We start from the raw sequence: 57,671 nt of genomic DNA on the forward strand, positions 1-57,671 counted from the left end.
GCCGCCGAGCTGCGGCTCGGCGGCGAACCGGCCGTGGCCTGGGGCCGGTTGGGCGAGTTGCCCGGGGCCGCCCGGCTGGCCAGGCGGCTGGAGTCGGCGGGCAGCAACGGCGTACCGGTGGTGCGGGCGTTCGCGGTCGAGGCGGCGGAGGCGCGCGCCCGGCGGCGTCGGGCGGTCCAGGCCGGGGCGCGTCGGGCGGCCGTGCTGGTCGCCGGGCCACTCGGGCTGTGCTTCCTGCCGGCCTTCCTGCTGATCGGGGTGGCCCCGGTGCTGCTCGCGCTGATCGGGGAGTTGATCTGACCCATGGCCCACCAGCCCGGGACGCCGCGCGCCCCTCCTCGTCCGGCCCCGATGGCCCGGGCGGAGCCCGGCCCAGGCCGTCCGCCGTCACCGCGCGCCCCCGTCCCCCGACCACCGATCAACCGTCACCAGGCGGGCCCCCAGACGGGCCCAGAGAGAGACCGCTCATGCGTTGCCTCAGCCAACGGACCGCCACGCGCGCTCACCAGGCTCAACGTCCCCGATCCGTCCGCCGGTTCGTGCCCCTGCTCGGTCCACGGCTGGCTCCACGGCAGGTCCCACGGTTCGTTCCGGGGCGTGCCGGATGGCTCGTTCCCCGGTCGGGCCCGTGGGGCGCGGTCTGTTCGGGCCGGCGAGAGGCCGGGATGAACACCACCGAGTACGCCATCGGCACCCTCGCCGCCGCTGGCTTCGCCGCCACGCTGCTCACCCTTTCCGACTCCGAGCCTGTGAAGGGGGCGCTGCGTGACGTCATCCTGCGGGCGCTCGACACGCCGCTGTGACCCGGGCGCCGTCACGGTCGAGAGCGCCCTGGTCATCCCCGCCCTGGTGCTCTTCTTCGGAGCGCTGCTCTGCGGGCTCGGTGCCTTCGCCGCCCAGTCGCTGTGCCAGGACGCGGCGCGCGCGGGGGCACGGGCCGCCGCCAGGGGAGAGCCGGCGGAGGAGGTGTCGCGGGTGGCGCGCGACATCGCTCCGGGGAACGCCCGGGTGGAGGTCGGCCGGGACGGCGCGTTCGTGCGGGTCGACGTCTCGGTGCCCTCGTGGGCGACGGGCGTGCTCGGCCTGGCCGTCGAGGGGCGGGCGGTGGCCCATGTCGAGCCCGACTGACCGCGCCGACCGGGGCAGCGCCACGGTCTGGGCGACGCTCATCCTGGTGCTGCTGTGCGCCGTCTTCGGCGCCGTGGTGACGCTCGACCAGGCACTGTCCGCCCGTCAGCGGGCCGCCTCGGCTGCCGACCTGGCGGCGCTCGCCGCCGCCGACCACGCGGCGGCCGGGCCGGACGTCGCCTGCGCCGTGGCGCGGCGGGTGGCCGAGGCGCAGCGCGCCCGGCTGGTCCGCTGTCACCTCGGTGGTGAGGTCGCCGACCTCACCACCGAGGCCACGGCCGGTCCGCACTCCGCCAGGGCCAGGGCCAGGGCGGCGCCCGCCGGCGTTCCCGACCCGGCCACGGACGGTCTCGCCGGCGCCACGGCAGGCGCCCGGGCCAGAGTCACCGCCGGCGCCTCGGGCGGCCTCGCCCGGCCGGGGGGCGGGGGCGTGCGGGGCGGGTCAGGCCGTGGGCCGGCCACGGAGCAGTTGGGTCAGCACGCGGACGGCGCCCGCCTTGTGGAGGGGCTCGTTCCCGTTGCCGCACTTGGGGGACTGGATGCAGGACGGGCAGCCAGCCCGGCACTCGCAGGCGGCGATGGCGTCCCGGGTGGCGGCCAGCCAGCGGGCGGCGGCGTGGAAGGCGCGCTCGGCGAAGCCGGCGCCGCCCGGGTGGCCGTCGTGCACGAAGACGGTCGGCAGCAGGGTGTCCGGGTGCAGCGCGGTGGAGACGCCGCCGATGTCCCAGCGGTCGCAGGTCGCGAAGAGCGGCAGCATCCCGATCGCCGCGTGCTCGGCCGCGTGCAGCGCCCCGGGCAGGATCTCCGGCGTGATCCGCGCGTCGGTCAGCTGGTCCTCCGCCATCGTCCACCACACGGCGCGGGTGCGGAGCGTTCTCGGCGGCAGGTCGAGCCGGGTCTCGCCCAACACCTCGCCGGTCAGCAGCCGCCGCCGCAGATAGGAGACCACCTGGGCGGTGACCTCCACCGACCCGAAACACAGCCGGGCGTCGCCCCACGGCACCTCGACGTCGGTCTCCAGCACCGACAGCTCGGTGACCTCCCTGGCCGAGGTGGACCAGGGCGGGTTGGACTCCTCGACCAGCGCGACGGAGTCCGCCAGGTCCAGCTCCCGGACCACGAAGCTCTGCCCCCGGTGCAGATGGACGGCGCCCTCGTGCACGGTGGTGTGGGCCGCCGCCGAGTCCACGGTGCCCAGCAGCCGGCCCGTCGCGGCCTCCACCACCCGCACCGGCTCGCCGCCCTTCCCCCGGATGTCCACGAGGTCGGCCGCCCGCTCCCGGCGGGTCCAGTACCAGCTGCGGCCGCGTTGCCGCAGCAGGCCCCGGTCGGTCAGCTTGGGCAGCAGCTCGGCGGCCGTCGGGTCGAACAGGGGGGCCGGGCCTTCCGCGAAGTCGGCATCGGTGAGCGGGAGTTCAGCGGCGGCGGCGCACAGGTGCGGGGCCAGCACATAGGGGTTCCCCGGGTCCAGCACGGTGCTCTCCACCGGCCGTTCGAACAGCGCCTCGGGGTGGTGCACCAGATAGGTGTCCAACGGGTCGTCACGGGCGATCAGCACGGCGAGCGCGCCCTGCCCGCGCCGCCCCGCGCGCCCGGCCTGCTGCCAGAGCGAGGCCCGGGTGCCGGGGTAGCCGGCCAGCAGCACGGCGTCCAGCCCCGCGATGTCCACGCCCAGCTCCAGCGCCGTGGTGGCGGCCAGCCCCAGCAGCTCGCCGCTGTGCAACGCCCGTTCCAACTCCCGCCGTTCCTCCGGCAGATAGCCGCCCCGATAGGCCGCGACCCGGCCGGCCAGCGTTCGGTCGAGGGCGGCCAGCCGGTCCTGGGCGATCAGCGAGATCAGCTCGGCGCCACGCCGGGAGCGGACGAAGGTCACCGTGCGCACCCCCGCGCCGGCCAGGTCGGCGAGGAGGTCGGCGGCCTCGGCGGTGGCGGTCCGCCGTACGGGGGCGCCCCGTTCGCCCCTGCCCTCGACCAGCGGAGGCTCCCACAGGGCGAAGACCAACTCGCCACGCGGCGAGGCGTCCTCGGTCACCTCGGCCACCGGCAGCCCGACGAGTCGACCCGCCGAGGCGCCGGGCTCGGCGGTGGTCGCCGAGGCCAACAGGAAGACCGGCTCCGCACCGTGGTGCGCGCAGACGCGGCGCAGCCGGCGCAGCACCTGCGCCACATGCGAGCCGAAGACCCCCCGGTAGACATGGCACTCGTCGATCACCACATAGCGCAGCGCCCGCAGGAAGGAGGACCAGCGCCGGTGGCCCGGCAGCAGGCCGGTGTGGAGCATGTCCGGGTTGGTGAGCAGCAGGTTGGCGTGCTCCCTGGCCCAGGCCCGCTCCTCCGGCGGGGTGTCCCCGTCGTAGACGGCGGGCCGGACGGCGGTGCCCAGCGGTTCGGCGAGCCGGCGTATCGCCCGCCACTGGTCGGCGGCCAGGGCCTTGGTCGGCGCCAGATAGAGCGCGGTCGCGCCCCGCCGGTTGGGGGCCGTCTGGCCCTCCAGCAGCACGCTGAGCACCGGCACCTGGTAGGTCAGTGACTTGCCCGAGGCCGTCCCCGTGGACACCACGACCGAGGACCCCCGCACGGCGTGCTCCACGGCCCTGGCCTGGTGCGCCCAGGGCCGGTCGATGCCGGCGGCGCGCACCGCGTCCAACACCTCGTCACGTATGCCTTCCGGCCAGTTGGCATGGACCTCGCCCCGGCCGGGCAGCTGCTCCGTATGAGTGATGCGGAGTGACCGGTCCCCCGGTTCGCTCAGCCGTGCCAGCACCGCCTGCGGAGACCGACGGCGGCCGTCCGCCTCGGTGGCGTTCGGGGGTGACTGGTAGGGGCGCACAAGGAACGAGTCTGTCACTGGTCCGACGGACAATGGCTGTAAGACGTCGTGCTGGGCATGAGGTAAGTGGTTGAATGCCCTGGCGGCTGCCGATCCAGGGGGGCGACCGCTCGTTAGCAAGGTGCTGGAGGACGATCCGTGGACCTGTCCCTTTCGACCCGAACCGTGGGCGACCGTACGGTCGTCGAGGTCGGCGGCGAGATCGACGTATACACCGCGCCCAAGCTGCGCGAACAGCTGGTGGAGCTGGTCAACGACGGCAACCACCACCTCGTGGTGGACATGGAGCGCGTTGACTTCCTGGACTCCACGGGACTGGGTGTGCTGGTGGGTGGCCTGAAGCGCGTGCGGGCCCAGGAGGGCTCGCTGCGCCTGGTGTGCAACCAGGAGCGCATTCTCAAGATCTTCCGGATCACCGGACTGACCAAGGTGTTCCCGATCCACGAGTCCGTGGACGAGGCCATCGCGGCCACCGACTGAGGCGTGGCGACCGGTCGCCCGGCAGCCGTTCGAAAGATCACCAGCGACCCGCCCCGGCCGCGACGGTCGACCCAGTGTCGACAGCACGGCCGGGGCGGTCTGTCCGCATCACCAAGGGGGATGGGTATGGCCACCGTCGAACTCCGCTTCAGCGCGTCCCCGGAGCATGTGCGAACCGCCAGGTTGGTCGCCGCCGCGGTCGCCAGAAGGGCCGGGGTCGACGAGTCGGCGCTGGACGAGTTGCGCCTCGCCGTGGGCGAGGCGTGCAGTCGCGCCGTGGGTCTGCACGCCATCCACGGTCTGACGAGCCCGGTGCGGGTGGTGCTGACCGAGGGGGAGAAGTCCTTCTCGATCGAGGTCGGCGACGACGCGCCCAGCGCGGTGCCGGCGCCCCGTGACTCCTCCGCCGGCGAGGCCGCCGAGGACACCGACGAGTTGGGGCTGGCGGTGATCAGTGGCCTGGTGGACGACGTGGAGGTCATCTCCGCCGCCAACGGCGGTGCCATCCGCATGAGTTGGCCCGCGTCCACGCCGTCCTTCCCCTGAGTCCCCGAGCCCCGGGCCCTTGAGGCTCTGGGTTCCTGGGTCCCGCGTTACCCGTCTCCTGGTCGGCGCCGTCCCGGCGGTGCTGGTCAGGAGATTTCTGTTCTCATGATCGCCATTCGCGATCTCCTTTCATGATGGGTGAATACAAGATCGCATTCCCATGATCGATGTCCGCGATCATGGAAATGTGATCTTGCATTCACGGTCCGCGCTTTCCCGATGTTTACGCGTGGGCCCCCTGATGCGGTCATTCTGCTCCGCGTCCCCTGTGCCGATCCGCGATATCTCTCTACACTCCGGCGACGTCTGTCAGTTTTCCGTAGCACGCCTGAGCGTCGAGGAGGACGAATGGCACACCCCCATGTCATACAGGCAGCCGAGGCCGTCGAACTCACCAGTGGGAACCGGGCGCTGGTCCTGCTGATCGCCGTGGTCGCGCTGGCGGCCCTGGGACTGGCGATCGTTCTGGTGCGACAGGTCCTGGCGGCCAGCGAGGGCACCGAGAACATGCGGAAGATCGCCGCCGCGGTTCAGGAGGGCGCCAACGCCTATCTCGCCAGACAACTCCGTACCCTCGCCGGATTCGCCGTCGCCGTCGTCTTTCTCCTGCTGCTGCTCCCCGCCGACGACTGGAACGAACGAATCGGCAGGTCCGTGTTCTTCGTCGTGGGCGCCGCGTTCTCGGCCGGCACCGGCTATCTCGGAATGTGGCTCGCGGTGCGCAGCAATGTCCGGGTGGCGGCAGCGGCGCGTGAGGCGGGAGAAAAGGATCTGGTGTCGGTACGTCACCAGGCCATGCGCATCGCCTTTCGCACCGGCGGCGTGGTCGGCATGTTCACCGTGGGCCTCGGCCTGCTGGGCGCCGCGTGCGTGGTGTTGGTCTACACGGCCGACGCGCCCAAGGTGCTGGAGGGATTCGGGCTCGGGGCCGCGTTGATCGCGATGTTCATGAGGGTGGGCGGCGGCATCTTCACCAAGGCCGCCGACGTCGGCGCCGACCTGGTCGGCAAGGTCGAGCAGGGCATCCCCGAGGACGACCCGCGCAACGCCGCGACCATCGCCGACAACGTGGGCGACAACGTCGGCGACTGCGCCGGCATGGCCGCCGACCTCTTCGAGTCCTACGCCGTGACCCTGGTCGCCGCGCTGATCCTGGGCACGGTCGCCTTCGGCGACGCCGGCCTGGCGTTCCCCCTGCTGGTGCCGGCGATCGGGGTGCTGACCGCGATGGCCGGGATCTTCCTGGTCGCGCCGCGCCGCGCCGACCGGACCAGCATGACCGCCATCAACCGGGGCTTCTTCCTCTCGGCCGGCATCTCGCTGGCCCTGGTCGCCGTCGCCACCTATGTCTATCTCCCGGGCAGCTTCGCCGAGTTGGACGGCGTCACCGACGCGGCGATCGCGACCCACGACGCCGACCCCCGGCTGTTCGCGCTGACGGCCGTGGCCATCGGCATCGTGCTGGCGGCGTTGATCCAACAGCTCACCGGCTACTTCACCGAGCCGTCCCGGCGCCCGGTCCAGGACATCGGCCGGACCTCGCGGACCGGGCCGGCGACCGTGGTGCTGGCCGGCTTCTCGCTGGGCCTGGAGTCCGCCGTCTACACGGCGCTGCTGGTCGGCCTCAGCGTCTACGCGGCCTTCGCGCTCGCCGGCGGCACGGTGATGCTGGCGCTCTTCGCGGTGGCCCTGGCCGGCACCGGCCTGTTGACCACGGTGGGCGTGATCGTCGCCATGGACACCTTCGGCCCGGTGGCCGACAACGCGCAGGGCATCGCCGAGATGTCCGGCGACGTGGAGGGCGACGGCGCCCAGGTGCTGACCGACCTCGACGCGGTGGGTAACACCACCAAGGCCGTCACCAAGGGCATCGCCATCGCCACGGCGGTGCTGGCCGCCGCCGCGCTCTTCGGCTCCTACCGGGACGCGGTCGCCGACGCCGTCGGCGACGCCGGCCTGACGGCGGAACAGGTGCTCGCCGAGACCGCGCTCAGCCTCGACATATCCCAGCCCAACAACCTGGTGGGCCTGATCATCGGGGCGGCCGTGGTCTTCCTCTTCTCGGGGCTCGCGATCAACGCGGTCTCCCGTTCGGCGGGTTCGGTGGTCTACGAGGTGCGCCGCCAGTTCCGGACCCGCCCCGGGATCATGGACGGCACCGAGCAGCCCGAGTACGGCAGGGTCGTGGACATCTGCACCAGGGACTCGCTGCGGGAGCTGGCCACGCCGGGGCTGTTGGCGGTGATGGCGCCGATCGCCGTCGGGTTCAGCCTCGGCATCGGCCCGTTGGGCGCCTATCTCGCGGGCGCCATCGGCACCGGCATCCTGATGGCGGTCTTCCTGGCCAACTCTGGCGGCGCCTGGGACAACGCCAAGAAGCTGGTCGAGGACGGGCACCACGGGGGCAAGGGCAGCGAGGCCCATGCCGCCACGGTGATCGGCGACACGATCGGCGACCCGTTCAAGGACACGGCGGGTCCCGCCATCAACCCGCTGCTCAAGGTGATGAACCTGGTCGCGCTGCTGATCGCCCCCGCCGTGATCACCCTCAGCTACGGGGACGACGCCAACGCGGGGGCGCGCGCCGTGATCGCGGCCCTGGCGGTGGCGGTGATCGTGGCCGCCGTCCAGGCCTCGCGCCGGCGCGGCATCGCGGTGGACGACGCCGCCGACGCCGACGACGCCAGGGACGGGGCGACGGCGGGCGGCTGAGCCCCTCGGCGGGCCGGGTGCGACGGGGCCGGCGCCGCCCGCGCCCGCGATGGTCCGGGCCACCATCGCGGGCGCGGGGCGCGGGGCGCGGGGCGCGAGGAACCGCCCCCTCGTCGGCTCGTCGCCGGCCGGCGATCAGCGCGCCTGGTTGAAGCGCAGCATGTTGCCGGCCGGGTCGCGGAAGGCGCAGTCGCGCACGCCATAGGGCTGGTCGATCGGCTCCTGCACCACCTCGCCGCCGGCGGCGCGGATGCGTTCGAAGGTGGCGTCGACGTCGTCGGTCGAGAAGATCACGCCGCGCAGCATCCCCTTGGCCAGCAGCTCCTCCATCGCCCGACGGTCGGCCGCCGATGCGGTGGGGTCGGCGAGCGGGGGTTCCAGGACGATCTCCACGCCCGGCTGCTCGGGGGAGCCGACTGTCAGCCAGCGCATCCCCTCGAACGACACGTCGTTGCGCACCTCAAGCCCGAGGACGTCGCGGTAGAAGGCCAGGGCCTTGTCGGGGTCGTCAACGGCGATGAAGCACTGTGAAAGCTTGATGTTCATGTCGACGACGCTACGAGCCGACGTCCGACTCCGCTTCTCCGATCCTGACCAATCGCCGTTCGCCCAGGGATCGGCCCTTGTCCAGGGATCGGCCCTTGTCCAGGGATCGGCCGTCGCCCAGGGATCGGCCTCTGTCCGGGGATCGGCTGTCGCCCACGGAACGACCGTCGCCGCCGCTCGCCCGCCTGTTCCTGGCCGGCCGGGTGAGGTCCTTGGCGACGCAGGCCGGGATCGCCGCGCCCGCCTCGTGGCGGCGCGCGCGGTAGGCGCTCGGGCTCACGCCGACCAGCTCGGTGAAGCGTGAGCTGAACGACCCCAGCGAGGTACAGCCCACCGCGAAGCAGACCTCCGTCACGCTCAGGTCCCCCCGGCGCAGCAGCGCCTTGGCCCGCTCGACCCGCCGCGTCATCAGGTAGGTGTACGGGGTCTCCCCGTAGGCGGCGCGGAAGCTGCGGGAGAAGTGGCCCGGCGACATGAGGGCGACCCGCGCCAGCGCGGGAACGTCCAGGGGCCGCGCGTACTCGCGGTCCATCGCGTCCTTGGCGCGGCGCAGCCGCCTCAGGTCCTCCAGGTTCACGGCTCCTCCGGGTGCACCCCGCCAGCATCGCACGGGGCACCGACAGCGGCCCGGCGCGGAAGGCGCGCGAGAGACGCGCGGGGAGCGGGGACGCTATCCTCACCCTTCGGCCAGAAGTTCACGCCATGTTCGTGGGCTGCGGCGACCCCGGTGCCGGTCGCCGTCTCCGCCAGGGGCGATCCGCCCCGGCCGCGCCCGACGAGGCGCGGCGATCCGGCGGTGGCCGTGCCATTCGACCGACCCCATCCCATCTGACCTGAACCGACCCGATCATGTTCGCGCACGCGGCCCTGCCGCGCGCGAGGAGCGCTTCGGGCCGCACTGAGGGAGAACCACCATGAGCAACGGCACCGGCGGGGACGCCCGGACCTCCCAACCACCCGTCGCGGCGGACAGCCACGACCTGATCCGCGTGCGCGGCGCGCGGGAGAACAACCTGAAGGACGTCGACGTCGAGATCCCCAAGCGCCGGCTGACGGTCTTCACCGGCGTCTCGGGGTCCGGCAAGAGTTCGCTGGTCTTCGGCACCATCGCCGCCGAGTCGCAGCGCCTGATCAACGAGACCTACAGCGCGTTCCTCCAGGGCTTCATGCCCACGCTCTCCCGCCCCGAGGTGGACCTGCTGGAGGGGCTGACCACGGCGATCATCGTGGACCAGGAGCGGATGGGCGCCAACCCCCGTTCCACCGTGGGCACGGCCACCGACGCCAACGCGATGCTGCGGATCGTCTTCAGCCGGCTCGGCCAGCCGCACGTCGGCTCGCCCAACGCGTTCTCGTTCAACGTCCCCTCGGTCAGGGGCGCCGGCGCGATCACCGTCGAGGGGGCCGACGGCAAGCGGACCGAGAAGCGGACCTTCCAGGTCACCGGCGGGATGTGCCCGCGCTGCGAGGGCATGGGCTCGGTGACCGACATCGACATCACCCAGCTCTACGACGACAGCAGGTCGCTCAACGAGGGCCCGTTCACCATCCCCGGCTACAACGCCGACGGGTGGAACGTGAAGATGTTCGTCGCGTCCGGCTTCTTCGATCCGGACAAGCCGATCCGCGACTACTCCGAGCGGGAGCTGCACGACCTGCTCCGCAAGGAGGCGACCAAGATCAGGTTGGCGGGCGCGAACATGACCTACGAGGGGCTGCTGCCCCGGGTCCAGAAGTCGTTCCTCTCCAAGGACCGGGAGGCGATGCAGCCGCACATCCGGGCGTTCGTGGACCGCGCGGTCACCTACACCGACTGCCCCGACTGCGGCGGCACCCGGCTCAACGAGGCGGCGCGGTCGTCCCGGATCAGCGGGATCAACATCGCCGAGGCCTGCGCGATGCAGATCAGCGACCTGGCCGCCTGGGTGCGGGACCTCGAAGCGCCCTCGGTGGCGCCGCTGCTCGCCGGGCTGCGCGGGACGCTCGACTCGTTCGTGGAGATCGGCCTCGGCTATCTCTCGCTCGACCGGCCCTCGGGCACCCTCTCCGGCGGCGAGGCGCAGCGCGTGAAGATGATCCGCCACCTCGGCTCCTCCCTCACCGACGCGACCTACGTCTTCGACGAGCCCACCGTCGGCCTGCACCCGCACGACATCCAGCGGATGAACGACCTGCTGCTGCGGCTGCGCGACAAGGGCAACACGGTCCTGGTCGTCGAGCACAAGCCGGAGACGATCGCGATCGCCGACCATGTCGTCGACCTCGGTCCGGGCGCGGGAACGAACGGCGGCACCGTCTGTTTCGAGGGCACCGTGGCGGGGCTGCGCGCCAGCGACACGCTCACCGGCCGCCACCTCGACGACCGGGCCGCGCTCAAGGAGAAGGTGCGCACGCCCAGCGGCCGGCTGGCGATCCGGGGCGCGACGGCGCACAACCTGCGGAACGTCGATGTCGACATTCCGCTCGGCGTGCTGGTCGTGGTCACCGGCGTGGCCGGCTCCGGCAAGAGTTCGCTGGTGCACGGTTCGATCCCGGCGGGCGAGAACGTGGTCTCCGTCGACCAGTCCGCGATCCGTGGCTCCCGGCGGAGCAACCCGGCGACCTACACCGGGCTGCTCGACCCGATCCGCAAGGCGTTCGCGAAGGCCAACGGCGTGAAGCCGGCGCTGTTCAGCGCCAACTCGGAGGGCGCCTGCCCGCACTGCAAGGGCGCCGGCGTCATCTACACCGACCTGGGGATGATGGCCGGGGTCGCCACGGTCTGCGAGGAGTGCGAGGGGAAGCGGTTCCAGGCGGCCGTGTTGGACTACCACCTCGGCGGCCGCGACATCAGCGAGGTGCTCGCGATGTCGGTGACCGAGGCGGAGGCGTTCTTCGGCGCCGGCGAGGCGCGCATCCCGGCCGCGCACCGCATCCTGCGCCGGCTGGTGGACGTCGGCCTCGGCTACCTCAGCGTCGGCCAGCCGCTCACCACGCTCTCCGGCGGCGAGCGGCAGCGGCTCAAGCTGGCCACGCACATGGGCGAGAAGGGCGGCGTCTACGTTCTCGACGAGCCGACGACCGGTCTCCATCTGGCCGATGTCGAACAACTGCTGGGCCTGCTCGATCGGTTGGTGGACTCCGGCAAGTCGGTGATTGTCATCGAGCATCACCAGGCGGTCATGGCCCATGCCGACTGGATCATCGACCTGGGCCCCGGCGCCGGCCACGAGGGCGGCCGGATCGTCTTCGAGGGCACCCCGGCCGACCTGGTCGCCGCCCGTTCCACCCTGACCGGCGAGCACCTGGCGGAGTACGTCGGCGCCTGACCGGCCGTTCCCCCGGCGCGCGTTCGGCGGCTCCCCCCTGCGGACCGGGGAGCCGCCGGCACCCCTGGACGCGGCGCCGGCACCCCTGGATGCGGCGTCGGCACCCTGCGAGCATGGCCGCCATGACCGTGTCGATCCCCATGCCCAGGGACCAACTCCTGGACCGGCTGGCCGCGTTGCGCCGGGCGCGGGTGGCCGGCCGGCGCGCGCCGCACAAGGCGCTGCTGCTGCTGTGGCTGCTGGGCCGGTTCGCCGCCACCGGGCGCACCGAGGTCAGCTACGCGGAGGCCGAGGAGCCGGTCTCCGCGCTGATCAACGACTTCGGCCCGCCGGCCCGGGCGGCTACGGCCCGTCAGCGGGCGGCGATGCCGTTCGTCCATCTGGAGCGGGAACTCTGGGAGTTGACCGACGCCGAGGGCCGCCCGCTGCCACCCGAGACGCCCGAGCGCGGCACGCTCCTGCGCAGGACGGGCGCGCGCGGGCGGCTGCGCGCCGAGGTCGAGCTGGCGCTGGCCGAGCCCGGGGTGCTCGCCGACTGCGCCCGGCTGCTGCTGGACGAGCACTTCACCCCCGCCATCGACGGGCTGGTCGTCGAGGCGGCCGGGCTTGAGCTGACCGAGGTGGAGGGCGTGGCCCACCGCCTGGTGGCCGGCGGCCGGCGCCGGGCGCGGAGCGCCGGCTTCGCTCGGGCGGTGCTGGAGGCGTATGGCCACGCGTGCGCGATGTGCGGGTTCGACGGCGCGCTGGACCGGCGGCCGGTCGGCCTGGAGGCGGCGCACATCCGCTGGCACAGCCAGGACGGGCCGGACCGGCTGGCCAACGCGTTGGCGCTGTGCGCCCTGCACCACACGCTCTTCGACCTGGGTGCGCTGGGCCTGACCACCGAGGGGCGCATCCGGGTCTCCGCGCGCTTCGAGGCGCGTTCGGCGAGCGGCCGGGAGACCCGGGCGCTGGCGGGTCGCCCGCTGGCCGCGCCGCGCGGCGGACACCCGGGGCCTGGGCGGGCGTTCGTCGCCTGGCACGGCGCCGAGGTGTTCAAGGAGGCGCCGAGCACCTCGGGGCGCGAGGCCGCGCCGGTGCCCGCAGGTTGAAGATCGTGCTGGTCGCCCTCGGGGCCACCCGAGGGCGGCACGTTCCGACAGCAGCGCCAGCTGGTCTCCTCCGCCGCCTCCGCGTGCACCCGCCGTCGCAGGGGACCCACGCCAGCCGTCGTCGCGAAGGGAGGCATTCCAGACGATCTTCCGGCGTTCGCGCGCCAGTTCGTAGGGTGGACGCGACCAGGCGGCCGGGCGGGCCCCGGCCCGGCCCGACGTGTGAGGACCAACCACCGTGACAGCGCGCCCCGTTGACCCCGTCGGCCCGGCCGAAGCCGTTGACCCGGCTGAGGCCGCTGAAGCCGCTGAAGCCGCTGAAGCCGTTGACCCGGCTGAGGCCGTTGAAGCCGATGACGCCGGAACCGTTCCCGAGGTCGGTCCTGGGCCCGTTCCCGAGGCCGTGCTGTGCGATCTGGACGGGGTGTTGCGGCACTGGGACCCCGCGCTGATGCCCGGGCTGGAGCGCGAGTACGGGCTGGCGCCCGGCTCGTTCACGCGGGCGGCGTTCCGCCCGGAGCGGCTGCTGCCGGCGGTGACCGGCGCGGTGACGGACGAGGAGTGGCGCGCGGCGGTCGCGGAGGATCTCGCGCCGGCGTGCGGGGCGCGAACGCGGGCGCGCGCCCTGGTGGCCGCCTGGACCGAGACGCCGGGAACGGTGGACGCCGAGGTGCTCGCGCTGTTGACGGCGGTCAGGCGCCGGGTCCCCGTGGTGCTTGTGACCAACGCCACCACCCGGCTCGACGCCGACCTCGCCGCGCTGGGCCTGACCGGGGCGGTGGACGCGGTGGTCAACTCAGCCCGGGAGGGCGTCGCCAAGCCGGAGCCGGAGATCTTCCGCATCGCGGCCGGCCGGGCCGGCGTTCCCGCTGGTCGTTGCCTGTTCGTCGACGACACGGCCGGCCATGTGACGGCCGCTCGGCGGCTGGGCATGACGGGCCTGCACCACTGTGAGAACGCCGCGCTGCGGCGAGCGTTGGGCGCGCTGCTCGGCCCCTGACGCGGCGTCGGCGGCCCACCGACAACCCACCGACACCCCGCCGATGACGCACCGATGACGCACTGATGCAAATGGCTGCACATCGGGACATCGCTGCCGACCGTCACTCGGAAGAGGGATGTTCGCCGTGTAAGTTCCCGCCCGAGCGGCACGAAGGGACGAGGAACGTGAAGAAGAAGCTCCCGGTGGCACTGTCGGTGGTGACGGGCTGCGCGGCGATGGCGTTCACGCTGACGGCCTGTGGCGGTGACGACAGCGAGAAGGCCGACGAGTGGGCCCAGAGCGTCTGCGACCAGGTGCAGCCGCAGGTCGAGGCGATCCAGCGGGCCAACACGGCCATCGCCGAGGCCAGCGACGGCAGCCGTTCCCCCGAGGAGGTGCAGGAGGCCGACGCGGAGGCGTTCCAGAACATCTCGGACGCCTACGGCGCGCTCGCCGACGCCGTGGACTCGGCCGGCGACCCGCCGGTGGACGACGGCGCCCGGCTGCGCGAGGACGCGGTCACCGAGCTGCGCGGCATCTCCGAGGCGTATGGGCAGCTCAGGGAGACGATGGACGGCCTGGACACCTCCGACCAGGGCGCCTTCGCCGAGGGCCTCCAGGAGATCGCCGGCCAGCTGGAGGAGTTGGGCCAGAGCGGCGACGAGGCGCTCAACGAACTCCAGTCCGGCGAGCTGGGCGACGCGATGGGGCGTCAGGAGGGCTGCCAGAGTCCGTCGGCGCCCAGCGAGACGGAGGGCGACCAGGGTGAGGGCGCCACCGACGAGGGCGCGGACGCCGGCGCGGAGGAGGAAGCCGAGGAGGGCGCCGAGGAGGGCGCGGACGCCGACGAGGGGAGCGGCGAGGACCCGGAGGAGGCCGGGGAGGGCGAGGCGGAGTCGGGGGAGTAGCCCGGGCGGAACGCGTGACGGGCCGCGTGATCGCCGTGATCGCCGCCGTGGCCACAATGGTCGCGTGAGTATCCATGGTCTTCCCGCCCCCGGGCCCGGCGCCGCGCGCCTGCGCGAGGCCCTGCTGGCCGCCTCCTTCACCCCCGACGGCGTGCTCGACCTGCTGGGCGCCCCGGCGTACGCGGCGCTCGCGCGGGGCGAGACCGTGCCCGCGCTCCGCGCCACCCGCGAGGACGCCGGGCCGCTGGCCACGTTGACCCAGCTCTTCCTCCTCGGCCAGGCCCTGCCGGCCGCCCGGGTGGCCGCCGCGCTGCCCGCCCACCAGGCCCTGGCCGACGGCTGGTTGATGCCGGCCGAGACCGGCGAAGCCGAACTCCTGCGCGCCGCCGTCGACATCCGCCCCTACGCCGGCGACGCCGGGGAGAACTGGTGGATCGTCTCGGACACGGGGCGCGCGGTCGCCGGGGGCGCCGGGGCGCACGGCCAGGGGCGCGACGTGGTGCTGGGCGCCGGGGGCGCCTCGACCACGCTGGCGCAGCTCACCCTCCGCGAGCCGGTGGGCCGGGCCCTCGACCTCGGCACCGGCTCGGGCGTGCAGGCGCTCCATCTGACCCGCCACGCCCGGCAGGTCACCGCGACCGACCTCAACCCCCGCGCGCTCCGCGTCGCCGCGCTCACCCTCGCGCTCTCCGGCGCGCCCGAGATCGACCTGCGCCAGGGCTCGCTCTTCGACCCCGTGGAGAACGACGAGCCGTTCGACCTGATCGTCTCCAACCCGCCGTTCGTGATCTCCCCGGCCGCCCCGGGCGCCGGCCTGACCTACCGCGACGGCGGCCTGCCGGGCGACGCGCTCTGCCGCACCCTGGTGGGCTCGGCCGCCGAGCGGCTCGCCCCCGGCGGCTACTGTCAACTGCTCGCCAACTGGGAGCAGTTGGCCGACGAGGACTGGCGCGACCGGCTCGCGTCCTGGGTGCCGCCCGGCTGCGACGCCTGGATCGTGCGGCGCGAGGAGCAGGACGTCAACGAGTACGCCGAGCTGTGGCTGCGCGACGCCGGCGCGCACCGGGGCGACCCGGCCGACTACCAGCTCGCCTACCACGCCTGGCTCGACGAGTTCGCGGCGCGCGGGGTGCGTTCCGTCGGCTTCGGCTGGATCACCCTGCGCCGCTCGGACGCCGCCGATCCGGCCGTTCTGATCGAGGACTGGCCACACTCGGTCGAACAGCCGCTCGGCGCGATCGTTCCCGGGCACTTCGCGCGCCAGGACTTTCTCGGCGCCCACGACGACGAGGCGCTGCTCGCCGCCCGCTACACCCTCGCCGACGGCGTGGTGCAGGAGCAACTGGGCCAGCCGGGTGCCGAGGACCCGGAGCACGTGGTCCTGCGCCAGCGCCACGGGATGCTCAGGGCGACCGCGATGGACACGGTCAGCGCCGGTTTCGCCGGCAGCTGTGACGGAAGCCTCGCCGCCGGCGCGCTGTTGGACGCGATCGCCCAGCTGGTTGACGAGGACCCGGCAAGGCTGCGGGTGACCGCTCCGCAGTGGCTCCGTCCCCTCGTTGAGCAGGGCTTTCTGCTGCCCGCCGACTGACCGCCGGCCCCGCCCCGGGCCCCGGGCCGGACCCCGGCGACGGGCGTTGGGGGTGTCACCGGGCGGCGGGATGGGCGGCTCTCGGGTTACCGTTCGAGATGCGTTGCGGGGTTTTCCCATTTGACACGCAGCAGGGATGTACCGTCACACTCCGCACCGTCAGAACTTTCCCCCCGGGCTGGAGAGAAGAGCGAGAAGTTGTCCCCGACCAGCGACACCGCCGATGGCGGACGCCGACTCGTCATTGTGGAGTCGCCCGCCAAGGCCAAAACGATCAAGGGCTACCTCGGCCCCGGATATGTGGTCGAGGCCAGCGTGGGGCACATCCGTGACCTCCCCAGCGGCGCCGCCGAGGTGCCGGCCGAGTACAAGGGCGAGCCCTGGGCTCGGCTCGGTGTCAACGTCGAGGAGAACTTCCAGCCGCTGTACGTCGTCAACAGCGACAAGCGCGACCAGGTCCGCAAGCTCAAGCAGCTGCTCGCCGAGTCCGACGAGCTGTACCTGGCCACGGACGAGGACCGCGAGGGCGAGGCGATCGCCTGGCACCTGCGGGAGGTGCTCAAGCCCAAGGTCCCGGTGCGCCGGATGGTCTTCCACGAGATCACCAGGGACGCCATCAGGGCGGCGGTCAACAACCCGCGCGAGCTGAACCAGCTGCTGGTCGACGCCCAGGAGACGCGCCGCATCCTGGACCGGCTCTACGGCTACGAGGTCTCCCCCGTCCTGTGGAAGAAGGTCATGCCCCGGCTGTCCGCCGGCCGGGTGCAGTCCGTGGCGACCCGCCTGGTCGTGGAGCGGGAACGGGAGCGGATCGCGTTCCGCTCCGCCGAGTACTGGGACCTCACCGGCACCTTCGCGGCGCGCGGCGAGGCCGCCACCTTCGACGCCAGGCTGACCGCCGTGGACGGCCGCCGGATCGCGCAGGGCCGGGACTTCGGCCCCGACGGCGAACTCCGCAACCCCGCGCAGGTCACCCAGCTCAGCGAGGAGAACGCCCGCGCGCTCGCCGCCGCCCTGGCCGACACGACGTTCGCGGTGCGCTCCGTCGAGTCCAAGCCGTACCGCCGTTCCCCGTACGCCCCGTTCCGCACCACCACGCTCCAGCAGGAGGCGTCCCGCAAGCTCGGCATGGGCGCCAAGGCCGCGATGCAGGTGGCGCAGCGGCTCTACGAGAACGGCTTCATCACCTATATGAGGACCGACTCGACGACCCTGTCGGAGACGGCGGTCGCCGCGGCCAGGTCCCAGGTCACCCAGCTCTACGGCGCGGACTACCTGCCCGACCGGCCCCGCGTCTACGCCAGCAAGGTGAAGAACGCCCAGGAGGCGCACGAGGCGATCCGCCCCTCCGGCGACCGCTTCCGCACCCCGGCCGAGACCGGGCTGACGGGCGATCAGTACCGGCTCTACGAGCTGATCTGGAAGCGCACCGTCGCCTCCCAGATGAAGGACGCGGTCGGCCAGTCGGTCGCCGTCCGGGTCGCCGGGACCAGCGCGGACGGGCGGGACTGCGAGTTCAGCGCGACCGGCAAGGTGATCACCTTCCACGGCTTCCTCAAGGCCTACGTCGAGGGCGCCGACGACCCCAACGCCGAACTCGACGACCGGGAACGCCGGTTGCCGGCCGTCGCCGAGGGCGACCCGCTGGCCGCCCGCGCCATCACCCCCGACGGCCACGCCACCAAGCCGCCGGCCCGCTACACCGAGGCGACGCTGGTCAAGGAGCTGGAGGAACGGGAGATCGGCCGCCCGTCCACCTACGCCAGCATCATCGGCACCATCCTGGACCGGCGCTACGTCTTCAAGAAGGGGACGGCGCTGGTGCCGTCGTTCCTCTCGTTCGCCGTGGTCAACCTGCTGGAACAGCACTTCGGGCGGCTGGTCGACTACGACTTCACCGCCAAGATGGAGGACGACCTCGACCGGATCGCCACCGGCGACGCCGAGGCCGTGCCGTGGCTGCGCCGCTTCTACTTCGGCGAGGGCGAGGGCCAGGGCACCGCCGCCGAGGCGGGCAACGGGGACGGCGACCACCTGGGCGGGCTCAAGGAGCTGGTCACCGACCTGGGCGCGATCGACGCCCGGGAGATCTCCTCGTTCCCCGTCGGCGAGGGCATCGTGCTGCGGGTCGGCCGCTACGGGCCCTATGTCGAGGCGCCGCCCGAGCCCGGCCAGGAGGGCGAGCCGGGCAAGCGGGCCGACGTGCCGGACGACCTGCCGCCGGACGAGCTGTCCGTCGACCTGGCCAAGGAACTGCTGGCCAAGCCGAGCGGCGACTTCGAGCTGGGCGTCGACCCGGAGAGCGGCCGGCAGATCGTGGCGCGGGACGGCCGCTACGGGCCCTATGTCACCGAGGTGTTGCCCGAGGGCACGCCCAAGTCCGGCAAGAACGCGGTGAAGCCGCGCACCGCCTCGCTGCTGAAGTCGATGGCGCTGGACAGCGTCACGTTGGAGGACGCGCTCCGGCTGCTGTCGCTGCCCCGGGTGGTGGGCGTGGACCCCGAGTCCGGGCAGGAGATCACCGCGCAGAACGGGCGGTACGGGCCGTACCTCAAGAAGGGCACCGACTCCCGGTCGCTGGAGACCGAGGAGCAGATCTTCACCATCACCCTGGAGCAGGCCCTCGCCATCTACGCGCAGCCCAAGCAGCGCGGCCGGGCCGCCGCCAAGCCGCCGCTGAAGGAGCTGGGCGAGGACCCGACCAACGGGCGCCCCGTGGTGGTCAAGGACGGGCGTTTCGGTCCCTATGTCACGGATGGCGAAACCAACGCGACGCTGCGCAGGGACGACGACCCGGAGACCATCACCCCGGAGCGCGGCTTCGAGCTGCTCGCGGAGCGGCGGGCGAAGGGGCCGGCGAAGAAGACCGCCAAGAAGACGGCGAAGAGCGCGGCCAAGAAGAGCACGACGAAGACGGCGGCGAAGAAGACCGCCGCGAAGAAGACGGCGACCAGAACCGCGACCAAGAAGACCGCGACGAAGAAGGCCGCCGCCAAGAAGACCGCGACGAAGACCGCGACGAAGACCGCGACGAAGAAGGCGGCGGCGCGGGCGGGGGGCTCGGAGGACTCCGCCGAGGGGTGAGCCGCGCGGGGCCGGTGCGGGGCCGGCGGTTTCCGCTGGTCGGCGGCGGCCGGCTCCGCTGGTCGGCGGCCGACTCGGCCCCGGGGTCGGCGGCCCGTGGCCCTCCGCCCGGGCTTTTGTCAGTGGGGCGGAGTAACCTCTGTTCTCCCCAAGACCGTTGGCCGGGCAGGTGTGCGGGCGGGCGGTCCTCCTCAGATTCCGTAAGGTTACGCTGGCCGAATGACGCGAGCAGAGCAACCCCGGGTTGTTGACCCCACCACGGGCGCCACCGACGAGGCGCTCGTCGCGGACTCCCGTGACCGTGCCCGAGGGGCACTGTTGCAGGTCCCAGCCCTCCGCCGGCTGTGGGAGGCGCACTTCACCAGCGGCATAGGCGACGCCCTGGCCCTGCTGGCGCTGGTGCTGCTCACCGTCCAGGCCGCCCTGCACGTGCCGGAGTCCGGCGAGCCGCTCTTCGGCGGCGAGTACCGGGGGCTCGCGCTGGCCGTCACCGCCGCCTTCGCGGTGCGGCTGCTGGGCACCGGCCTCGCCGGGGTGCTGCTGCTCGGCCCGGTGGCCGGACTGCTCGCGCCCGAGGGGCCGTTGGACCGCCGCTGGACGATGATCGGCGCCGACGCGCTGCGCGCCGCGCTGCTGATCGTCGCCCCGCTCTGGATCGACTGGGCGCCCGACGACGCCTATGTCTACGTGCTGGCGACGATCTTCGTGGCCAGCGTCGCCGAGCGGATCTGGGTCGCCTGCCGGGACAGCGTTGCCCCCGCGCTGCTGCCCCCGCCGCCGCCCGAGGGCGCCGCGATCCGGCCACTGCCCGACCACCACGACGCGCTGCGCCGCCTCTGGCTGCGCGGCGGCTATGTGGCGCTGCCGGTCGCGGCCCTCACCCTGGTCGGCGCCTCGCTGGTGAGCAACCTCCTGGCCACCGGGCTCGACTGGTTCGACACCCACCAGGCGGCGCTCGCGTCCTATGTGGCCGCCGGGTACTTCGCGGCCGCCATCTCCGTCCTCTACTTCCTGCGGCTTCCGAGCGGCGAGGGGCGCCGGCCCGTCTCGCCGCTGGTCGGGCTGCGCCGCCCGGCCGCCGGCACCAAGCCGGACAAGGGCCGCACCGGCGCCATCCCGGTGCTGGTCCTCGGTTGCGCGGCCGTCGCCGCCGGCATCGCGGCGGCCGGCGCGCTCGGCGTGCTCCGCGTCGCCGAACTGGGCGGCGGGCCCGTCTCCTACGGGCTGTTGACGCTCGGCCTCACCGGCGGCGTGGTCGCCGGCGTCCGGCTCGCGCCGAGCACCCTGCGAGCGCTCTCCCGGCGGCGGCTGTTCGCCCTGGCGATCGCCCTGACCGGGCTCGGCCTCTTCGGCGTCGGCCTGATCGCCGACCCGGCCACCGTGCTCTTCACCGCAGCCGCCACCGGCCTGCTCGCCGGCATCGCCGCCCAGACCGGGCACACCCTGCTCGACCAGGAGACCGAGGACTTCCGCCGCCCCCAGCTCACCCAGCACCTGCACGCCGTGGTGCGGGTCGCCGTGGCGCTGGCCCTGCTCGCCGGCCCGCTGGCCGCCGCGCTGATCGGGCCGCACCGGGTGGTGCGCGGCGACTTCGTGCTGGACCACGGCGGCGCCGCCTACACGCTGACCATCGTCGGCGTGCTGCTGCTGCCCGTCGCGGCCGTCGTGCTCGGCCGCACGGACGACCGCAGGGGCGTCCCGCTGCGCAAGGACATCGGCGCCGCCGTGCGCGGAGGCACCGAGCCGGTCAGCGCCCCCGCCGAGAAGGGCTTCTTCATCGCCGTCGAGGGCGGGGACGGCGCCGGCAAGTCCACCCAGGTCGAGGCGCTCGCCGAGTGGATCAGGAGCAAGGGCCACGAGGTCGTCGTCACCAGGGAGCCGGGCGCCACGCCGATCGGGCAGCGGCTGCGCGGCATCCTGCTCGACGTCGCCTCGGGCGGCCTCTCCCACCAGGCCGAGGCGCTGCTCTACGCGGCCGACCGCGCCGAGCACGTCCACTCCGTGATCAACCCGGCGCTGGAGCGCGGCGCGGTCGTCATCACCGACCGCTACGTCGACTCCTCCGTCGCCTACCAGGGCGCCGGCCGCGACCTCTCGGCCGTGGAGATCTCCCGCATCTCGCGCTGGGCGACCGAGGGTCTCGTCCCGCACCTCACGGTGCTGCTGGACGTCTCGCCCGAGACCGCCAGGGAACGCTTCACCGAGGCGCCGGACCGGCTGGAGTCCGAGCCGAGCGAGTTCCACCAGCGGGTCCGCGCCGGCTTCCTGGCGCTGGCCGCCGCCGACCCCGCGCGCTACCTGGTGATCGACGCCGGCCAGGACCCGGAGTCGGTGACCATGGCCGCCCGGCACCGCCTCGACCAGATGCTGCCGCTCTCCGAGGCCGAGGTGCGGGCCCGCGAGGAGGCCCGGCGCAAGGCCGAGGAGGAGGCCCGCCGGCTCGCCGAGGAGGAGCGCAGGCGCAAGGAGGAGGAGGCCCGCCTGGAGCGAGAGCGCCAGGAGGAGGCCGCCCGGCAGGAGCGCGCCCGGCAGGAGGAGTTGGCCAGGCAGCGGGCCGAGGAGGCCGAGCGGCTGCGCCGCGAGGAGGAGGAGCGTCTCCGCGTCGAGGAGGCCCGTCGGGCCGAGGAGGCCAGGCTCCGCGCGGAGGAGGCCGCCAGGGCCGCCGAGGAGCAGCGCCGCCGCCGGGAGGCGGAGGAACGACTCCGCCGCGAGGAGGAGGAACGCCGCCTGCGGGAGGCCGAGGAGGAGGCCAGGCTCCGCGCCCAGGCCGAGGAGCTGCGCCGCGAGAAGCAGCGCCGCGCCGAGGAGGCGCTGCTGCGCGCCGAGGAGGCGCGGGCAGCGGCGGCGGACAACCAGACCACGGTGCAGATCCCGCACGCCTACCCGGGCGAGCAGGGCGCCCCTGGCGACAACGAGGAGACGGCCGTGCTGCCCCGGCCCGACGCGGGGGAGGCCGTCGACCAGACGCGCCCGCTGCCCCGGGTCGAGGAGGAGGCGGCGTCCCGCAGGGACCGGCGGCCGGAGTGGGCGGAGGAGACTCCGCTGGACGATGTGCCCACGCTGGCCGACGAGTTGCTCGGCCCCCGGCCGACCGACGACGAGCCGGACGACGAGGACGGTCGCCGCTAGTGCTCTGACCGCATAGGTTCGCCGGGTTGGCGGTCATGACGGTTGGATGGGTGGTGACGTCCGAACTGATCCTGGAGGCGCGGTGGCCGAGCCTGTCCGTGTGCGCAGACTGACCGACCAGGAGGGGCAGAAGCCGCAGCAGATCGTGCGCCGCGGTAGCAGCAGCTCGGTGCGCTACCGGCGCGCGATGATGTTGCTGGCGTCGGCCGGCGGGAACCGGGTGCCGGTGATCGCCCAGCTGGTGCAGGCCGACGAGGACACCGTGCGTGATGTGATCCACCGGTTCAACGAGATCGGCCTGGCCTGCCTGGACCCTCGGTGGGCGGGAGGCCGTCCCCGCCTGCTCAGTCGTGACGACGAGGACTTCGTCGTCCAGACGGCCACCACTCGCCCCACCAAGCTCGGCCAGCCCTTCACTCGCTGGTCGCTGCGCAAGCTGGTCGCCTACCTGCGGAAAGTCCACGGCCGGATGATCCTCATCGGCCGCGAGGCGTTACGCGGCCTGCTCGCCCGCCGCGGCATCACCTTCCAGCGCACCAAGACCTGGAAGGAATCCCCTGATCCCGATCGCGACGCCAAGCTCGACCGCATCGAGCATGTGCTGGACCGCTTCCCGGACCGGGTCTTCGCGTTCGACGAGTTCGGCCCGCTCGGGATCCGGCCCACCGCCGGCTCGGGCTGGGCCGAACAGAAACACCCCGACCGACTGCCTGCCACCTACCACCGCACTCATGGAGTCCGGTACTTCCACGGCTGCTACTCGGTCGGCGACGACACCCTGTGGGGCATCAACCGCCGCAGGAAAGGCGCCGGGAACACTCTGGCAGCGCTGAAGTCGATCCGCGCCGCCCGGCCCGACGGCGCACCGATCTACGTGATCCTGGACAACCTCTCCGCCCACAAAGGCACCGACATCCGCCGCTGGGCAAAGAAACACAAGGTCGAGCTGTGTTTCACCCCGACCTACGCCTCGTGGGCGAACCCGATCGAGGCCCATTTCGGACCGCTGAGGTAGTTCACCATCGCCAACTCCCACCACCCCAACCACACCGTGCAGACCCGGGCCCTGCACGCCTACCTACGGTGGCGCAACGCCAACGCCCGCCATCGCGACATCCTGGCCGCCCAACGCAAGGAACGCGCCCGCGTCCGCAGCGAGAAGAGCATCCGCTGGGGCGGACGCCCCCTCGCCACCGCACCCTGAACGACCCGGCGAACCTATGCGGTCAGAGCACCAGCCCCTGGCCGGGGCGGCTCTCCGAAGGCCCGGCCCCGGGGGGCCGGGCCCCTGTCTCGCCGGGCGGCGTTCGTTCCCGCCGACGTGGCCCGTTCCGCCTCCGGCGGCCGGGGCGTCGGGTACGCGCCTTGGCTGGCCCCGCCGTTGCCGTGCGGGCGCACCGTCAGGCGTGGGTGGTGCGTTGCTCAGGCGGCGGGTGGCTACCGTTCCGCCGTGGTCGGGAGGGCTCCTCGGGCCCGCGCGTTCGACTCGTGTCCCCTTTCCTCAGGCTTCGGTTGGTACGGGGCCCGCTTCGCCGCCCCGTCGTTGGCCGGGCGAGGTGCGGCCCCGCCCGGGGCCGCCGGTGCGGGTTCTGCTGACCGTCGGCTGTGCGGCGGCTCGGACCGCCGGCGGCGTGGTGCCTCGCCGGGGCGGCTGCTGTCGCGTGGCGTCGGCACTGGTGCCGTTCCGTCCCAGGGCCCGGGCCTCCGGTGTGGCCATGTCCGCCCGCCTTGGGCTCCGGCCGGGCCTGGGGCCGGCTTCGCTCCGCTGAGGCGGCGGCGTCCGTCGCTCACCTGCCGCGGCCGCCGGTTGTTGTGGCCCGGGAGCCATTCCACGCCCGGCTCGGGCCGAGCCTTCGTCTCCGCCGCGAACGGCCGTCGCCGTCGCCCCGCACCGGGGTCCCCGTTCGTCGTTCCCCGTCGCGGGTCGAGCGGGCCGGTCCGGCCGGGGGCCGGCTCCGGAGGCCAGGCGCCAGCCGTTGTCAGTGCCGTGCCGCACAATGGTCGACGGCGCGTTCGTCCGAGGCGGGGCGGGGTCGGGGCGCCAGCCCGAAGAACGTTGGAGGTGACCGCGATGCCCGTGTGGGACGACCTGGTTGGCCAGGAGCGGGTGGCGGGCCAGTTGGCCGCCGCCGCCCGGGACGCGGACGCCTATGTCACCGCCGTCGAGCGCGGCGACGAGCCCGAGCTGTCCGGTTCGTCGATGACGCACGCCTGGCTCTTCACCGGCCCGCCCGGGTCCGGCCGGTCCACGGCCGCCCGCGCCTTCGCCGCCGCGCTCCAGTGCGTCAGCCCGGACCGCGCGCTGGGCGGTCAGCCGGGCTGCGGGTTCTGCGACGGCTGCCACACCTCGTTGATCGGCACGCACGCCGACGTCGAGGTCGTCCGCACCGACCTGCTCACCATCGGCGTCAGAGAGACCAGGGAGCTGGTCCGCCGCGCCCAGCTCTCGCCGGCCGGCGGGCGCTGGCAGGTGATCGTCCTGGAGGACGCCGACCGGCTGACCGAGGGCGCGGGGAACGTGCTGCTGAAGGCCGTCGAGGAGCCGGCCCCGCGCACGGTCTGGCTGCTGTGCGCGCCGTCCACCGAGGACGTGCTGCCCACCATCCGCTCCCGCTGTCGCCAACTGCCGTTGCGCACCCCGCCGGTGGCCGCCGTGGCGGATCTGCTGGTCCGGCGCGACGGCATCGAGCCCGAGGTCGCCGAGGCCGCCGCCCGCGCCACCCAGGGCCACATCGGCCGGGCCCGCAGGCTCGCCACCGACGAGCGGGCCAGGGCCCGCCGGCTGGCGGTGCTGCGGCTGCCGGAGCGGGCGGCGGACGTGGGCGGGGCGCTGCGCGCCGCCCAGGAGTTGGTGGACGCGGCGGCCGAGGACGCCAAGCAGCTCGCCGAGGAGCTGGACGGCAGGGAGACGGAGGAGCTGCGGACGGCCCTGGGCGCGGGCGAGGGCAAGCGGCTGCCCCGGGGCACCGCCGGCGTGATGAAGGAGCTGGAGGACCGCCAGAAGCGCCGCGCCACCCGCACCCAACGGGACGCGCTGGACCTGGCGTTGACGGATCTCACCGCGTTCTACCGGGATGTGCTGGCGCACCAGCTGGGCTATGCCGGCGGGCTGGCCGGCGGGGAGAGCGAGGAGTCCGTCCGGCGCGTCGCCGCCGCCACCCGGCCGGAGCGGACGTTGCTGCGGATGGAGGCGGTGCTGGAGTGCCGCCGCGCCCTCGATCGGAACGTCGCCCCCCTGCTGGCCGTGGAGGCGATGACGATGGCCCTGCGCTGACAGGTACGCTCACCCGGAGTCCGTGCCAGCAACCACGGGGGACCCATGCGCACCACCGGCCGCCTCGCCGTTTCCCTGATCACCGCCACCACCCTGTTCGCCGCCGGCTGTTCGTCCGGGAACGACCGCCCGGAGGACCGCGCGCCCGACGCGGGCGCCTCCGACGGGTCCTCGACCACCGAGCCGCCGGACGCGCCACCCCTCGAACCGCTGTCCGAGGAGATCCCGGACGAGCTACTGCCCTACTACGAGCAGCAGTTGAACTGGCGCGGCTGTCAGGCCGCCGAGTTCCAGTGCGCGTCCCTCACCGTGCCGCTCGACTACGAGAACCCGGACCCGGCCAAGGACCTCCAACTCACCGTCACCCGTTCCCGCGCCACCGACCAGGGGCAGCGGATCGGGGCGCTCCTGATGAACCCGGGCGGGCCCGGCGCCTCCGCCGTCGACTTCGCCCAGAGTGCCGCCGAGTACATCTACCCGGACGAGGTCCGCGCCCGCTACGACATGGTTGGCCTCGACGCGCGGGGCACCGGCCGGAGCGAGCCCGTCTCCTGCCTGGAGGGGCCGGAGATGGACGACTACACGCTGACCGACCGCACCCCGGACGACTCCGGCGAGGTCGACGAACTGGTCGCCGCGCACGAGGAGTTCGCCCAGGGCTGCCTGGAGCGCTCGGGTGAGCTGCTGGAGCACATCTCCACCGTCGAGTCCGCCCGGGACATGGACGTGCTGCGACAGGTGCTGGGGGACGAGCGGCTGCACTACGTCGGGTTCTCCTACGGGACCAAGCTGGGCGCCGTCTACGCGGGGCTCTTCCCGCAGCGCGTCGGCCACCTGGTGCTGGACGCGGCGATGGACCCGAGGCTGGACACCCTGAGCACGGACCGCGAGCAGGCGGGCGGGTTCGAGACGGCGTTCCGTTCCTTCGCCGAGGACTGCGTCTCGGGGAGCGACTGCCCGCTGGGGCGGGAGAGCGCCGACGACGCGTCCGCGCGGCTGCTCGACTTCTTCGCCGCGGTCGACGCCGAGCCCCTGCCGACCGGCGAGGAGCGCCGGCTGACGGAGTCGCTGGCCACCACGGGCGTGGCCTACGCGCTCTACTCCGAGGACCTGTGGCCCTCCCTGCGCCGCGCGCTGGCCGCCGCGATCGAGGACGGCGACGGTGGGCCCCTGCTGACCCTCGCGGACACGTACAACGGGCGTACGCCGGGCGGGGGTTACGCCACCGACATGTTCGCGTTCCCGGCGATCAGCTGCCTGGACAGCCCGGCGGGCAACGCGGACGCGGACGCGGTGCGCGAGCAGCTCCCCTCCTACGAGGAGGCGTCGCCGACGTTCGGCGCCGACTTCGCCTGGGCCACGCTGGTCTGCGCCGCCTGGCAGGTCGAGCCGTCCGGCGGGCCCGTCAGCATCGCCGCCGAGGGCGCCGACCCGATCCTGGTCGTCGGCACCACCCGTGACCCTGCCACCCCGTACGCCTGGTCGGAGGGCCTGGCCGACCAGCTCTCCTCCGGCGTGCTGCTCACCTACGACGGCGACGGCCACACGGCCTACGGCGGCGTCAGCGCCTGCGTCGACTCGGCCGTCAACGACTACCTGTTGGCGAACACCGTGCCCGAGGAGGGCACCACCTGCTGACCACCTGGGATGATCATGACCATGCCCTGTAACCACTACCGCGCCGCGATATCGGCCCGCGCCACGGGAACGCCCCTGCCCGTGGCCGTGACCGAGCAGGCGCTCGACCACCACCTCACCAGCTGCCTGAGCTGCGGCCGCTGGTCCAAACACCTCACCACCCTCCGCGCGGCCACCGACGACCTCCTCCGCCGCAGGAGGCCCGCCGGAGCACCCCCCAAACCTGTGTAGACTGGCCTCCGCCAAGCGCCCAACGGGCGCACCCGCCGCCTTAGCTCAGTCGGCCAGAGCGACGCACTCGTAATGCGTAGGTCGAGGGTTCGATTCCCTCAGGCGGCTCCGCAAGCCCCAGGCAGATAGCATCTGACCTGGGGCTTTTGCGTACCCACGACGTGCAGGCTTAGCGGATGCGACGTTGCGAAGCCGCAGGCGTGAGCGTGGCGTGAGCGGAGGTGCTTATGGGATGTGTATGGGCCTCGCTCTTCCGCTCCGCCGTACGCCGGAGCGGAACCAGCCTGGCGGCTGCCTCGGCCGCCTCCGCCTCGTGCTGCTTCTCGTCGAGCACTGAAGGCGATGCAGTACCGCACAGGGAGAGGTCGTCCTGGACCGCGGCATGGATGGCGTCGGCGAGTCGCCCGACGAACGTCTCGGCGCGCAGGGCGGCGCGGCGAGGCATGCGTGGCCAATGGGGCACTACTGAGTGCCGTCGCGTACAGGCTTTCAGCGGCCTGGAACTGATTGCTACGATCCCCTGACCGCGTGACGCTTGCGTACGCGCTGTGCACCCTGCCGGACTCACCTCCACCAGGGGTCGGCGGTCGCGTGGGGAACTGGAGAATGGGGCTGGGACGCTGGATGGCACTGAACCGGGACGTCCGACAAGGCCGTTACGGCGAGATCTTCGTTCGGGCGATCTCCACCGCCGCCGGGCTGACCGTCCAGAAGATCGAAGAAGACGATCACATGGTCGATCTCCACATCGGTCACCCGGGTCCACGGGGAAGCTTGCTCAACCCCAAGATCGACGTTCAGGTGAAGAGCAGCCGGAGGGTACGGTCGACATCCACCCATGTCAGCTACGGCCTGAAGAGCAAGTACTACAACGTCTTCGCGGAGCCGGCTGACAGGTTCTCTTTGCCGATCTTCCTCGTTGTCGTGGTCGTTCCCGAGGTAGCGGACGACTGGATGGGCGTCACGGAGGAGCAGTTGACCCTCCGCCGCGCGGCCTACTGGACGTGCTTGCATGGCCAGCCTCTCCGCCGAGAACTGGATAAGGACACCGAGGTCAAGGTGTCAGTGCCTCGTGAGAACCTGCTCACGAAGGATGCTCTCCTGCGGATGTTCGATGTCGCCGAGGATCTGCGGATGCAGGGAAGGGGGGTGCCGGTCCAATGAAACACAAGCAGCTGCCTGGCCAGGCACTTGAGGCCCTCAGCCCTGAGATGATCCGCCGCTACCTCACGGCCCAGGGTTGGGGTCTGGTCCAGGAGGAGCCGCGGGCCGAGGTCTGGGGGCTTGAACTGCCTGAGGGGCGTGTCGAGGCGCTGTTGCCCACAGACTCGCGCCTGATGGACTACGTCCAGCAACTGCAGATCCTCTTCAACACCGTGGCTGTTGTCGAAGACAAGGAGCCATTCGTTGTTCTGCGCGGCGTAGGGCTGGCTCAGACCGATGTGCATCAGGTTCGCCTGCTACCTGAGGGCACAGCTCCGGGCACCGTGTCGCTGGCTGAAGGCAGTCGTGCTGTGGGTAGTCTGCGTGACCTCTTCGTTAGCGCCGCGTACCGCGCAACGACCTGGCTCCAGAATCAGCAGCCGCGTCCCGTGGAGCCGATGCGCAAATCGAACCAAGTGTACGATTTCATCAGTCGTCGCGTGCTTCTCGGTCTGACACAACCGGGCAGCTACATCCTGACTGCAGAGGTTCCTCTGACGTCGCCAGTTCCTGAACAGCTGACGTTGGGCAGCGAGGGAAGGTTCGGTGGCCTGCCGCTCGCTCGACGTGTGTCGATGGCCTTCTTCGACGGCGCTGCTTCTGCTCACAAAGCAGCTGCTTACGCCACACGTAATTCGGGAGATCTAGCGCTCTTCGAAGAAGAGGCGCGACGTGGGTTGTCGGCCAATGTATGCGAGGCTCTATCAGAGCTCTCTTCATACGGGAAAGTTCCCTTTGAGTTGCACCCATTGTGGGCGAACGATCTTCCGTTGGAAGAACCTGGCCGTATTCTTGCATTCGGGCGCGAGACGATTGAGTACCTGCGCTCTGGGGCCGAGTATCTCCGTGAACGCTATGGCCGCCAGGGGGTATCCATTCGCGGCTTCATTACCAAGCTGGAGCGTGAACCAACCACAGGTCCTGGAACCGTCATTCTCCTTGGTCGTCCTGAGGATGAACCGACTAGCCGTGCCATGAGGGTGTACGTCGAGCTGGGAACCGAAGACTACCTCCGGGTGGGGCAAGCTCACCTCGACCGTCAGGAGATCGTGCTCCAAGGCGATCTTGAGCGCTCCGGGAATCGGTGGAACCTGGTGCGAGTGCATAGCCTGACAATCGAGGAGATCAGAGAGTGACGGATCCTTCGTGCCAAGGGCGGTAGCTCGATCGTCACCTTTGGTCATCAAGGCTAAAGTCGGTCATCAAGGCGCTGCTAGGGAGGCGCATGGAGGTCGAGAACGCACGCGACAAGCCCCAGCCCATCGCGCCCGGCGACTACCCCGTCGGTGTGCGACTGGAGGAATTGACGCCGGGAGCGCAGGTCAGTGGTCTGACAGCCGCTGGCCCCGTGACAGTTGTGAGCGCCGACTGGCGGGGCAGCAGCGCGATCGAAGTCGTTTACCAGGACGACTCACACACCTTCGGCAGCGTCTTCCTCTACAGGGAGCATGAGGCGAACCTCAAACTGTACGAGCCCGCCTCCCGCGCCGACTTCTCCGGTGACCCTGCCGCATTCCGGCTTGTTGCAGAGGCCCTGCGTCTCCGCATGGCAGGGCTGTTCGATCCGATGCTCGCCGTCACTACGTCGGACCTCGAGGCGCTTCCTCACCAAATCCGCGCTGTTTACGCTGAGCTCCTGCCCCGCACGCCGCTCCGCTTTCTGTTGGCCGATGACCCTGGCGCGGGCAAGACCATCATGGCGGGCTTGTACGTGAAGGAACTGCTGCTCCGGGGCGATCTGGAGCGCTGCCTGATCGTTGTGCCCGGATCCCTGGTCGAGCAGTGGCAGGACGAACTTCTCGACAAGTTCGGTCTCCGCTTTGAGTTGCTCACTCGGTCCCTCGTCGATTCCATTCCTGACAGCAGCGTCTTCGAGCACCACTCTCGGCTTATTGCACGGATGGACCAGCTGTCCCGATCAGAGGAGCTCATGCAGCAGCTCCGAGACACAGACTGGGACCTCGTCGTGGTCGATGAAGCCCACCGCATGTCGGCCCACTGGTTCGGCAGCAAACTGAAAACCACGCGTCGATACCAGCTCGGACAGCTCCTGGGTAATATCGCCCGTCACTTCCTCCTGATGACCGCCACCCCGCACGCTGGCAAGGAAGACGACTTCCAACTCTTCCTAGCTCTGCTCGACGCGGACCGATTCGAGGGAAAATACCGCGAAGGCGTCCACACTGTCGATGCCGGCGGGCTGATGCGCCGCATGGTTAAGGAGGATCTTCTTACCTTCGAGGGAAAGCCTCTCTTCCCCGAGCGACGGGCCTACACCGTGCCGTACGAGCTGTCGCCGGCCGAGCATGACCTCTACGAGGCCGTCACGGAGTACGTCCGCAACGAGATGAATCGTGCAGACCGACTGCGTGCGGCTGGTGATGGACGCCGAGGCAACACCGTCGGCTTCGCGCTCACAGTTCTCCAGCGCCGTCTCGCCTCCAGCCCGGAAGCGATCTTGCGTTCCCTGGAGCGGCGCCGTGAGCGGCTGGTCCGCCGCCATCGGGAGATGCTGGCTGCTCCGACCACATCCCACCGGATTGATGACGAACAGCTCGGTCGCCGCTACAACGGCGTGACCGTGGATGAGGACTGGCAGGGTCGGCTCGACGACCTGGACAGCCACGAACGAGAAACGCTGGAAGAGGAAGTCCTCGACGCGGCGACCGCCGCCCGCACCGCCGCCGAGCTGTCCCTAGAGATCGATCAGCTCGGGAACTTGATCGAGCTGGCCTCACACGTCCAGTTCTCGGGCGCTGACCGGAAGTGGACTGAACTCCGATCCCTGCTCCAGGACCACCACGAGATCCGCGACCGAGACGGCAACCCTCGCAAGATCATCATCTTCACGGAACACCGAGACACTCTCAGCTACCTAGTCGGGCGCATCCGCAGCCTCCTCGGACAGCACGAGGCAGTTCAGATGATCCACGGCGGCATACGACGCGACGAGCGTCGCCGTATACAGGAGCTGTTCACCCAGGAGCGCGATGTCCGCGTCCTCATCGCCACTGACGCCGCTGGCGAGGGCCTCAACCTGCAGCGCGCTCATCTTATGGTCAACTACGACCTTCCCTGGAACCCCAACCGCCTCGAGCAGCGTTTCGGCCGCATCCACCGCATCGGCCAGACCGAGGTCTGCCACCTGTGGAATCTGGTCGCCACTGACACCCGCGAAGGCGCTGTCTATCACCGACTTCTGGACAAGATCGAGCAGCAGCGCATCGCCTACCGGGGCCAGGTCTTCGACGTCCTCGGCGAAGCTTTCGAGGAGCAGCCCTTGCATGAGCTGCTCATGGAGGCCGTCCGGTACGGCGACCAGCCCGAGGTGCGAGCCCGGCTGGATCTGGTCATCGACCACACCGTCGGCGAGGGCCTCGACGAACTCCTCGCCGAGCGCGCCCTACACAGAGACCTGCAGACCGAAGCAGAAGTAACCGAAGCTCGCCTGCGCCTGGAGGAAGCCCGGGTACGGCGACTCCAACCCCACTATGTCGAAGCGTTCTTCCGCGCAGCCTTCAATGAACTGGGAGGGCGGCTGACGAGGCGCGAAGCTGGACGATTCGAGATCACCAATGTCCCCGCCACACTCCTGAACCGGTCCCCACGCCGTACCCTGGCCGCTCCTGTGCTACGCCGCTACGACCGCGTCGTCTTCGACCGAGACCTGATCCGCAGCCGAGGCCGGATAGAAGCAGCCCTGCTTGCCCCAGGACACCCGCTGATGGAGGCTGTCGTCGACGCCACCATTGAACGCCACGCGGCAGTGCTCAAGGCGGGCAGCATCCTCATCGACCGTACGGACCCGGGACAGACGCCCCGGCTCCTCGTGGCTCTCACACAAGAGATCAGCAACAGCCATCCGCAGCCGAACGTTGTCAGCAAGCGCTTCGACTTCGTCGAGCTCACACCTGACGGCCGGGCCAACCCCGCAGGCCCTGCCCCCTACCTCGACTACGACCCTCCAGCTGAGGACGAAGCCGAAGCCGTCACGCGGGAGGCTGCCCGTCTCGCCACACAGCCCTGGCTGTCCGACGGCATGGAGGAGACCGCTGTTGTTTGGGCCGCCGACCACGCCGTACATGAGCACCTGCGCTCAGTGCGCGATCGGATAGTCCCTGAAGTACGGCGGATCCGTGAGCAGGTGCAAGAGCGCCTCAACCACGAGATTGACTTCTGGTATGCCCGCCACCTCGAGCTTCTCGACGCCCAGGAACAAGGACGAAAGCTGAAGCTGCGCCCGGAGACAGCACGGCGCCGGGCAAACAATCTGGAAGAACGGTTGGAGCGACGCCTGCACGAACTGGACCTTGATGAGAGGCTCCTGCCGCGCCCACCCCGCGTGGCCGGCGGAGCGCTGGTCCTACCGCAGGGGATGGTCGACCAGCTGCTAGGACGAAGCCCAGGCCAGGCCGACATCACGGAGGCCGCACGCGATACCGCGGCAATCGAGCACCGAGCTGTTGCGGCTGTGATCGAGGCCGAGCGCGCCCTCGGGCGCAGCCCGGAGGAGATGCCGCCGAACAACAAGGGCTTCGACTTGAGGTCATGGTCAGAGGGCGGGGAGGATCTTCTTCACCTGGAGGTCAAGGGCCGCTTGGCTGGCTCGAAAGACTTCACCGTGACCCGCAACGAAGTCCTCCATGCGAAGAACGTGGGCGATCACTACCGTTTGGCCCTTGTGTCCGTCTCGCCTGATGGTCCTAAACACGACAAGGTCCGGTACCTGAGCAACCCCTTCCGTACGACCAGCACGGATGACTTCAACGTGACGAAGTTCGTCTTCCACTGGAAGCGCATGTGGGAGCAGGGCGATGTACCTCACTGACTGCGGCTCTTGGTGTAGGAGCGGGGTGAGGTGAAGTTGGGGCGGTTGCCAGCGGATGAGGCCATACTGAGTGACTGGGCCGACCGGTCTGCCGAGCGGCCCACCATGCATCACCCGCCCAGCCTGGAGAGAAGAGCGTTCCTCATGACGACGGTGCCCAAGCGCAAGCTAATCGAGGTTGCGCTACCGCTCGAAGCGATCAATCGCGAGTCGATCCGGGAGAACTATATCTACAAGGGCAACCCATCGGGGGTGCACAAGTGGTGGGCCCAGCGACCGCTAGCAGCAGCCCGCGCAGTCCTCTTCGCGCAGCTGGTGGATGACCCTACGTCTCGCCCGGACAAGTTCCCGACGGAGGAGGCGGTCGCCGCCGAGCGAAAGGAACTGTTCGAACTCATCGAGCGCCTGGTGGTCTGGGAGAACACCAAGGACGACGCTCTTCTGCATAAAGCTTATGAGAAGATCCTCGAGTCCACTGACGGGAATCCTCCTCCGATCCTCGATCCGTTCGCGGGCGGCGGCTCCATTCCTCTGGAGGCTCAGCGACTCGGTCTCGAGGCACATGCCTCGGACCTCAACCCGGTGCCAGTCCTGATCAACAAGGCGCTGATCGAGATCCCGCCAAAGTGGGCCGGGCGCCCCCCAGTCTTTCCCGGCGCCGCGGAAGAGCATGTGGCTGACACATGGCCGAAGGCTTCGGGCTTGGCCGAGGATGTTCGACGCTATGGCGCATGGATGCGCGACGAGGCCGAGAAGCGGATCGGCTACCTGTATCCGAAGGCCAAGCTTGACGACGGCAGCCAGGCCAATGTCATCGCCTGGATTTGGGCGAGGACAGTTCGCTGCCCGAACCCGGCATGCGGTATTCAGATGCCTTTGGCCAGGTCATGGTGGCTTGGCAAGAAGAAGGGGAAGGAAGCATACGTAATCCCGAAAGTGCACGACGGCCACGTCACTTTCGGTATCGGCAGCGATCTGAAGGATGCGCCGAAGAATGATAACGACGGCACAGTGCGGCGCTCTGGGGCCGTGTGTATCGGATGTGGAGATACAGTACCGCTTTCCTATGTGCGAAAGGAAGGAAAATCTGGCCGCATCGATTGCAAGCTGATGGCCATCGCTGCGGAAGGGAAGCGGCGACGGGTTTACCTTCCCCCGAGCGACGAGCATGAGAAATGTGCGCGCGTCCCACGGCCGGATAATTTTCCGGATACGGAGCTCCCAGAGGCGGCTTTGGGATTCCGTGTTCAGAGTTACGGGATGACCCGCCACGCTGACCTCTTCACTGATCGACAACTCACCGCTGCTGTAACGTTTAGCGATCTGGTGCGCGAGGTTCGGCAGACCGTAAAAAACGATGCAATAAATGCTGGTATGCCAGAAGGGGAAAACCTGGAACAAGCTGGCGCGGGAGCTGAGGCTTACGCTGATTCGGTAGCCACCTATCTTGCTTTCGCGTTGAGTAAGTTCGTTGACTACAATTGCGCATTGGCTGTCTGGTATCCAAAGGAAGATCGACCAAAAAACCTGTTTGCGCGTCAGGCGATTCCTTTCGTTTGGGATTTTCCGGAAGTTGCACCCCTGGCGGACCTGGGAGGCTCTTGGAGTGGGAGCATCCGCGTCGTATCTGAGGCTCTTCTGGGGGCCCCCGCAGTCGAGCCTATTGGAGAAGTTCGACAGGCGAATGCTGCCGCGCGAAACTACCCTTCAGGTATGGTGATCTCCACAGATCCTCCGTACTATGACAACATTGGCTATGCGGATCTCTCGGACTTCTTTTACGTCTGGTTGCGGCGATCCCTGGGCGATGTCTACACAGAACTCCTCGGGGTAATGCTGACGCCGAAAGCGGAAGAACTTGTCGCTGATGAATTTCGGCACGGGGGAAAGAAGGGAGCCGAGAGATTTTTTGAGCGTGGATTCGAGAAGGTGTTTGAGAGTGCCAGGAAAGGCTACTCGGAGAACTTTCCGATCACTGTTTATTATGCCTTCAAGCAATCTGAATCCACTGATGAAGGGGAGGCGTCGACAGGCTGGGAAACCTTGCTCGCAGGAATGATTCGTGCCGGTTGGTCTGTGACAGGCACTTGGCCAATGCGTACCGAACGTGCTGGCCGGACACGTCACATCTCAAGTAATGCTCTAGCGTCGTCAATCGTTCTTGCTTGCCGACCCCGACCAGAAGATGCCCCAACAACCACTCGTCGGGCATTCCTCGCTGCGCTAAAAGACGAGATGCCCTTGAAGCTCAACGAGTTGCAGCAAGGCTCCATTGCCCCTGTTGACCTCGCACAGGCTGCGATTGGCCCGGGAATGTCAGTTTTCTCCCGCTATGATCAGGTTCTAGAGGCCGACGGTAGCCCTATGTCCGTGCGTACTGCTCTTACGCTCATCAACCAGATCCTCGACGAGGTGCTGTCCGAGCAGGAGGGGGACTTCGATGCCGATACTCGGTTTTGCGTGCAGTGGTTCAAACACTTCGGCTGGAACGATGGAACGTTCGGTGACGCCGACAACATGGCTCGAGGCCGGAACACCTCGGTCGAGGGTGTGCAGCGGGGAGGGGTGTTCCGGGCTGTAGCCGGCAAGGCGCGCCTCATCCCATTCTCCGAGATGCCCTCTGACTGGCACCCTGAGGCAGACGAGCGCATCAGCCTCTGGGAAGTGGTCCTCCATCTCGCCAAGGCGCTCGACGAGGAAGGTGGGGAAGCCGCCGCCCGCCTCATGGCCGCAGCTCGCGCTCGGGTGGACATGGATGCGGCTCAGGAGCTCGCGTACCTGCTTTTCTCCATCTGTGAGAAGCGTGGCCTCGCGCAGGAGGCGATCCTCTTCAACGGCCTCGGCCAGTCCTGGTCCGACCTGACAGCCGCGTCCCGCAAGCAGGCAGTCGCGAAGCCCAAGGCCGTTCAGGATGGGTTTGCATTCGGTGAGGAATAGTGGCTGAACCGGCCGCTCGATCGTCCAGCGGCGTAGCACGATAGATACCGGCACAGCAACGACGGGAACACGAGGGCGAGGACAGGCGATGGCGACGAGCAACCGCGAGCGTGTAGGCAACGGCTTCGAACTGTTGGCAGAGGGGCTGGGGCCCTTCGTCGACGAAGTCATGACAGCCGCAACACCCAACGGGCAGGACTGGGTCAAGGTGCTCGAAGCGCGCGACGCCCAGAAATTCGGCACGAACCGAACCTACTCGAAGTCGGACCCGGCCGTGCAGCTCAAGGTCATCACCGAGGAGTGGCGGGCTGGGTTTAAGGACCGGCTCTCCCGAGGCGAGCAGTCCATCGCATCGCTTCTCCGGGACCATCGGAACAAATGGGCCCACAACGAGCGGTACAACCCCGATGACGCGTCCCATGTCCTAGACCTGATCGAGCGCCTGCTCACGGCTGTTGGTGACACCCACCGGGCTGCGGCCGTGCGCAAGGAGAAGAAAAACCTCCTGCGGGCCATGCATGACGCGGAGACCCGCGAGGCGGTCAGGGAGTCTGTTCGCACAGCAGTCGGAGTCCCCGGCATGGTTGGCAGGGGGCAGACCATCAAGCCATGGCGCGAGGTCATTCGTCCGCACCGAGATGTGGCGGCAGGCCGATACGCCTCCGCTGAGTTCGCGGCCGACCTCGACGGAGTGAGCCGTAACGAGGGGGGCGAGGAGTACGTACATCCAGTCCGCTTCTTCGAACGTACCTACCTCACTGCCGGCCTGCGGAACCTACTGTCTCTGGCCGCCCGACGACTATCCGGCGACGCTAGCGCGGACCCTGTCATCAACCTCCAGACTAACTTCGGTGGTGGCAAGACCCACTCGATGCTGGCTCTGTATCACTTGGCCTCCGGTACACCTCTCGCGGAATTCCCTCAGGACCTGTACGACGTAATCGCGGAGACTGAAGTCGTCTGGGATGGCATCGGCGAGATTAAACGTGTCACGCTTGTCGGGAACCGTATCAGCGCAGCTGACGGCGAAACCAAGGACGATGGGACGCACGTCAACACGCTGTGGGGCGAACTCGCCTGGCAGCTCGGCGGCCGAGAGGCCTACGAGAAGGTCGCGGCGGCAGATGAGGCTGGCACTAACCCGGGGCGCGCTCTCCAGGAACTCATCGCCGTGCACAGTCCATGCCTCATCCTCATCGACGAGTGGGTCGCCTACGCTCGCGAGCTGTACGCCAAGGACAACCTTCCCGCAGGCACCTTCGACAGTCAGTTCACGTTTGCTCAGACCCTCACCGAAGCTGTCAAGGCAGTGCCGGGTGCGCTGCTCGTCGTGTCCATCCCTGCCTCAGACAAGGCAGACGGCAGCGACGATGACGCCACCGGCGCCAGTGACCTCGAGATCGGCGGCCTCCACGGCAAGGCAGCACTCAAGCGGCTGCAGAATGTGGTTCGTCGCGTCGCCTATCCTTGGCAGCCTGCCACCGCACAGGAATCCTTCGAGATCGTCCGCCGACGGCTCTTCGAAGAGACTGATGCTGACGGCAGGGCTGAAATCGGAGCCGTTGCTAGGCAGTTCATCGAGTTCTATCGTTCCAAGCACGGCGAGTTCCCGCGTGAATGCTCCGAATCCGCCTACGAGGACCGAATCAAGGCGGCTTACCCGATACACCCCGAGCTCTTCGACCGCCTGTACAAGGATTGGTCTACCCTCGAGCGCTTCCAGCGCACACGTGGTGTGCTGCGCATGATGAGCACCGTCGTTCATGCACTCTGGGAAGCGAATGACCCGAGCCCGCTCATTATGCCTGGCTCGATTCCACTCCAAGATCCCAGGGTTGTCAGTGAGCTCAACCAGTATCTCGATGATGAGTGGAAGGTCATTATCTCAACGGATGTGGACGGCGAGGGCTCCATCCCGGTCCGCATCGACGAGGAACGCACCACCTTCGGCCAGCGACGCCTCACGCGTCGCCTTGCCCGGACGGTTTTCTTCGGCTCCGCGCCCACTCTCAACAGCGATCACAAGGGCATCGACCGGCAGTACGTATGGCTGGGAGTCGCCATCCCAGGTGACACCATCGGAAACTTCGGTTCCGCTCTGGACCTCCTCAGCCAGCGCACCACCTTCTTCTATCCGGAAAACGGCCGTTATTACTACAGCACCCAGGCGTCCATCGCTCGCTACGTTCAGGACCGGGCTGAAGCGCTTCGGGGCCGTCCCGAAGAGGTATGGGCGGAGATCGCGGAGCGGCTGCGCCGGGACCAGATGAAGTCAACGGGCCACTTCGCCCGAGTACATCCCGCTCCTGAAGGAACTGACGGCGTACCCGACTACGAAGAGGCTCGCCTGGTCCTCCTCCACCCCAGATTCTTCCACAGTAAGTCACAGAAGGAGACCAAGGCACTCGATTTCGTTGCTAAGTGCCTCAAGCAACGCGGCTCGTCTCAGCGTATCAACGTGAACCAGTTGGCGTTCCTTGCTCCTGATGAGCGGCGGCTCTTGGAATTGGAGGACGCCGTCCGTGACTACTTGGCGTGGAAGGAAGCGTACGCAGGTCGTGGTGAAACCGGTCTGAACCTTACTGCTCAGCAAGCCAGTCTTGCTGAGACCCGTTGCGCGCAGGCCGATGTAACAGTCAACCTGAGAATCTCGGGAACCTACACATGGCTTATTGTTCCCGAACAATTGCGTGGCGACCGCGAGTATGAGCTCAGGCCGTTGCGCTGTGAGGGCAGCGAGGACCGGCTCGCTGTGAGGGCTTCGAAGGTCCTCGTTGATGCAGGACTATTCACCGTCGAGTTCGGAACGCGCAACCTTCGCCGGGACCTGGACACTCACCTGCGTTCAGTCTGGGAAACTGGTGAAGTCTCGCTTGGTGCGCTGTGGGGCTATTACCGCAAGCACCCCTATCTGATGCGACTCAGGGACCGGTCGGTCTTGGAGCAGGCCATGCTTGCTGTGTTGTCGGATGGCATCACATGGGAGGCAGAAGGGTTCGCCCTTGCCGAGGGGCACGACGAGACGAGCGGTGCCTACGTCGGTCTCGCCCTCCCGATGCAGAACTCCTTCGGCCCGCTCACGGATGCAACGCTGCTTGTACGGCCGGAGCGGGCGAACGAACAGCGTCAGCGTGAGTTGGCTGCAGCTGCCCAAGCGGAAGCGGCACGACAGGAGGCCGAAGCACGCGCCGCATCAGCCGGGCCCCTGGCTTCACCGACAGTCGATCGTCCGACTGGTGACGGTGGCAGGCTCAGTGCCGACACTACGACGCCCGCACTTTCGGAGGCCACTGCGCCGGAGCCTGTACGCAACGTCAGGTTCTTCGGTTCGTATCCAGTAGACGCAGAGCGTAGCGGTCGTGACTTCGCCAAGTTCGTCGACGAAATCCTTCCCCACCTCCGGTCTGCATCGGGTGCTGAGGTCAAGATCCGGCTGGAAGTCGAGGCACGCTGTCAGGACGGCTACCCGAACGACAAGGTTCGCACGGTTACGGAGAACGCCCGGACTTTGAAGTTCGATCAGTATGGCTTCGAAGACGAGTAGCTGATCAGGGGGGAGTCACCGACTCCCCCCTGATCAGCTGGGCTCGTCCCGTTGTGAGATCGGCTCCAGCCACGTGCGGGCGTGAAACGAGGGAGTCAGCGGCGGGTCACTTGACGGCGACGATGTAGATGCTGCCTCGCCGCCTCATGCGCTCGCCGCGCTAGCGGCTAAGCGGATGGTGCCCCGCGGATTGGACTGCAGTCAGCATCTTCGCTGGCTCCGGGACGGTCTCACCGCTCCGAGAAGAGCAACGTTGGCTCGGCCCTCCCTGTCAGTCTGTGGTGATACACCCGGCATGCAGGTCAACCTTCCTGGGCGATACAGGAGCCTCACACCCCAGATGACCAGCACGAACGGCCCAGTAGCCGGGCCTGAGGATCCGGCTACCGAGACCGGCCCGGTCCCGCTTCCCGCCGGAGTGCAAGCTGCGCGTGGTCGTTGAGTATGACGCCGTCCCGGCCTGAGCGGCTCTACCACCCTGGCGGGCCGCACCGGATGCCGGGGGCCTGGCCGGCGCACCAGCCAGGCACGGCCGAAGATTGCCGCGGAAGCTGCGGAGCTGTAGCCGCTGCGGAAGGGGGTGGCCCGGACGGGAGCGCTTCTGCGCTGGCACCGAGCCAGGGCGCTGGGCGGTCAGCTGGCGGGCCTCTTCCTACGGTCGCGCCTGGGATCGCCGTACGTCTTCTTCCAGGTTTTGAGGTGCTTCCGGTCGCCCTGGCCGCCGACGCCTGCCTGGAGGACGTAATCCAGACGGGAGCCCTTGAGCCACGAGGCGAAGAGGTTGCGGCCGATGACGATGATGTCGTTGTCGTTCGCGTACTTCTCGGCATCGGTGGTGAATCTGGTGTTCGTCACGAAGATCGCGACATCGGCCGCGAAACTGGTCCGAGCCCCCAACAGGTCTCGCATGTCATGGCTGACGACCGACCGGTGCGTGGCGAAGTGCTTGCACTGGACCACCATCGAGCGACCGTCCGGCAGCACGCCCGCCACGTCCCTGCCCAGGTCCCCCTTTCCGCCGACCCACTCGACCTCGGTGCAGCCGCCCTCGCGGAGCATTGCGGCCACCATCCGCTCGAAGTCCTGCCAGTGCAGCTTGTCCACCTTCTCCAGCGTGCGGTTGGCATCCAGCACCCGCTGCTCCGCCCGGAACACCGCGTCCTTGGCGCGTATCTCCCGGTGGGTGCGCCAGCCCCACCACACCAGGGCCCCGACGCCGGCCAGCCCCACCGCCGCGAGCACGAACGGCCAGATCCGCGACCAGAAGATCACCACCGCCGCCAGCAGTGCGATGCCGGCGGCCGTTAACCGTCGGTTCCGCCTGCGCCGCCGTCCACGCCGCCGAGCCATCAGCCTCATCCCCCTCCGATCCCGTCACCGACACCAAGCGTGGACGAGAAGCCACTCAGCGCGAAAGAGGCCCTCAATGCTGCACTCCCAGCTCCGCCTCAAGGACACGCGTTGCCTCGGGCCATGGCACCGGGAGGGCCGTGACAGCGCTCCAGAACTCGTGGTGCGCTCGGATGGCGGCGCTGAAGCCGAAAGGTGAGTGGTCTGCGGGGACCGTGGCCAGGACGCGGCGGGCGATGCTGCCGGCGCCGCGCGCCGTGGGGGTGATGCCGTTGCCGAGGAGGAGGGTGGCCGTGCGGAGTGCGTCGAGGACGTTGGGGGGCGCGGTGCGGGTCCATCGGCCGAAGATGAGGTCTCGCCACGGCTGGCGAGAGCGGGCCCAGGCGAGGCGTTCGAGAGCGGTGCCGAGGTCTACGGCCATGAGCGCGGGGTTCGTGGCGTTCCAGAGGAGCACGATGTCGCCGAGGGGCAGGTCGGCGTGTCGGAACCGGAGAGTAATGCCCTCGACTTCGTGGCGGCGCCAGACGGTGAGGCGTCCGTGCACGCTGATGTGCCGGGCGTGCAGGCCGAGGCGGGACAGGACGGTCAGCCACTCGTCGAGGATCGTGGCGTACTCGGCGATGTCCTGGATGGGCTCGACGCGGGAGACGTTGACGAATGAGGTCAGGAAGCCGTCGCGGAGCACGCCGTCGGCGTCGCGTTGGCCCGTGAAGCGGACCACCGGTTGGGGCAGGAAGCCGCGGCGGTGGGTGACGGGGCGCCCGTCTTTGAGCAGAGGGTCGAGGGCTTGGACGGCTGAGATGGTGAGTTCGGTCTGTCGGCCCCAGCGCAGCGGCAGGCAGGGGGCGCGGGGGACTCCCTGCGCGGCGAATGCCTTCTCGATCATGGCCAGGAACTCGGGCCAGGTGGGTGCGCGTCGAGGTGGGTGGTAGGGGCTGCCGCGGTCGCGGTGGCGGATCTCCAGGTGGTCGCCGTCGGTCGTGTGCTCCCAGCGCGAGCCCAGGGCTTTGCGGAGCAGGGCGGGCAGGTGGGCGGGTACCGATGTCGTCAGCACGGCTGTGAGGACAGGGTCTCGAAGTGGCGTTGGGCGTCGAATCGGTGCTGGCCGATGGCTTGGACCTCGGCGTGGTCCAGGTCGTCGGTGCGGGTGATGGCGGCGGCCAGGGCTCGTGCGGCGGTTTCGTCGTCTTCCTCGGGGGAGAGCACGGTGGTCGTGCCGGTGCGGTCGCAGAGGGCTGCCTCGGCGCAGGTGCCCTTTCGCCAAGTGAGGGCGGCTACCGGGGTGCCGGCGCGCAGGGACTCGCCGAAGACGGCGGCGCCTGCTTCGACGTAGGTACGGGCGTAGGTGTAGACGAAGACGGCGGCCTCGCGGAAGGCGGCCGTCTTGACGTGTCCGCCGACTTCGCCGACCCACTCGACGTGATCGGCGGTGAAGAGCTTCTCGTGTCGTTTGACGTAGTCGGCGTCGAAGACGGGGCCGACGAGGCGGATGCGGCGGCGGAGGAGCTGCGCGGCGCGGACCGCGAGGTGTGGGGCTTTCTGCTCGTCGATCCGGCCGAGCCAGACCAGGTCACGGCCCGGTGCGGACGGTGGCCCGGCTTCGTTCAGCCCGAGGTGGACGGCGAGTTCGGCGATCGGCCGGTGTGCGGCGTACCGCTCAATCATTTCGGGTGAGTAGCAGTACAGCCGGGTGTGGGTGCCGTCGAAGGCGTCGGCGGCGTGCTGGAAGTCCGGGGCGTGCTGGAAGGTGGCGACGTCGCAGTCCAGTTTCTCGCGGGTGCGTCGCCATGCGGGGAGGGTGGGGTATTCGTGGCCGACGACCAGGAGGTCGTATCCGGCGGAGCGCAACTCGCGGGCCTCGGTCGATCGGGGAGCAGCATCCTCCAGGCGGATTGGCTTCCGTGTCCATTCCGGGCCAAGGTCTCGGCGCCAGCCTGGTCCGAGGAGGTGTACGTCGGCGCCTGCGGCTCGTGCCCCTACGGCGACTGTCCACAGCCATCGTTCGATTCCGCCGTAGCCGGCCGGGGGAAATGCGTAGCTGCCCGGGAAGTCGCAGACGCCGACTAACACTTATGCCTCCGATGGAGTTCCGTCCGCCTGGATACGGCGGAAGCCGAGGTAGGGAACGAGGGCTTTAGGCAGGGTCACGGAGCCGTCCTGCTGCTGGTGCTGTTCGAGCAACGCGGCCAGGGTGCGGCCGATGGGCAGGCCGGAGCCGTTCAGGGTAGCCACGGGCACGGTCTTGCCGTGCTCATCGCGCGTGCGGATGCCAGCCCGACGGGCCTGGAAGGTGCCGCAGTCCGAGACGGACGAGATCTCGCGGTAAGTGTTCTGGCTCGGCAGCCACACCTCGATGTCGTAGGTGAGCTGGGCGGAGAAGCCCATGTCGCCCGCGGCGAGCGTCACCACGCGGTAGGCAAGATCGAGCTCCTTCAGGCACGCCTCTGCGTGAGCGACCATCTTCTCCTGCTCGGCCTGGGATTCCTCGGCCGCGCAGATGCGGACCATCTCGACCTTGGAGAACTGGTGCTGCCGCAGGATGCCGCGGGTGTCGCGGCCGTACGAACCCGCCTCGGAGCGGAAGCAGGGGGTGTGGGCCGTGAGCGCCAAGGGCAGTTCGGCCGGCGGGATGATCTCGTCGGCGTAGAGGTTCGTGAGCGGAACCTCGGCGGTCGGGATCAGGAACAGCTCCCGGTCGGCGACGCCGGTGGCGAAGAGGTCCTCTTCGAACTTCGGGAGCTGGCCGGTGCCGGTCATCGTCTTCCGGGTTACGAGGAACGGCACCGAGTGCTCGACGTAGCCGTGCCGACGGGTGTGGAGATCCAGGAACAGGGTCGCCAGCGCGCGCTCCAAGGCGGCCCCGACGCTGCGGGCGATGCTGAAGCGTGGACCCGAGAGCTTTGTGCCGCGGCCGAAGTCGAGGATGCCCATGGTCTCGCCGAGGGCAACGTGATCCCTGGGCTCGAATGCGAACGTCGGCGCGGTGCCGACCCGCCGCACCTCGACCGCGAACTCCTCGGAGTCTCCGTCGGGTGCGGAGTCGAGCGGCAGGTTGGGGATGCTCAGCAGCAGCTCGCGCAGTTCGATCTGGATCTGTTCCTGCTCGGCTTCTGCCTCGCGAATCTGCTCCTTGATCTTGCGTGCCGACTCCTTGAGCGCCGAGACGTCCCCGCTGGCCTTCGCCGTCTTCTGCACCTCCTGGGCGACGCGCTTGGATTCGGCCCTCAGCTCGTCGGCGGTGCGGATGCTCTGGTTCCGTCGAGACTGGAGACTCTCCAGGGAGGAGAGGTCCAGGGTGTATCTGCGGCGCGCGAGCCGGCGGACGGCCTCGTCGCCCATGTCGATCAGAACGCGAGCATCATGCATGAGAGGGCTACTCCTCTAGCGGCTTCTGTGGTGAATCGACGTTAGCAAGGGTGGAGGCTGCGTCCGTCCCTGATATCGGTACGTGGCCTGGAGCCCAGCCATGGCGTCGATCCTGGTTGTCCAGCTCTTCGAGCAGGGCCGCGGCGTGCTTGGCCATCGGGCCGTCGTCGATGGCCAACGGAACCAGGTATGGCGCCTCGGGGAAGAACAGCGGCATCGCGCTCCCCGGCGTCCGGCTCAGGTGCCAGTCGAGTACCGACAGCAGTAGACCGTGAGCGACGACAACCCTGGGGCCCGGCTTCTCAAGCGTGGCCATCAGACCCAGCAGCATGCGGTGGATGCCCTCGCGCTGTGACTCACCGGCGCCGGGTGGCTTCACCCACGGGCCGTGGTGCCGGAGCCACGCCGCGTACTCCAGGAACGGTGCCCCCTCGAAGTAGCCATAGTCGAGTTCGTTGAGAAGCGGGATGACGACGGGAAGTCGTGCTTCCTCGCCGATGAGGAGTGCGGCGGTCTGCTGGGCGCGCGGGAACGCGCTGGCGATCCACGTCCGGGCCGACTCGATGGGGAGCGTCGGCCGGGCGGTGTGGCATGCGCGTACCCCTTCCTCGTCGAGCTGGAGCTGCACGGCCGGGTCGCCGTTGACCAGGTAGCGGGCGCTGTACTCGGTGCGGCCGTGTCGCAGTAGGTGTGTTGTCACCGCGATCACCTCGTCGCGGCGATCTTCAGCAGGGCATCCAGAACAGCCATCATCTGGAGCAGGCGCGGATCACCCGTCTCCTCGTAGTACAGGAGGCCGTCCGTGCTCAGCAGCAGGCACCAGGGGAGGATGTCATCGACGGGGATGCCCGATGTGCGGCTGGCGCGGCGGAGGCGGTAGGCGGTGCCGCCTTCTACCTGGTAGTAGATCGTCCAGAAGGCCCAGTCGAACGCGGCGTCCCCTGTCATGGGCAGCGGGTCGAGCAGCACTGGCTGCCCGTCCAGGGTGAACGGGACGTTCTCCCGGTACAGGTCCGCGTGCAGCACCGTCTGGCGGTGCGACTCTTCCCGCAGGTCAGCCGTATGGAAGAGTGCCCGTTCCGCACGTTGTCGGTGTTCGGTGAGCTTCAGACGCCGGTCGATGCGGGGGCGAACCTCTTCGGCGATGAAGTTGCGCAAGGTGGGCAGCTCAACGTTGGCCTGGCCGTGGGCGCCCTCTTCGTGTGCTCGTTGAATCTCGGCGGCGACGAGACCTTCCTCATGTGGCGGACGTGCGGCGCCACCGGGGACACCTCCGACCGCGCGCAACGCCGCGACCGCGCGACTGTTATCTGCCGCCTGCACGATGTCGTGCTTCTCGCGATGCCACAGGCGGAGGACCCGGAGCTCGCGGGAGTAGCGGTCGTGGTCCGGCCACGCCTTGAGGAGCAGGTGCTTGCCCTGCCTGTCGACAGCGGTGACGAGGACTGAGGCGTGCCCGGCGTCGTGGTAGCCCTTGAGGGTGAGCGACCATCGCCCGGCCGTAGCCGTTAGAAGTTCCGGGGCCGCGTCGATCCAGGCGTCAAGGACCTGGCCGTAGTGGGCCGTCAGCCGTTGGCGGCACCCCGGTGGCACGGGCGGGAGTGTCGAGGCGTCCATTAGCTGAGCAGCACTCCTTCGTGAACCAGCTCGTTGGTGAGCGCCGGGAAGTTGCTGAGGGTCTCCTCGATGAGGACCTGGACCTTGTCGACCTGGGCCGTCGGCTCCGAGAGGCGCACGAGAACTCGCCAGGGCTGGTTGAGTCGTTCGCCCGTCGCGCTGACCAGGTGGACCTCGGCGTACCCACCGGTCTCCTCGTGCAGGGCGCGGGCGAGGCGCATGGCGGCGAGGTTGTAGAGCTTGCCGACGTGGTAGACGGGGTTCTTCCCGCTGGCGCCTTCCATGTTCATCGGGCGCAGCGGCGTGATGAGGCCGTTGACGCGGTTGCCGCGGCCGACGACCCCCTCGTCCCCCGACTCGATGGAGCTGCCGGTGTAGGTGAGGTAGAACTCGTCCTTCTCCGGGACGTCCCGCACGTTGAGCCGGAAGTCGACGGGCGTGCCCGGCAGCCGCAGGCCCGCGAGGCGTCGGCACTCGGCGAGGATCACCTGCTTGTTCTCCAGGTACGTGGCTCGGCTGCCGACGTACGGGGACATCTGCGGGACGCAGAGCACCACGGCGGCGCGGTCTCCCTCGTAGTAGCCCATGAGCTTCACGTCCGTGCCGCACCAGCGGTGCGCCTCCCTGAAAGGGCTTTCCCCGGAGAGATCGTCGACAAGCTCGCGGACGAAGGACTCAAACGGGCTCAGCGGCGCCCAGCCCGTACCGAGCGAGGTGTCGTTGGCCAGCAGCACCCGCCGCTCCCGCAGATCGTCGATCGTCCGTGGGGCGAACCATCGGGTGCGCTCCGGCGTGTCTCCCTCGGTCAGGACGGCGCCAGGGCTGGAGTTGCTCGTGATGTGGAACCTGATGTCCAGGTGATCGGCGACGGCCGGCAGCCGCTCGGCGAAGAACGTCCGGACGGTTGTCTCAACGATGTCATCCACTGGTATTTGGTGGTCACCGCAGGCCGGAGCCGCGCGGCCGTTGACGAGCACCCGCACCGGGGCCACCATGCGCCCGGCGCCGTACCGCACCTCGCTGGCGCCGCCCAGCAGCGCGAGCTTGTCGAAGTTGTGGTGTAACACGGCGCCGAAGTTCTCCAGGCAGTAGCGGCTGTACGCCTGGGACAGCCGTTCGGCGAGATGATCGGCGAGGGTGTCGGGATGGCCGAGGCCCTTGCGTTCCACGATGGTCGTCGCGTCGGGGTAGGGCGTGCCGGTCTCGATCACGACGCGGCTGCCGCCGTAGTTCCTGGCGACTCGGTTCACGGCGAGCTCCCTATCTGTGTGGCGTGGAGGTACGGAGTGGTCGGGTGCTGAAGGGGACGGACGAAGGCGGCGCTAACGGGGCACTCCGTTGCTGCGGAACTCGGCGATCAGGGCGCCGAGCTCTCGGGCCGCGTCCGCGGGGGTGGAAGTACGGGACAACCGGTGGATGTCGTGTGGCGTGAGGCTGTGAAGGTCATCCGGCCGGCGCCGGTCTAGCCACAGGGCCAGCCGCCATGCCACGACAGGGCCGAAGGCGGGGACCTGGCTCAGGGCGTCGAGCGGGAGGCGCTGCCGCGGGGCGCCGGCGTACACCACGTCGCGCACGAGGTGGAACAGCATGTCCGCGTAGTCGCAGACCGCGGGGCCTCGGGCGCTGGCCTCCCAGTCGACGACGTGGACTCGCGCGCCATCGATCAGCAGATGCTCGGGCTTGATGTCGCCCTGGAGGTACACCGTAGGCTCAGGGTCCAGGGCGGCGAGCATGGCGTGGAACTCCTGCCACCAGGGCTGACGACGGCAGCGAGGAGAAAGCTGCCCCGACAGAAACTCGCGGTGGGTGACCGTGCTGCCGCCGTCGCTCTCCTGTCGCCAGCCTGAGCCCGGGGTGAGGCCGAGCCAGCGGCCGTGGCTGTGCACTTGGGCTATGACGGAGAGGGCGCGACGGACGAAGTCGTCCACGCCGCTCGCGGTGGCGATGGAGCACGGTGTGCCGGGAACGAAGCTCAGCACCGACCAGGCGTGATCCACGTGCTCGCCCGTGGCCAGCACAGATGGGGTGGAAACCCCCGACAGGCGAGCCATTCGCAAGGCATCGGCCTCGCGGTCACGGCGAGCCAGAGGCTCGACCCCGCGATAGATCTTCAGCAGGGCGGATTGGTCAACGGCCGGGCGCGTGATCGAGAACGGTTTGACAGTGGCAGGACCGAACGGGCCGAACCGCTCCCCGCCCTGGTCCGTCCGTCCTGCCGACAACGTTCCGACCTCGACGGCGATCTCAGCGGGCGAGCCCGGCTCGTTCCTCGGCGAGGGGCCGGTGGTGCTGGTCCCAGCGAGATAGAGGAAGTCGTCCGCTGCTGCGGCGTGCTGCCCGGCCGTGTTCTCCACCATGAGACACAGCTTCGGGGCGTCATGAGGCGACGGCCCTGACAGTCTGTCCGGGTCGTCTCTGCCTTATGCCTCAGCCGAGTTGACGTCGGACGTCACTTCACGGCGTCATCGATCGCGTCGAGCACGGCCTGCCATGGCAGCTCCCGCCCGGAGGGTGCTTCGCGCGGCTCATACAGCGACCAGACGTCGGGACCGTAGACGAGCCGGACGTCGGCCTCTCGCAGAGCGGCGATGTTGCGCTTCCAGGCCGGATGACGGGCGTGGGCGGCGTTGACACGGGGGAAGACCACCACCGGCAGGTCAAGGGTGCCGATAGCCTCTCCCACCTGAGTGAGCACCTGGTTGTCTGCGATGCCGGCGGCGAGCTTGGCCACCGTGTTCGCACTGGCGGGAGCGACGACATAGCAATCCACCGGCGGATGCGGTCTCGCCTCGCCCGGCAGCCGCGGCTCATCTCGTACCGGCAGGCCCGTCGCCTTCTCCAGGCGGTCAACCTCGCCGATCGCCCGCAACCAGCGCCCCGCCGTCGGCGTGAGGGTCACGGCAACCTGCCATCCGCGCGCCAGCGCCGGTTCCACGAGTCCGGTACGCAAGGCTTCCACCCCGCCAGCGCCCGTACCTACGACCCCGAGGACTCCCCGCCGTTTCTCCACGGTCACTGAACCGCCCTACACCGTTGAGCCATGATGAACACCTCCGAGGAGCGTGCACCGCTGGTGACCGGGGACTGCTTGATCACGTCGCGGAGCGTGTCTCGCACCCTTGGATTGTTCCGCACGAGCTGCGGCGACGTGCGCTCGGCTGCTCGCAGCTCCACGAAGGCGTCATCTCCGCGGCCAGCGAGCGAGAGCGCGCGGGCGTAGTCGATCCGGTAGGACACAGCGCGCTCCGGAGGCATGTGGTCCACGTTGATCTGTCCTCGGGCCACGACGTACGAGATGTTGTCGAGGTCCAGCTCAGCGGACAGCCGGTGCAATACGACGTTCGTCGGCCCGAAGCTTGTTTGCCAGTAGTTCGCGTCGGATCCGAGCTGGTCTGCGAGTGCTTCGGCTCGGTTCAGCAGGCTGGTTGCCGTAGGCCGGTCCTGGTGCCGCGCCGCGGCGATGGCCGCCCGCAGGTGGGTCATGCCCAGCAGGCTCAGGGCGGCCGGGTCGCTGTCGTCCACCCGGGCCGACATCCACCCCGCCGTCGTCTCGCCCAACTCCATCGCGTCGTCGTATCGGCCGTTCGCCAGCAGGGCATGCGTCCCAGAGCGAGCGGCGGAGGCCAAGACCAGCGGGTCACCGGATTCGTCAGCGGCCCGCATGGCGCGTTCGGCGGCAAGCCACGAGATGTCGGACTCGCCGATCTTGGCCAGGGTCGTGGCGGCGAGGTGGTGCACCCGGGCGGACACGGCCCAGCAGTCCCGGCGTTCCCCGGCAGACCGGGCGGCGCGGTCCTCAAGCTCCAGCGCGGTCTGAAGCAGGGCAGGAAGCATCGCGATGACCTTGCCGAGCCGACCGCCCTGGTAGTCGTTCCACACCTGCTCCGCGAGCTGAGCCGTCGGGCCGGGGGTCGGGAGCTGAGCTTCGGCCTCCGGCCCGAACAGCAGCCGGGAGAGACGTCGCGGACTCATCAGCGCGTCACGCACGGCCGGGACGTCATCCTGCTCTCGGTCGTCCTCCATCAGGACGGGCAGCCCGATCAGCTCCCCCAGCGGTACCCGAAGTACGCGAGCCAGCTCGGTCAGCATGTCGATGCGCGGAGGCTTGCGCCGACTGGTCTCCACCTTCGCCAGCCAGTCGGTACTGCGGCCAACGAGCCCGGCGAGTACCTGCTGGGTGTAGCCCCGACGCCTCCGATGGAAGGCGATCCGCTCGCCGATGGTCAGATGATCTCCGAGACCACGCATCCGTGCCGCCTCCCTCAGTGAAGCGCCCTACCCACGATAGTGACGCAGCACGTCAAGAGGTTGTCCTTAGCCGGCCACTCGTTGTTGAAGACCGCTTTGCCGGGCCGCTGCCTGCCTGGGCGGTGAGTTCCAGCGCGTCGCTGATCAGCCGGTCAGCGTGAACCGGGAGAGGAACCGAGCAGCGGCCGAATGGCGTGAGCGTGGCGTGAGCGGACGCCCCTGGACGGGCCTGTCTCAAGCTGCGCCTGCTGGACGTGATGGCACCTGGAGTTGGATGAAAAGCGGGCAAGCTGGATCGGGCTGCTCCTGCTGGACGGATACCCTCGCACTCGTAATGCGTAGGTCGAGGGTTCGATTCCCTCAGGCGGCTCGGCCAGAGGCCAGGTCACGCGCTGCGTGACCTGGCCTTTCGTGTTGCTCCGGGGCATGACGCGTCACACGGCCGGATTGCCGTGACACGGCCTGCGTGTGTACTGCGTGAGCGGAGCGGCTGGGCACCCCGCATCTCGGGCTTCCAAAGCGTGTCGGACAACCTGACGTTCACGTCGGCGGCGGGGATGAGTGTGGAGGTGACACGACAGAGGTCTCGCAGCATGCGGAACACGTTTCCACCTTGGGAGCCAAAGCGTCCCGGGCCATAAGCCACCGACGAGGGTGCTGGATGACTGATTGCCCGACATCCCGATTCCACCGACATCTTGGGCACGTCGAGGACTCCACGCAACGGGGGTGTAGCTCACGACGAAGGAGGGGGGATGGGCCATTTAGTGAGGGGAATCTGCGAGGTCTCTGTCTGTCGCCTGGATCACAGCATTGAACAGCCACAGCAGGCGGTAGGCTCGGGCGGCGCCGAGGATCAGGACGCCTTCCACGGCCCAGTGAACGCCTCCAGGGTCGGTCTCAGTGGTGTCGAGGGCTGTTGCGAGCAGGCAGACCCCAGCGATGAGTAGGGTGGCTGATAGGACGCTCACCCAGTTCCGTCGGAACTGTGAGGCCAGGTGGGGCGCGGTGCGCAGGACCCGCATCCGGCGGCCGCTGGCGGAAGCGTACTGGGCGATAGCGGCAGTGACGAAGCTGCCAACCAGTGCTACGACTGTGGCGCCAGTGGTGTAGATCGTCAATCGTTGTCCGCGGTCTGGTGCACCGAGGATGTCGCCGCGTCCGGTCAGTGTTACCAGCAGACCATGCGCCCCGAGGATGAGCGCAGTGAGTGCCCAGTCCATTGCTGGCCGTGATCGCCACCGCTGCAGCAGTCCACGTGTTGTTCCCGCCAGACTCAGCATTCCCGCCCCTCCCCCCGTACCTCCTCCGCCGGGGCTTTCGCCCTAGCTGCCTTCCAGGCTAAAGGTCGGCACTGACAGCGGCCCGCAGTACTCGTTCGTGCTCGTGGGAGACCCGCTCAAGCTTGTTCAGGGCCACCTGGAGGTCGATGGCGTGGCCGTCGCTGGAGGAGAACGGCACAACACATTTCGCGGTGATGCGCTCGCTGACGAAGTCGATCTTCTCGTCATCGGCCTCGCTGTGCCACGCCTCCATTCGGGCGCGGGCGGCGGCGGCGTCGACGATGTCGGAGTTGTCCAGCCAGTCCTCGACGTCGTTGGCGAACACCCGGGTGGAGTCGAGGAGCCGCTTGTGCCCGCGGGCGCGGCGGCGAGGTGTGAGGGTGCGGGATTTCTTCGGCACTTCCAGAGTCAGGGTGATCACCATGTCCGGGTTGTCCTCGTGCAGGCGGCTGAGGGCGGTGCCAAGGTCGGAGCTGGCTCGTAGGGCGGTGGGACTGTCGTACGGCTCAGGTGCGATTCGTACGTTGAGTCTCTCGATGGCCACGGCGTGCTGGAGCTTCTCCCGGGAACGGGCGTTGACCACCGGTCGCAGTTCGATGTTGCGCACATCGGGGGCGGCACGCACCTCGTGGAGCCAGCGCCTGATGGCTTGGGCTCGGGGGGCGGAGATGCCGCCGGCCATGGTGGCGATGACGTTGCCGAAGGGGAGGAAGTAGACCGTGGTAACGTCCACCAGCTCTTGGTCGGCGGCGAGTTGGAGACGGCTGAGCGTGCCGTCGACGTGGTCGATGAGCTGCGGCACATCCTGGCGGCTCTTGGCGAGGAGCAGGTGCGGGGTGGTCTGGTGGGGGTCGACGGCGCCGACCAGGATGTCGTCGCCTGAACGTGCGGTGCGCTGGGGAAGCGGCTGGCTGCACAACGCGCGGATCCGCTGGGCCCAGTCGCGGTGCGGGAGACGGGAATGCGCGGGGGCGTCGGCGTCGGCGATCTCGTAGAAGTGGACGATTCTGTCCCGGTTGCGCGCGGCCATTGCCTGAACTCCCCCGTACGCTCTCGAACTACATAGGTCAACCAGCGTACAGAGAGAACCAGTGGGTGCCGAGACAATCAGGCCCGGGCCGGGCGAGCACCCACACCGGCCCGGCCCGTCAGCGCTATTCCTCCTCGAAGTGGGCTCGCAGCTTCAAGGTATTGGCGTTCTCGGTGAGGGTGCGCACCTTGTCCGCGGGGAAGCCGCCAGGCGCGGTCGCCTGGATCTCGACCGTGACCTCGACCTCGGCACCGACGGCTTCGAGATGCTGGAGGATTTCGAAGGCGTACTTGGTGGCCTGCTTGCTGTACTGCTCGGTGTCGAGACGGGCGTGGGCGTAGAAGCGGGTCGGGACTCGGGGCAGCGGGGTCGGCGCCGGAGCCGGGGCACCCGGTGTGGGGCGCGTCGGCGTCGCCGTACCGCCGCCGGTGTCTTGACCGGTGTCGCCGTCGTCGGCCCCGTGGGGATCGCCCGGTTCCGGCCGCCGGGCCGCGGCTGCGGCGATGTCGGCCGCCTCCTGGGCGAGGGCGATGTCGGCCCGCACCAGGAGGGTGTCGTCGGTGATCTGGCCGAACGAAACTCCCCGGCAGGGGAGGACGAGGCCCTGGTAGCGACCGGTGGCGAGGTCATGACCGGTGGCGAGGGCGAAGCCGTCGTTCTCCCAGGTGATGTGGTTCAGGACGTCCTCGATGCCCTGTTCGAGGACGTTGCGGTCGCGGAGCCGGTTCATGTAGGGGTACTTGGTGTGCAGTTCCCACAGGCGGCCGACGGAGATGTGGCCGTCGCGGTTCCAGTCCTGGGCCAGCGCTTCCGTAATGCGCTGGTGGAGGACGGCGGGGGCCTGCTGAAGGTAGAGCATGCCCTCGCGCCTGAGGCGGTCACCGACGTGGGGGGCGGCATCGTCGATGGTGGACAGGTCGGCCTTGATGTCGACCCACTCGATCTTGGCTCCGGGCGTCTGCTCGGGGACGAGGATCCACCGGTAGGCCTTGGCGAGTCGGAGGCCCACCGTTTCGTCGGCCCTCTCCATGCGGGTTCTGGCCTGCGCTTTCTGGCTGTCCGTCAGGTCAAGCTGGACATGTCGCTGGAGGACCTCCTTCCAGCCCAGGTACTCACGGACGGCCTCGGCGACTTCCTCGATCTCCTTGTGGTCGGGTGCGAGGAAGACGAGTGCGTTGCGGTGCTGGCGGGTCCCCGAGCGGTACTGGTCGAGGGCCTCCTGCGCGAAGTGCAGGGCGTCGGTGTCGGGTACGCCCTTGGCGCTGCGGTGGGTGAAGCGTGGGTGCAACAGGACCAAGCGGGCGGTGTCGTTGTCCGCGATCTCGCTGGCAGGCAAGGGGGCGACGTGAACGCCGTTGAAGTTGCCCCGCACGCTTTGCAGAGGGCTGAGCCGGCGCACCACGTCCGCCCACACCTTGTCGGGGTCGTCGAGTAGCTTCTCGGCTTCGTCCTTGGCTGTGCGGGTGATATTGGCGTGGGTGTCGTACCAGTGGCGTTCGCCATCGCCGTAGAGGTAGGTGGAGCGGTCGGCGAGGGCGTTGAGCGCGGTGCGGAAGTTGCCCAGGGGCTCGCCGGGAATGGCCATGCCGAGACGGATGTGTGCCTCGGACAGGCCCTTGCGGGCGGCGTGCACGCGGGGCGCGGAGCCCATGAAGACGGTACGGGCGACACGGCGGCTCATGCCGCGCTGGCCTAGGATCGTCTTCTCGGCGTCAACTGCGGCCGGGGTGGAGTCAGGACCGTCGACGTCGGCGTCGATGATCGGCTTCCAGTGGTCCTCCAGGTAGTACGTCAGTTCCTGGTTGACACGGGTGTCGTGTATGGGCACGTCACCGGGCATGATCATGGGGCTCTGGTTCTGGTCCCTCCACAGGGCGTGGATGACGGTGCTCATCAGCCGCAGCACGCCCCGGGTCCGCTGGAACTTCGGAAGCGTGGACCAGTCCTCGTAGAGCCGGGCGAACAGCTCCGGGTGGATCGGGTACGTCGACTTGATCCGCCGCTCGTAGTCCATGGTGTCGCAGCCGGCCGGGAACTCGCGCTTCTCGGCGCCGTAAAACTGCACATATAGCCTCGCCACCTTGTTGATCTCGGCCTGGACCTCGCTGGTGGGGGTCTGGAAGAGACGGCGACGCACGATCTCGAAGGACTCGTCGGAGCTGGCGGGCCGCCACGCGTCGGCCTTGCGGTGGACGACGTTCTGCAGGCGCTCCAGCGCGATCCGGTTGTTCTCTCCGCCGATGTCGTACTGGTCGGCGGCGCTGATCTCACCGGTCGCGGAGGCCGGGATGGACACCAGCAGCTGGGCCCCGTCCACGGAGGCGACGGCCTCGGTCAGGGACTGGGCGAAGGAGAAGTGCGTCTCGAAGGAACCGGCGGTCAGGTTGTCGTTGCCGAGGAGCGGGCCCGCGTACTGCACCCATTCGTCGATGAGGATGACGCAGGGCGCGTAGGCGGCGAGCAGGTCTTGGAGCAGGGCGGTGCCCGGGCTGGTGCTGGTGCGGTCGGCTTCGGCGATGATGTCGTACGCCTGCCTTCCGCCGAGTCCCCATGCGAGTTGGCCCCACATGGTGTTGACCGTGGTGCCGTCGGGCTTGACGTCGGCCTGTCCGATGCCCAGTTCGTTGCCGACCAGCACGGCGCGGTGCACGGGGCCGCCGGGGAGTCCGCCGCCGGGCGTGGCTGCGATCAGTTCCTGCAGGTCCTGCGGCAGCCGACTCACGTTCAGACCGGGCGCATACAAGTGGTACAGCGCCATCATCGAGTGGGTCTTGCCGCCACCGAAGTTGGTCTGGAGGTTGATGACGGGCGCGGCGTTCGAGTCGCCGCTGATTCGGCGCAGCGACTTGGTGAGCAGCTCTTCGAGGCCCTCGGTGAGATACGTCCGGTGGAAGAACTCCTCCGGCTCGGTGTACTCGGCGGCGCCTTCGCCGCGCGCCACCCGCCACAGGTCCGCAGCGAACTCGGAGGCGTTGAAGTCACCGCGCGCCACGTCCCGGTGAGGGGTGAGCACATCGCGCCAGGGCCGCAGCCCCTCGGCGGCCACGCTCGGTACGGCACGCGCCCGGCGGGCCGCCTTCTTGGTCTCCTCCTCGGTCACCTGGCGTTGCAGCGTCTGCCGGGACTGCCGGATCTCGTCGACGAGGTTGGGGTCCGCGTGCGCTGCCTGGAGCAACCGCTCGGCCGTATCCAGCGCGCGCAGTGTGTCGTCCGTGGAGAACGGCGCCTTGTGCGCCCATCGGTTACGTACGTCGTTCAGCTCGCTGGCGAACCCGCGCGCGCTGCCCGGCAGCAGATGCCGGAAGTAGCTACTCCAGTAGCGTTGGAGCAGGTTCAGCAGGAACTGCGGGTCCTGCTTGCCGATCTGCCTGCCCTGGCTCCTGGCCTCGCTCTCCGCATCTTCGAACCAGGTCTCCCCCTGCCGCTTGACCATCTCCCGTTCCAGGAAGGGCAGCAGCCCCTCCCCGAGGGTGTCGATCATGCGGCTGACACGGTCTCGGTTGTTCACCGCCATGGTGCGAGTGTCCTGCCTTTCCGGCCGTCGGATGTGGTGCGGTCGTTCAGAAGAGAGGCTGGTGCGTGGGCTTGCTCGGGCCGCGCTTCTCGGCCGTGCGGGCCTCTGTCTGGAGATCGGACCAGGCGCTGGCCAGGTTGTTGAACCGCTGCCCACTCTCCGACCAGCGGCGCCGGTCGCAGATGCTGTACAGCAGGTGGGCCAGGTCGCGGATGGTGTCCTCGTCGAACTCCCCGCGCCGCCGGATCCCGGCGAGCAGCTCACCGGCCGGCCCCAGGCCGGACCCGGAGCCCTTGCCCTCCAGCAGCCGGGACAGATGCATGGCCGCCTCCCACACGGAGATCCGCGTATCGGTCTCCGGATCGTACGACTCCGGCAGCTCGCCCGGGACGACGAGCCACACCTTGCTGTCCCCGGACCTGGTGATGTGGGCGTCCTGGAGCCCCTTGACCGACACGTTGTACGCCTTTGCCAAGGTCTCGGCTTCCCCGAAGGTGCCCTTTCCCCACTGGAACTGCTCGAACCAGCGGATCGCCCACCGGGTGCCCTGGTCGAACTCGCCTTCCTGTTCGTTCAGTACGTCGGCCAGCACGTCGTTGATGAGCCCGAGCGCGGTGCGTACGCGCATCGCTGAGCCGTCCGGCTCGGTGACCTTGGCATACCGGGAGAATACGGCGATGCCGGGGCCGATCGCGGACTGGGGGAGGTCGACGGGGGCGAGGTTGCCCTCCTGCAACTTCCTGAGCTTGTCCGGGAGTTCGCTACGAAGGGCGCGGAGGAAGCCACGGCGGTCGGTAGTGCTGGCAGTGATGTGGCGGGGGCGGCAGGCGAGGACTACGGAGGAGGCGAGCGCGTTGGTGCCGATGCTGATGGAACGGCCGGTACGCTCGGTACGGACCGGCCAGGTGGCTGTGACCGTCCAGCCGGCCTGGATCAGACCGTTCAACATGGTCTCCCAGCCGGTCGAGGCAATACCGCTCTCGTCGTCGGTCTCTGACTGCTTGAACGCGTAGTACACGACGAGCGGATAATCCGCGTGGTGCCCCGCACGCATGTGCGTGAACGTCTTGACGAACCCACGCTCGAAGTGGTCTTCGGCCTTCTCCCGGTTCCCATGCCGGTACGAGGAGGCAATGAGCTCGAGCTCCTTCGGGGTGAGGATCGTGCTCATGACCTCGGGGTAGATGCCGCCAAGCGAGCGGCGGAGCCAGACGTAGAAAAAGTCGGAGAGATCGGCGTAGCCGATGTTGTCGTAGTAGGGGGGATCGGTATT

The 57,671-nt window shown here is 69.4% G+C and carries 38 protein-coding genes, 2 tRNA genes and 2 pseudogenes (1 of these 42 running past the window's edge); 26 read left to right on the top strand and 16 right to left on the bottom strand.

Annotated features, from left to right (window positions below; all coding sequences use genetic code 11):
* From EBN88_RS03200 to EBN88_RS31505, 4 genes and pseudogenes are all read left to right on the top strand, one after another.
* On the top strand, positions 1-300 hold a 300-nt coding region (locus EBN88_RS03200; protein ID WP_199742231.1), incomplete at its 5' end, for a type II secretion system F family protein.
* A 365-nt stretch (positions 301-665) separates the two neighbouring features.
* Entirely contained in the window at positions 666-803 is a 138-nt protein-coding gene (locus EBN88_RS31500; RefSeq protein WP_233580419.1) for a DUF4244 domain-containing protein, read from the top strand.
* Positions 766-1,128, top strand: coding sequence for a TadE family type IV pilus minor pilin (locus EBN88_RS03210; protein ID WP_122182242.1), 363 nt, complete (start codon positions 766-768; stop codon positions 1,126-1,128). Before EBN88_RS31500 ends, EBN88_RS03210 begins: the two co-directional genes overlap by 38 nt.
* Positions 1,112-1,387, top strand: a pseudogene (locus tag EBN88_RS31505) (Rv3654c family TadE-like protein); the annotation flags it as partial. The gene EBN88_RS03210 and the pseudogene EBN88_RS31505, both read left to right, overlap by 17 nt.
* Before the next feature lie 183 nt (positions 1,388-1,570).
* On the opposite strand, the gene EBN88_RS03220 reads toward EBN88_RS31505, so the two are convergent.
* Complete coding sequence (locus EBN88_RS03220; RefSeq protein ID WP_233580420.1) at positions 1,571-3,976, bottom strand: DEAD/DEAH box helicase; 2,406 nt, start codon at positions 3,974-3,976, stop codon at positions 1,571-1,573.
* 120 nt (positions 3,977-4,096) lie between these two features.
* Between EBN88_RS03220 and EBN88_RS03225 the strand changes: the two genes are divergently transcribed.
* From EBN88_RS03225 to EBN88_RS03235, 3 genes are all read left to right on the top strand, one after another.
* A complete protein-coding gene (locus EBN88_RS03225; RefSeq protein WP_052847650.1) occupies positions 4,097-4,438 on the top strand; it encodes an STAS domain-containing protein in 342 nt (113 codons plus the stop codon).
* 126 nt (positions 4,439-4,564) lie between these two features.
* Entirely contained in the window at positions 4,565-4,984 is a 420-nt protein-coding gene (locus EBN88_RS03230; protein WP_122182244.1) for an ATP-binding protein, read from the top strand.
* Between the two features lie 348 nt (positions 4,985-5,332).
* A complete protein-coding gene (locus EBN88_RS03235) occupies positions 5,333-7,696 on the top strand; it encodes a sodium-translocating pyrophosphatase (RefSeq protein WP_122182245.1) in 2,364 nt (787 codons plus the stop codon).
* A 135-nt stretch (positions 7,697-7,831) separates the two neighbouring features.
* On the opposite strand, the gene EBN88_RS03240 is transcribed toward EBN88_RS03235, so the two are convergent.
* Positions 7,832-8,242, bottom strand: a complete 411-nt coding sequence (locus EBN88_RS03240; RefSeq protein ID WP_122182246.1) for a VOC family protein — start codon at positions 8,240-8,242, stop codon at positions 7,832-7,834.
* A 10-nt stretch (positions 8,243-8,252) separates the two neighbouring features.
* The gene (locus tag EBN88_RS03245; protein ID WP_199742234.1) at positions 8,253-8,774 is read right to left on the bottom strand and encodes a helix-turn-helix transcriptional regulator; all 522 of its coding nucleotides are present in this window, start codon (positions 8,772-8,774) and stop codon (positions 8,253-8,255) included.
* A 382-nt stretch (positions 8,775-9,156) separates the two neighbouring features.
* Between EBN88_RS03245 and EBN88_RS03250 the strand changes: the two genes are divergently transcribed.
* The 17 genes and pseudogenes from EBN88_RS03250 to EBN88_RS03330 all read left to right on the top strand — a co-directional run bounded on the left by EBN88_RS03250 (position 9,157) and on the right by EBN88_RS03330 (position 39,990).
* Positions 9,157-11,550 (top strand): ATP-binding cassette domain-containing protein, encoded by a 2,394-nt coding sequence (locus EBN88_RS03250; RefSeq protein ID WP_122182248.1) that lies wholly within the window; start codon positions 9,157-9,159, stop codon positions 11,548-11,550.
* A 140-nt stretch (positions 11,551-11,690) separates the two neighbouring features.
* Positions 11,691-12,641, top strand: coding sequence for a phosphorothioated DNA-binding restriction endonuclease (locus EBN88_RS03255; RefSeq protein WP_122182280.1), 951 nt, complete (start codon positions 11,691-11,693; stop codon positions 12,639-12,641).
* A 403-nt stretch (positions 12,642-13,044) separates the two neighbouring features.
* Positions 13,045-13,641, top strand: coding sequence for an HAD family hydrolase (locus EBN88_RS03260; protein WP_233580422.1), 597 nt, complete (start codon positions 13,045-13,047; stop codon positions 13,639-13,641).
* A 167-nt stretch (positions 13,642-13,808) separates the two neighbouring features.
* Positions 13,809-14,531 (top strand): small secreted protein, encoded by a 723-nt coding sequence (locus tag EBN88_RS31510; RefSeq protein WP_233580423.1) that lies wholly within the window; start codon positions 13,809-13,811, stop codon positions 14,529-14,531.
* Between the two features lie 64 nt (positions 14,532-14,595).
* Positions 14,596-16,122, top strand: coding sequence for a N5-glutamine methyltransferase family protein (locus EBN88_RS03270; protein ID WP_233580424.1), 1,527 nt, complete (start codon positions 14,596-14,598; stop codon positions 16,120-16,122).
* A gap of 198 nt (positions 16,123-16,320) precedes the next feature.
* Positions 16,321-19,206, top strand: a complete 2,886-nt coding sequence (topA, locus tag EBN88_RS03275) for a type I DNA topoisomerase (RefSeq protein WP_122182251.1) — start codon at positions 16,321-16,323, stop codon at positions 19,204-19,206.
* Between the two features lie 219 nt (positions 19,207-19,425).
* The gene (gene tmk, locus EBN88_RS03280; protein WP_122182252.1) at positions 19,426-22,335 is read left to right on the top strand and encodes a dTMP kinase; all 2,910 of its coding nucleotides are present in this window, start codon (positions 19,426-19,428) and stop codon (positions 22,333-22,335) included.
* 82 nt (positions 22,336-22,417) lie between these two features.
* Positions 22,418-23,539: pseudogene (locus tag EBN88_RS03285) on the top strand (IS630 family transposase).
* Between the two features lie 867 nt (positions 23,540-24,406).
* Entirely contained in the window at positions 24,407-25,609 is a 1,203-nt protein-coding gene (locus tag EBN88_RS03290; protein ID WP_122182282.1) for a DNA polymerase III subunit delta', read from the top strand.
* A 45-nt stretch (positions 25,610-25,654) separates the two neighbouring features.
* Positions 25,655-27,247 (top strand): alpha/beta hydrolase, encoded by a 1,593-nt coding sequence (locus EBN88_RS03295; RefSeq protein WP_122182254.1) that lies wholly within the window; start codon positions 25,655-25,657, stop codon positions 27,245-27,247.
* Between the two features lie 21 nt (positions 27,248-27,268).
* Positions 27,269-27,478, top strand: coding sequence for a zf-HC2 domain-containing protein (locus tag EBN88_RS03300; RefSeq protein ID WP_147472629.1), 210 nt, complete (start codon positions 27,269-27,271; stop codon positions 27,476-27,478).
* Between the two features lie 34 nt (positions 27,479-27,512).
* Positions 27,513-27,586, top strand: a tRNA-Thr gene (locus EBN88_RS03305).
* A gap of 420 nt (positions 27,587-28,006) precedes the next feature.
* Positions 28,007-28,642, top strand: coding sequence for a DUF4365 domain-containing protein (locus tag EBN88_RS03315; protein ID WP_147472630.1), 636 nt, complete (start codon positions 28,007-28,009; stop codon positions 28,640-28,642).
* Complete coding sequence (locus tag EBN88_RS30145; protein WP_147472631.1) at positions 28,639-29,817, top strand: hypothetical protein; 1,179 nt, start codon at positions 28,639-28,641, stop codon at positions 29,815-29,817. Before EBN88_RS03315 ends, EBN88_RS30145 begins: the two co-directional genes overlap by 4 nt.
* Before the next feature lie 89 nt (positions 29,818-29,906).
* The gene (locus EBN88_RS03320; RefSeq protein ID WP_199742233.1) at positions 29,907-33,509 is read left to right on the top strand and encodes a helicase-related protein; all 3,603 of its coding nucleotides are present in this window, start codon (positions 29,907-29,909) and stop codon (positions 33,507-33,509) included.
* A 144-nt stretch (positions 33,510-33,653) separates the two neighbouring features.
* Positions 33,654-36,446, top strand: coding sequence for a DUF1156 domain-containing protein (locus tag EBN88_RS03325; RefSeq protein ID WP_122182284.1), 2,793 nt, complete (start codon positions 33,654-33,656; stop codon positions 36,444-36,446).
* 88 nt (positions 36,447-36,534) lie between these two features.
* Entirely contained in the window at positions 36,535-39,990 is a 3,456-nt protein-coding gene (locus EBN88_RS03330; RefSeq protein ID WP_122182258.1) for a Swt1 family HEPN domain-containing protein, read from the top strand.
* Positions 39,991-40,623: 633 nt separating this feature from the next.
* On the opposite strand, the gene EBN88_RS03335 is transcribed toward EBN88_RS03330, so the two are convergent.
* From EBN88_RS03335 to EBN88_RS31515, 6 genes are all read right to left on the bottom strand, one after another.
* A complete protein-coding gene (locus tag EBN88_RS03335) occupies positions 40,624-41,349 on the bottom strand; it encodes a restriction endonuclease (protein WP_122182259.1) in 726 nt (241 codons plus the stop codon).
* Between the two features lie 64 nt (positions 41,350-41,413).
* Positions 41,414-42,394 (bottom strand): hypothetical protein, encoded by a 981-nt coding sequence (locus tag EBN88_RS03340; protein WP_122182260.1) that lies wholly within the window; start codon positions 42,392-42,394, stop codon positions 41,414-41,416.
* A complete protein-coding gene (locus EBN88_RS03345) occupies positions 42,388-43,188 on the bottom strand; it encodes a glycosyltransferase (protein WP_233580425.1) in 801 nt (266 codons plus the stop codon). The genes EBN88_RS03340 and EBN88_RS03345 overlap by 7 nt, the downstream gene beginning before the upstream one ends.
* Before the next feature lie 222 nt (positions 43,189-43,410).
* A complete protein-coding gene (gene serS, locus EBN88_RS03350; RefSeq protein WP_122182262.1) occupies positions 43,411-44,706 on the bottom strand; it encodes a serine--tRNA ligase in 1,296 nt (431 codons plus the stop codon).
* Positions 44,707-44,713: 7 nt separating this feature from the next.
* Complete coding sequence (locus EBN88_RS03355; protein WP_158621308.1) at positions 44,714-45,406, bottom strand: histidine phosphatase family protein; 693 nt, start codon at positions 45,404-45,406, stop codon at positions 44,714-44,716.
* A 5-nt stretch (positions 45,407-45,411) separates the two neighbouring features.
* Positions 45,412-45,732, bottom strand: a complete 321-nt coding sequence (locus tag EBN88_RS31515) for a fructosamine kinase family protein (RefSeq protein ID WP_233580426.1) — start codon at positions 45,730-45,732, stop codon at positions 45,412-45,414.
* Positions 45,733-45,741: 9 nt separating this feature from the next.
* On the opposite strand from EBN88_RS31515, the gene EBN88_RS31520 reads away from it, so the two are divergent.
* Positions 45,742-46,155, top strand: coding sequence for a hypothetical protein (locus EBN88_RS31520; RefSeq protein ID WP_233580427.1), 414 nt, complete (start codon positions 45,742-45,744; stop codon positions 46,153-46,155).
* A 167-nt stretch (positions 46,156-46,322) separates the two neighbouring features.
* On the opposite strand, the gene EBN88_RS03365 is transcribed toward EBN88_RS31520, so the two are convergent.
* The 4 genes from EBN88_RS03365 to EBN88_RS03380 form a co-directional block, all read right to left on the bottom strand.
* Positions 46,323-47,573 (bottom strand): methionine adenosyltransferase, encoded by a 1,251-nt coding sequence (locus tag EBN88_RS03365; protein WP_122182265.1) that lies wholly within the window; start codon positions 47,571-47,573, stop codon positions 46,323-46,325.
* 72 nt (positions 47,574-47,645) lie between these two features.
* Positions 47,646-48,680: an aminoglycoside phosphotransferase family protein gene (locus EBN88_RS03370; protein WP_122182266.1), complete on the bottom strand. Its 1,035-nt coding sequence runs from the start codon at positions 48,678-48,680 to the stop codon at positions 47,646-47,648.
* A 92-nt stretch (positions 48,681-48,772) separates the two neighbouring features.
* Entirely contained in the window at positions 48,773-49,339 is a 567-nt protein-coding gene (locus tag EBN88_RS03375; protein ID WP_325052716.1) for a flavoprotein, read from the bottom strand.
* On the bottom strand, positions 49,336-50,571 hold the full coding sequence (locus tag EBN88_RS03380) for a helix-turn-helix domain-containing protein (protein WP_122182267.1): 1,236 nt from the start codon (positions 50,569-50,571) through the stop codon (positions 49,336-49,338). Before EBN88_RS03380 ends, EBN88_RS03375 begins: the two co-directional genes overlap by 4 nt.
* A 296-nt stretch (positions 50,572-50,867) precedes the next feature.
* Between EBN88_RS03380 and EBN88_RS30385 the strand changes: the two genes are divergently transcribed.
* Positions 50,868-50,947: transfer RNA gene (locus EBN88_RS30385), tRNA-Thr, on the top strand.
* Positions 50,948-51,912: 965 nt separating this feature from the next.
* Here the strand turns inward: EBN88_RS30385 and EBN88_RS03390 are convergent.
* The 3 genes from EBN88_RS03390 to EBN88_RS03400 all read right to left on the bottom strand — a co-directional run.
* Positions 51,913-52,884 carry a hypothetical protein gene (locus EBN88_RS03390; protein ID WP_122182268.1) on the bottom strand — a complete coding sequence of 324 codons (972 nt, stop codon included), beginning with the start codon at positions 52,882-52,884 and terminating at the stop codon, positions 51,913-51,915.
* Between the two features lie 124 nt (positions 52,885-53,008).
* Positions 53,009-56,398, bottom strand: coding sequence for a DUF499 domain-containing protein (locus tag EBN88_RS03395; protein ID WP_122182269.1), 3,390 nt, complete (start codon positions 56,396-56,398; stop codon positions 53,009-53,011).
* A 46-nt stretch (positions 56,399-56,444) separates the two neighbouring features.
* A protein-coding gene (locus EBN88_RS03400; protein WP_122182270.1) for a DUF1156 domain-containing protein crosses the window boundary here: on the bottom strand, positions 56,445-57,671 show its 3' end. 1,554 nt of this gene lie beyond the right edge of the window; 1,227 of the gene's 2,781 nt are visible here — the last part of the coding sequence; its start codon lies off the right edge, out of view — the gene reads right to left on this strand; it ends in the stop codon at positions 56,445-56,447.

The organism is Streptomyces triticirhizae, from assembly GCF_003696235.1.
In the GTDB taxonomy this organism is placed as follows: domain Bacteria; phylum Actinomycetota; class Actinomycetes; order Streptomycetales; family Streptomycetaceae; genus Streptomyces; species Streptomyces triticirhizae.

Bases quoted from the DNA above. Each gene is read 5' to 3' on its own strand.
- EBN88_RS03330 (WP_122182258.1), top strand. From the start codon at position 36,535: ATGGCGACGAGCAACCGCGAGCGTGTAGGCAACGGCTTCGAACTGTTG.
- EBN88_RS03235 (WP_122182245.1), top strand. From the start codon at position 5,333: ATGGCACACCCCCATGTCATACAGGCAGCCGAGGCCGTCGAACTCACC.
- EBN88_RS03335 (WP_122182259.1), bottom strand. From the start codon at position 41,349: ATGAGGCTGATGGCTCGGCGGCGTGGACGGCGGCGCAGGCGGAACCGA.
- EBN88_RS03370 (WP_122182266.1), bottom strand. From the start codon at position 48,680: ATGGTGGAGAACACGGCCGGGCAGCACGCCGCAGCAGCGGACGACTTC.
- EBN88_RS03290 (WP_122182282.1), top strand. From the start codon at position 24,407: ATGCCCGTGTGGGACGACCTGGTTGGCCAGGAGCGGGTGGCGGGCCAG.
- EBN88_RS03395 (WP_122182269.1), bottom strand. From the start codon at position 56,398: ATGGCGGTGAACAACCGAGACCGTGTCAGCCGCATGATCGACACCCTC.
- EBN88_RS03240 (WP_122182246.1), bottom strand. From the start codon at position 8,242: ATGAACATCAAGCTTTCACAGTGCTTCATCGCCGTTGACGACCCCGAC.
- EBN88_RS03320 (WP_199742233.1), top strand. From the start codon at position 29,907: ATGGAGGTCGAGAACGCACGCGACAAGCCCCAGCCCATCGCGCCCGGC.
- EBN88_RS31500 (WP_233580419.1), top strand. From the start codon at position 666: ATGAACACCACCGAGTACGCCATCGGCACCCTCGCCGCCGCTGGCTTC.
- EBN88_RS03250 (WP_122182248.1), top strand. From the start codon at position 9,157: ATGAGCAACGGCACCGGCGGGGACGCCCGGACCTCCCAACCACCCGTC.
- EBN88_RS30145 (WP_147472631.1), top strand. From the start codon at position 28,639: ATGAAACACAAGCAGCTGCCTGGCCAGGCACTTGAGGCCCTCAGCCCT.
- EBN88_RS03380 (WP_122182267.1), bottom strand. From the start codon at position 50,571: ATGCGTGGTCTCGGAGATCATCTGACCATCGGCGAGCGGATCGCCTTC.
- tmk (WP_122182252.1), top strand. From the start codon at position 19,426: ATGACGCGAGCAGAGCAACCCCGGGTTGTTGACCCCACCACGGGCGCC.
- EBN88_RS03255 (WP_122182280.1), top strand. From the start codon at position 11,691: ATGCCCAGGGACCAACTCCTGGACCGGCTGGCCGCGTTGCGCCGGGCG.
- EBN88_RS03245 (WP_199742234.1), bottom strand. From the start codon at position 8,774: ATGGACCGCGAGTACGCGCGGCCCCTGGACGTTCCCGCGCTGGCGCGG.
- EBN88_RS03325 (WP_122182284.1), top strand. From the start codon at position 33,654: ATGACGACGGTGCCCAAGCGCAAGCTAATCGAGGTTGCGCTACCGCTC.
- EBN88_RS03295 (WP_122182254.1), top strand. From the start codon at position 25,655: ATGCGCACCACCGGCCGCCTCGCCGTTTCCCTGATCACCGCCACCACC.
- EBN88_RS03390 (WP_122182268.1), bottom strand. From the start codon at position 52,884: ATGGCCGCGCGCAACCGGGACAGAATCGTCCACTTCTACGAGATCGCC.
- EBN88_RS03300 (WP_147472629.1), top strand. From the start codon at position 27,269: ATGCCCTGTAACCACTACCGCGCCGCGATATCGGCCCGCGCCACGGGA.
- EBN88_RS03230 (WP_122182244.1), top strand. From the start codon at position 4,565: ATGGCCACCGTCGAACTCCGCTTCAGCGCGTCCCCGGAGCATGTGCGA.
- serS (WP_122182262.1), bottom strand. From the start codon at position 44,706: ATGCATGATGCTCGCGTTCTGATCGACATGGGCGACGAGGCCGTCCGC.